45 protein-coding genes (1 of these 45 cut by a window edge) are annotated in these 54,932 nt (G+C 44.9%); 14 read left to right on the top strand and 31 right to left on the bottom strand.

The genetic code is table 11. From position 1 onward, the window contains the following. Positions 1–169 precede the first annotated feature (169 nt). The 5 genes from M3661_RS21800 to M3661_RS21780 form a co-directional block, all read right to left on the bottom strand. Positions 170–1,753 carry a response regulator gene (locus M3661_RS21800; RefSeq protein WP_251488545.1) on the bottom strand — a complete coding sequence of 528 codons (1,584 nt, stop codon included), beginning with the start codon at positions 1,751–1,753 and terminating at the stop codon, positions 170–172. 20 nt (positions 1,754–1,773) lie between these two features. After that, on the bottom strand, positions 1,774–3,579 hold the full coding sequence (locus M3661_RS21795) for a sensor histidine kinase (protein WP_251488543.1): 1,806 nt from the start codon (positions 3,577–3,579) through the stop codon (positions 1,774–1,776). After that, positions 3,560–4,900 carry an extracellular solute-binding protein gene (locus tag M3661_RS21790; protein ID WP_251488541.1) on the bottom strand — a complete coding sequence of 447 codons (1,341 nt, stop codon included), beginning with the start codon at positions 4,898–4,900 and terminating at the stop codon, positions 3,560–3,562. The genes M3661_RS21795 and M3661_RS21790 overlap by 20 nt, the downstream gene beginning before the upstream one ends. Positions 4,901–5,360: 460 nt before the next feature. Further along, the gene (locus M3661_RS21785; protein ID WP_251488539.1) at positions 5,361–6,230 is read right to left on the bottom strand and encodes a hypothetical protein; all 870 of its coding nucleotides are present in this window, start codon (positions 6,228–6,230) and stop codon (positions 5,361–5,363) included. 207 nt (positions 6,231–6,437) lie between these two features. Beyond that, positions 6,438–7,592: an epoxide hydrolase family protein gene (locus tag M3661_RS21780; protein ID WP_251488536.1), complete on the bottom strand. Its 1,155-nt coding sequence runs from the start codon at positions 7,590–7,592 to the stop codon at positions 6,438–6,440. A gap of 246 nt (positions 7,593–7,838) precedes the next feature. Here M3661_RS21780 and M3661_RS21775 point away from each other — a divergent pair, with 246 nt between their 5' ends. Beyond that, positions 7,839–8,402, top strand: coding sequence for a CGNR zinc finger domain-containing protein (locus M3661_RS21775; RefSeq protein ID WP_251488533.1), 564 nt, complete (start codon positions 7,839–7,841; stop codon positions 8,400–8,402). Positions 8,403–8,492: 90 nt separating this feature from the next. Here the strand turns inward: M3661_RS21775 and M3661_RS21770 are convergent, their stop codons facing one another. After that, positions 8,493–9,752, bottom strand: coding sequence for a serine hydroxymethyltransferase (locus tag M3661_RS21770; protein WP_251488530.1), 1,260 nt, complete (start codon positions 9,750–9,752; stop codon positions 8,493–8,495). A 191-nt stretch (positions 9,753–9,943) separates the two neighbouring features. Here M3661_RS21770 and pdxR point away from each other — a divergent pair, with 191 nt between their 5' ends. Continuing rightward, positions 9,944–11,374 (top strand): MocR-like pyridoxine biosynthesis transcription factor PdxR, encoded by a 1,431-nt coding sequence (gene pdxR / locus M3661_RS21765; protein ID WP_251488528.1) that lies wholly within the window; start codon positions 9,944–9,946, stop codon positions 11,372–11,374. 85 nt (positions 11,375–11,459) lie between these two features. On the opposite strand, the gene M3661_RS21760 is transcribed toward pdxR, so the two are convergent. The 6 genes from M3661_RS21760 to M3661_RS21735 all read right to left on the bottom strand — a co-directional run bounded on the left by M3661_RS21760 (position 11,460) and on the right by M3661_RS21735 (position 15,924). Continuing rightward, positions 11,460–12,203: a YggS family pyridoxal phosphate-dependent enzyme gene (locus tag M3661_RS21760; protein WP_251488526.1), complete on the bottom strand. Its 744-nt coding sequence runs from the start codon at positions 12,201–12,203 to the stop codon at positions 11,460–11,462. 13 nt (positions 12,204–12,216) lie between these two features. Then, positions 12,217–12,753: a pyridoxamine 5'-phosphate oxidase family protein gene (locus M3661_RS21755; protein WP_251488525.1), complete on the bottom strand. Its 537-nt coding sequence runs from the start codon at positions 12,751–12,753 to the stop codon at positions 12,217–12,219. A gap of 249 nt (positions 12,754–13,002) precedes the next feature. Continuing rightward, complete coding sequence (locus M3661_RS21750; RefSeq protein ID WP_065290084.1) at positions 13,003–13,575, bottom strand: hypothetical protein; 573 nt, start codon at positions 13,573–13,575, stop codon at positions 13,003–13,005. Positions 13,576–13,577: 2 nt separating this feature from the next. Further along, complete coding sequence (locus tag M3661_RS21745; protein ID WP_251488523.1) at positions 13,578–13,910, bottom strand: PadR family transcriptional regulator; 333 nt, start codon at positions 13,908–13,910, stop codon at positions 13,578–13,580. Between the two features lie 201 nt (positions 13,911–14,111). After that, complete coding sequence (locus M3661_RS21740; RefSeq protein ID WP_251488521.1) at positions 14,112–15,002, bottom strand: GNAT family N-acetyltransferase; 891 nt, start codon at positions 15,000–15,002, stop codon at positions 14,112–14,114. A 166-nt stretch (positions 15,003–15,168) separates the two neighbouring features. Continuing rightward, positions 15,169–15,924 carry a cyclase family protein gene (locus tag M3661_RS21735; protein WP_251488519.1) on the bottom strand — a complete coding sequence of 252 codons (756 nt, stop codon included), beginning with the start codon at positions 15,922–15,924 and terminating at the stop codon, positions 15,169–15,171. Between the two features lie 264 nt (positions 15,925–16,188). Between M3661_RS21735 and M3661_RS21730 the strand changes: the two genes are divergently transcribed. Next, on the top strand, positions 16,189–16,662 hold the full coding sequence (locus M3661_RS21730) for a GNAT family N-acetyltransferase (protein WP_251488517.1): 474 nt from the start codon (positions 16,189–16,191) through the stop codon (positions 16,660–16,662). A gap of 463 nt (positions 16,663–17,125) precedes the next feature. Continuing rightward, positions 17,126–19,168 carry an ATP-binding protein gene (locus tag M3661_RS21725; protein ID WP_251488515.1) on the top strand — a complete coding sequence of 681 codons (2,043 nt, stop codon included), beginning with the start codon at positions 17,126–17,128 and terminating at the stop codon, positions 19,166–19,168. A 28-nt stretch (positions 19,169–19,196) separates the two neighbouring features. Here M3661_RS21725 and M3661_RS21720 read toward each other — a convergent pair whose 3' ends face one another. After that, the gene (locus M3661_RS21720) at positions 19,197–19,340 is read right to left on the bottom strand and encodes a hypothetical protein (RefSeq protein ID WP_251488513.1); all 144 of its coding nucleotides are present in this window, start codon (positions 19,338–19,340) and stop codon (positions 19,197–19,199) included. Between the two features lie 258 nt (positions 19,341–19,598). Between M3661_RS21720 and M3661_RS21715 the strand changes: the two genes are divergently transcribed. Genes M3661_RS21715 through M3661_RS21700 form a run of 4 tightly spaced genes read left to right on the top strand, consistent with a single transcriptional unit; the run spans position 19,599 to position 22,385 of the window. Further along, entirely contained in the window at positions 19,599–20,516 is a 918-nt protein-coding gene (locus M3661_RS21715) for an ABC transporter ATP-binding protein (protein WP_251488510.1), read from the top strand. Beyond that, complete coding sequence (locus M3661_RS21710) at positions 20,513–21,262, top strand: ABC transporter permease (protein WP_251488508.1); 750 nt, start codon at positions 20,513–20,515, stop codon at positions 21,260–21,262. Before M3661_RS21715 ends, M3661_RS21710 begins: the two co-directional genes overlap by 4 nt. 13 nt (positions 21,263–21,275) lie before the next feature. After that, the gene (locus M3661_RS21705; RefSeq protein ID WP_251488506.1) at positions 21,276–22,007 is read left to right on the top strand and encodes an ABC transporter permease; all 732 of its coding nucleotides are present in this window, start codon (positions 21,276–21,278) and stop codon (positions 22,005–22,007) included. 24 nt (positions 22,008–22,031) lie between these two features. Then, complete coding sequence (locus M3661_RS21700; RefSeq protein WP_251488504.1) at positions 22,032–22,385, top strand: YxeA family protein; 354 nt, start codon at positions 22,032–22,034, stop codon at positions 22,383–22,385. Positions 22,386–22,592: 207 nt separating this feature from the next. On the opposite strand, the gene M3661_RS21695 is transcribed toward M3661_RS21700, so the two are convergent. From M3661_RS21695 to M3661_RS21680, 4 genes are all read right to left on the bottom strand, one after another. Beyond that, complete coding sequence (locus M3661_RS21695) at positions 22,593–23,993, bottom strand: sensor histidine kinase (protein ID WP_251488502.1); 1,401 nt, start codon at positions 23,991–23,993, stop codon at positions 22,593–22,595. Between the two features lie 4 nt (positions 23,994–23,997). Then, positions 23,998–24,723, bottom strand: coding sequence for a response regulator transcription factor (locus M3661_RS21690; RefSeq protein ID WP_251488500.1), 726 nt, complete (start codon positions 24,721–24,723; stop codon positions 23,998–24,000). 227 nt (positions 24,724–24,950) lie between these two features. Beyond that, a complete protein-coding gene (locus M3661_RS21685; RefSeq protein WP_251488498.1) occupies positions 24,951–26,423 on the bottom strand; it encodes a stalk domain-containing protein in 1,473 nt (490 codons plus the stop codon). 191 nt (positions 26,424–26,614) lie between these two features. Next, positions 26,615–27,001 carry a winged helix-turn-helix transcriptional regulator gene (locus M3661_RS21680; RefSeq protein ID WP_251488496.1) on the bottom strand — a complete coding sequence of 129 codons (387 nt, stop codon included), beginning with the start codon at positions 26,999–27,001 and terminating at the stop codon, positions 26,615–26,617. 147 nt (positions 27,002–27,148) lie between these two features. On the opposite strand from M3661_RS21680, the gene M3661_RS21675 reads away from it, so the two are divergent. Then, entirely contained in the window at positions 27,149–27,949 is an 801-nt protein-coding gene (locus M3661_RS21675) for an alpha/beta fold hydrolase (RefSeq protein ID WP_251488493.1), read from the top strand. A gap of 115 nt (positions 27,950–28,064) precedes the next feature. Here the strand turns inward: M3661_RS21675 and M3661_RS21670 are convergent, their stop codons facing one another. From M3661_RS21670 to M3661_RS21660, 3 genes are read right to left on the bottom strand one after another with little or no spacing between them, the layout of a single operon-like run. After that, entirely contained in the window at positions 28,065–30,647 is a 2,583-nt protein-coding gene (locus M3661_RS21670) for an AAA family ATPase (RefSeq protein ID WP_251488564.1), read from the bottom strand. Further along, positions 30,631–31,923 carry a class I SAM-dependent methyltransferase gene (locus M3661_RS21665; protein ID WP_251488491.1) on the bottom strand — a complete coding sequence of 431 codons (1,293 nt, stop codon included), beginning with the start codon at positions 31,921–31,923 and terminating at the stop codon, positions 30,631–30,633. The genes M3661_RS21670 and M3661_RS21665 overlap by 17 nt, the downstream gene beginning before the upstream one ends. Beyond that, positions 31,923–32,720: a nucleotidyltransferase domain-containing protein gene (locus M3661_RS21660; RefSeq protein WP_065290069.1), complete on the bottom strand. Its 798-nt coding sequence runs from the start codon at positions 32,718–32,720 to the stop codon at positions 31,923–31,925. Before M3661_RS21660 ends, M3661_RS21665 begins: the two co-directional genes overlap by 1 nt. 300 nt (positions 32,721–33,020) lie before the next feature. Between M3661_RS21660 and M3661_RS21655 the strand changes: the two genes are divergently transcribed. Beyond that, positions 33,021–34,331 carry a helix-turn-helix transcriptional regulator gene (locus M3661_RS21655; protein WP_065290068.1) on the top strand — a complete coding sequence of 437 codons (1,311 nt, stop codon included), beginning with the start codon at positions 33,021–33,023 and terminating at the stop codon, positions 34,329–34,331. Beyond that, positions 34,318–35,124 (top strand): WYL domain-containing protein, encoded by an 807-nt coding sequence (locus M3661_RS21650; RefSeq protein ID WP_251488489.1) that lies wholly within the window; start codon positions 34,318–34,320, stop codon positions 35,122–35,124. The genes M3661_RS21655 and M3661_RS21650 overlap by 14 nt, the downstream gene beginning before the upstream one ends. Before the next feature lie 79 nt (positions 35,125–35,203). On the opposite strand, the gene M3661_RS31070 is transcribed toward M3661_RS21650, so the two are convergent. The 11 genes from M3661_RS31070 to M3661_RS21600 all read right to left on the bottom strand — a co-directional run bounded on the left by M3661_RS31070 (position 35,204) and on the right by M3661_RS21600 (position 51,713). Next, a complete protein-coding gene (locus M3661_RS31070; protein WP_483874664.1) occupies positions 35,204–35,740 on the bottom strand; it encodes a tubby C-terminal domain-like protein in 537 nt (178 codons plus the stop codon). 235 nt (positions 35,741–35,975) lie between these two features. Further along, the gene (locus tag M3661_RS21645; protein ID WP_251488487.1) at positions 35,976–37,967 is read right to left on the bottom strand and encodes a methyl-accepting chemotaxis protein; all 1,992 of its coding nucleotides are present in this window, start codon (positions 37,965–37,967) and stop codon (positions 35,976–35,978) included. Positions 37,968–38,424: 457 nt separating this feature from the next. Then, positions 38,425–39,339 (bottom strand): DUF5655 domain-containing protein, encoded by a 915-nt coding sequence (locus M3661_RS21640; protein WP_251488561.1) that lies wholly within the window; start codon positions 39,337–39,339, stop codon positions 38,425–38,427. A gap of 116 nt (positions 39,340–39,455) precedes the next feature. Next, positions 39,456–41,714 carry a DUF4145 domain-containing protein gene (locus M3661_RS21635; protein WP_251488485.1) on the bottom strand — a complete coding sequence of 753 codons (2,259 nt, stop codon included), beginning with the start codon at positions 41,712–41,714 and terminating at the stop codon, positions 39,456–39,458. 88 nt (positions 41,715–41,802) lie between these two features. After that, the gene (locus M3661_RS21630; protein ID WP_251488483.1) at positions 41,803–43,269 is read right to left on the bottom strand and encodes a PIN domain-containing protein; all 1,467 of its coding nucleotides are present in this window, start codon (positions 43,267–43,269) and stop codon (positions 41,803–41,805) included. A 70-nt stretch (positions 43,270–43,339) separates the two neighbouring features. Beyond that, positions 43,340–46,462, bottom strand: coding sequence for a type I restriction endonuclease subunit R (locus M3661_RS21625; protein ID WP_251488481.1), 3,123 nt, complete (start codon positions 46,460–46,462; stop codon positions 43,340–43,342). A 20-nt stretch (positions 46,463–46,482) separates the two neighbouring features. Beyond that, positions 46,483–47,742, bottom strand: coding sequence for a restriction endonuclease subunit S (locus tag M3661_RS21620; RefSeq protein ID WP_251488479.1), 1,260 nt, complete (start codon positions 47,740–47,742; stop codon positions 46,483–46,485). Beyond that, complete coding sequence (locus tag M3661_RS21615) at positions 47,732–49,255, bottom strand: class I SAM-dependent DNA methyltransferase (protein WP_251488477.1); 1,524 nt, start codon at positions 49,253–49,255, stop codon at positions 47,732–47,734. Before M3661_RS21615 ends, M3661_RS21620 begins: the two co-directional genes overlap by 11 nt. Before the next feature lie 16 nt (positions 49,256–49,271). After that, on the bottom strand, positions 49,272–50,864 hold the full coding sequence (locus M3661_RS21610; RefSeq protein WP_251488473.1) for a restriction endonuclease subunit S: 1,593 nt from the start codon (positions 50,862–50,864) through the stop codon (positions 49,272–49,274). Positions 50,865–51,076: 212 nt separating this feature from the next. Next, positions 51,077–51,217 carry a hypothetical protein gene (locus tag M3661_RS21605; protein WP_251488470.1) on the bottom strand — a complete coding sequence of 47 codons (141 nt, stop codon included), beginning with the start codon at positions 51,215–51,217 and terminating at the stop codon, positions 51,077–51,079. 301 nt (positions 51,218–51,518) lie between these two features. Further along, positions 51,519–51,713: a hypothetical protein gene (locus tag M3661_RS21600; RefSeq protein WP_251488466.1), complete on the bottom strand. Its 195-nt coding sequence runs from the start codon at positions 51,711–51,713 to the stop codon at positions 51,519–51,521. A gap of 441 nt (positions 51,714–52,154) precedes the next feature. Here M3661_RS21600 and M3661_RS21595 point away from each other — a divergent pair, with 441 nt between their 5' ends. From M3661_RS21595 to M3661_RS21585, 3 genes are all read left to right on the top strand, one after another. Beyond that, positions 52,155–52,559: a hypothetical protein gene (locus M3661_RS21595; RefSeq protein ID WP_251488464.1), complete on the top strand. Its 405-nt coding sequence runs from the start codon at positions 52,155–52,157 to the stop codon at positions 52,557–52,559. A gap of 107 nt (positions 52,560–52,666) precedes the next feature. Beyond that, the gene (locus M3661_RS21590) at positions 52,667–53,896 is read left to right on the top strand and encodes a hypothetical protein (RefSeq protein ID WP_251488462.1); all 1,230 of its coding nucleotides are present in this window, start codon (positions 52,667–52,669) and stop codon (positions 53,894–53,896) included. 24 nt (positions 53,897–53,920) lie between these two features. Then, on the top strand, positions 53,921–54,932 hold the 5' portion of the coding sequence (locus tag M3661_RS21585; RefSeq protein ID WP_251488460.1) for a hypothetical protein. It continues 1,397 nt past the right edge of the window; only the first 1,012 of its 2,409 coding nucleotides appear in the window; its start codon is at positions 53,921–53,923; its stop codon lies off the right edge, out of view.

Here is a 54,932-nt window from a genome sequence, read left to right as displayed (position 1 = left end):
GGCTTTTCACCTAACGAGTACCGACGAGCTTCATAATAAAGATACCTCAGCTCTATTCATATGAGCTGAGGTATCTAAACTAACCATTTTTGTTTTTTAAACTGTCCACTTGACAGGGAGCACTTCAAAAGGAATCGGCTTATATATACTCATTTTGTATAGAATTCGTTTATTTCTTTACACTGCTTGGCGTTACGCCCCAGTATTTACGGAATATTTTAGTAAAATAGCTGACGTCCCGATATCCGATCATGGCGGCAGCATCATACACTCTCGCCCCATTCATCAACGCCGTCCTCGCCCGTTCCATCTTGCGTTCCAGAACATATGAGGTAAATGACATTCCTATTTCTTGCTTGAATAAGCGACTTAAATAGGAGGCGTTCACATAAAAACGATCAGCGATCGTATGCAAGGTAAATTCCTGATCCTGTTCCGCCTCAAGCAGCTCGATAATCGCTTGAACAGTGGTATGGGTAACCTTCCTGTCATGGCTCTCTGCATAAGAGATTATGCTTCTTACAGCACGATGCAATACATCGTACATATGCTCGGGCGTCGTAAGTGATTGTACATTCGAGAGAAAATCGAAATCCGCTCCTGTCACATCCTGTACAGACCATCCGCGTTTGCGGATAAAGAGCGTCAACACGCCAACGATGTACATTAACTGCTCCATCATAATTTCATACGAAGCAGAGTTGTTCTTCGCCGCCTCGCACATGTCCGAAATCATTCGCATGGCAAGTTCTTGATCTAACGACTCCAAAGCCATCTCTAGTTGCTTGTCCTCGTGTTCATAATTTGGACGGTTCGTGACTTCGGCTTGAAGCGGCTCATCATATGGAATTGCGATCCCCGTTCCATAAACGACCCGATTTTGCAGCGCCTTTTTGGCTTGAATATATAATGGCAGCAGTTCGTCTATCTTTCCGGTTCCTCCACTAATTCCCGCGCTTACGTCAATGCCAAGACATTGCTTGATGTTGCGAATGAGCTTCTCCATCGCCACGTGAATCCCGAGCATCTGCTGCGGAGTATGTTCCAGCGCTCCCGTATTCCCTATCACAATAATGGTTTTATCTTCTTCCGTGCATACATAAAAATCAGGAGTCGGAAGTATATCTCGAATAACATGCACGAGATTATCCAGGGTCATGCCATCTTCATTGCTGGAACAGACATATTCGTCCACGTCCAGAACGATTACCGCATAACGAGATTCCATGTCTATATGAAGCCCTAATGAAACACAGGAAGCTTTCAGCTCTTCTATCTGATATCGTCCATATGCTAGATTGCGAATCGTATGCTGATGCAGCACGGGGAGGTACTGCGTCCATTGCTCCTGCATCATTAGCTGACGCGTTCGCTCCATCAACTCTGCCTGAATGCATCGGGCTGCATCCGTCACAGCCTGGAGAATGTCCATTTCAGCAGCAGGCTTGAGCAAATACTTGTATACGCCAAGCTCCACCGCCGTCTGCGCATAGGAAAAATTGTCATGACCGCTTAAAATGATGATTTTCGTGTTCGAATAAGCCCGAGCCACTTGACTCGCCAAGGAAAGACCGTCCATTTCGGGCATTTGAATATCCATTAAAATAATATCGGGCTGCTTCATTTGTATCTGAGCGAGAGCTTCAGCGCCGTTATTCGCCGACCCTACTACTTCGATATCGTGTTCTTCCCAGGGCATGTGAAGCAGATTTTGCAAAAATCTAATTTCATCTTCTACAATAAGAAGATTCAAGCGATCCTCTCCCTATTTCATTATTCATCTGTCGTACTTGATAAAGGCAGCTCAAGAGTTACTGTTGTACCTACTCCTAACTGGCTTTCGAATCGGATGCACGCTTCAGGGCCGTAGAACATCCTCATTCTGGAACAAACGTTGCGCAAGCCGTAAAGCTCCTTTTTCGGAGATTCCAAAAAAGAAAAGGGCGCCGTCAATCCGTTGATTTCCTGAATAACTTGATGAATGGATTGCAGGCGCTGCTCACTTATTCCGCTTCCGTTATCTTGCACCGTTATCATCAATTTCCCCTGCTTCAAGAAGCTCGAAATGATCAACACCCCATCGCCCTTCATCTGCTCCAGTCCATGAATAACTGCATTTTCAACCAAGGGCTGCAATAGCAGCTTTAATATAGGGATCGTTTTCGTTTCTTGGTGTATCTCATACACGACATGAAAGCAATGTAAAAAGCGAATTTGCTGGATGCGTAAGTAGTAGTTTAGATGGGTAATCGTTTCCTCTACCGTGAATGTATCTTGCCCTTTATGAAGGCTTAATCGGAAAAAGTGTGACAGGTTCAGCACCATCTCGCTTATTTCCTCTGCCTCGTAGTTTTGAGCCGTCCAGTATATAGAGTTCAGCGTATTATATAAGAAATGGGGATTAATTTGAGATTGCAAAAACGTGAGCTCCGTGCGGGCAATGCGAAGCTGCTGCTCATAATGATCCTGAATCAGATGCTTTTGATGCTCGGCCATTTGATTATACGAGTCCATCAAATAACCAAATTCATCCTTCCGTCTTGTAAGCAGTCGGATGTCATAATCTCCTCCGATCAATCCCTTCATCGCGTGCTTTAATCTACCTAGAGGAGAAGCGATGCGGTTGTAAACACCCCAAGATATAAGCATGGAAAGCACAAAACTGCACGCTATGATTAAATAGGTAAATTGCCTCATCGTTTTCGTTTCTTGATAAATTTCTTCGATCGGCCGAAAAACTTCCAACCGGATTGGGTAACTAGACGACTCCGCGCTCACTTGGAGCATATCCCTATCTCGGTTTCCTCCTGAATCGGTAGTAGGAAGGGACAGAATCGTTTCTCCTTCTCTATTCTTGATCTGCAAGCTGGTTAGTTCGGAATTCAACAGCGGGCTTATGAGGGTTCGGAGCGTATTTTTATGTAAAGTCATAATTAGTAAACTTGCTTTGTTCTCATCAGGGAAGGCATTCATCCTTCTGACAAGAGATATGGAATTGGCCTCCACTAAATCTGCAATTACTGGCTCTACTCCCTCTGTCGGTTGGGGCATCAAGAACGTACCCGCTTGATCCGCAAGCTGATTTAAATAGGCGAAACTGTCCCGCTCGGTCGCAGATTCGATCCTTTTCCCTCCATATTTCGTAGATATCATCGTATGGGTCTCCATCTGATAAATCGTGATCTGGGAAGCCACCAGGCTCACCGCCGAAATATTCCACAGCTCTTGCAGCAGCTCTGAGTACTGGACAATTGTGCGAGGCGACATCCCCGTTCCTTGCACCTTCAGCTTCTCATTAATGTTATGGTTCGCCGCAATTAGATTGGTTAATGTCTCAAAATGATGTAACGATAATTCAAGGTTATTCATGACAGACTCCACCTTATCTTGAGTCTGTTCTGTCGTCTTTTGAATAATAATTTGGTTTGCTCTGTTATTTACGTATAAACTAATGATCACTAGCGGCAGAAGCACGATGAAGAAATAGATGCTGAGCCGTAATTGCGAGGTTTGCAGAAACTTATGATATGCATGTTGGAATAGTTTCATGGCTACATCCTTATTTTTTATGCGATTCATGCCAATCGTTTACTTCCTTCGTAACTTGTGCGCCTCCACTCTCATACCATCGTTTCACGTAGTCGTCGAATGATTTCGTGGATTCTAGGCCGAGAATGATTTTTACGAAAACTTCCTGCAATGAATAAAGTTCATTCCATTTTCTTACCAAGGTAGGTGGGGGCGGGCCGCCATATGCATCTTGTACGATATGCTTTTCCAATTTTTCAATGTTCTCGTTGAGACGAAATTTTTTGTCGTAGGAATCCATGCGTGCACGTAACAACCACCGTTCGTCCACATTCACCAGTGCAGAATATATGCCTCTGTACAGGTGCTTGTCATGTTCATTAAATTCACTGACGATTTTCCCATCTTTCCAATCCCACACTTGATTTTGAAATCCTAGAACTAATGAGGTTCTGCCTCTACCTGCAATGAAATTTAAAAATTGAATGACTTCGCGAGCATGACTGCTCCCTTTTGGAACCACTTGATGCCCGAAAACTGGATTCAATGCACCTACTCCCTGCTTCCCTTTCTTGCCAATCGGATAGTCAATGGTTATCCAATTCGCTTGCGGATCTTTCTTTAGGCTTTGAGCAATTACCCCGCGCGTATCATACCAAGCTCCGGAAAACATTCCGATCTTTCCATCTATTATTTTCTCGTTCATGACATTACTGCGGTAAATCGGGAAGTCCGGATCAATCCATCCATGCCGATATAGCTCGGCAAAGAATGATAGCGCTTCCTTCATTTCCGGCAAAACGTTGGCATAGACAAGCTTCCCTTCACGTTCCGTCCATTGATTCAATTGAACTCCGAACGCCCCAAAAAGTGGTGAAGAATGATACAGATCCTTCATCATCGTATAGCCGTATGTATCTCTCTTTCCGTTTCCGTCGGGATCGCCTTCCGAAAATGCTTTTATTGCTGCCTTATAATCTTCAAGCGTTACTGGTATCGGTAGGTTCAGTTTATCCAGCCAGTCTTTCCGGATGTAGATGATTTCTTTCCCCTTCACCAACTGGCCACTCGGAATTGCATAAATCGAGCCGTTATACCGAACTCGGTTCCATAATTCCTCCGGTATGACACGCTTTAAATCTGCTCCGTATGTGTCTATCCAATGATCGAGAGGTTGTAGCTTGTTTTGCGTTACGAATTTGGCAAATTGGATCGGGGAATTGACGGTGATCATATCAGGGAGATCCTGTTCCGTCGAAATGATGGTGTCGATCGTTTTTTCATAACTGGGTACGGGCGGCATTTCGACACGGACATTTAATCCGACATTTCTTTTAATATAATCCAAATAAGGATTATGATTTTCATCCAAGCCCTCCGGAAACGGAAAACCCAAACTATTGATCACAATGGCTATGCTGTTTCCATCCCGCAATTTTTTATTCTCAGAACTGATTGAAATTGGGTTGAACTTGGGTATAAAAAATTGGCCTAACACAAGAAGGGTTAGCATGTAAATTATCAGCATGAATCTATTTACAAATTTACCGCTGCTCAACACTACAAAAATCATCCTTTCGATTTTTTTATTTCCCCATGTAATTGAGAAGCTTCTACGATCCCTCCTACAGAACCATTGCGTTTGCGACACAAGTCCTAATCCAAATTATAGTATAAAATTTGAACTTCAAACAATATTTCTCAGCAACATTTATATTATGTATGATACAAATACAAAAAAAACTCTTCCCGGCCTAATTGAAATAGATACCGAAAAGAGGTTTCGCGGACGTACAATATGCTCTTCTCCTGAGTACAGCCACCATCGAGTCCTACAACTTCCAATCCAGATACTCTGCCCAGGTTGAACGTAAAAGAGTTTTTATCTTAGTTGTAGGAATATGAATAATAACTACATTAGAAATGCTATTCGTATACATATTGGTTAATAGGTATTTTCCATCAGGAGATGGTTTATATGGCAGCACACCTTGCGTATCAACCTGTATCGTAGAATGATCATTACCTGTTATGGAATCAATATGGACAACGTTCGTTTCGTTACTCTGCTGGTATGCAATATATTTTTTATTGTAGGAAAGTGAGGGATTAGAAGCATTCGATTTATACTCATCTAGTTGATGATTCGTAAGATTGAACGACATAATGTGCGGAGACTTTTGTTCATCTTGTGCGGTAAAAAGAACCCGATTGGAATCAAGCCAATCATAGTATAGATATCCACTATCAAGCGAGGCTATGGAAGTTAAAGCCCCCGTGTCTCTATCATATACCTTCAACTCGCCTTCTTCTATAAAGCTAATTGCATGACGGTCAGGAATTGACTTTGGAAATTGAATGTTCTTTCCCGCTATTATTTTCTCTCTTTTCGAGTAACTAGCATTATCATCTTCAATTTCATAAATATCTTGCTCATCCCCGTTTTGAATGACAGCAAGAAGCTTATTCCCATTATTAACACTATAATGCGGTTCGAAAAAATTATTATGAAATGGTAAAAGAGCATCTGTCTGCAGATTAAACTTGTACATAGGTGTTTCAGTCGGATTCATTTGCTGCATGATCATGATCTCCCCCTCCATTGATGAGAAATCATTTGATTCTGAATAACTCTGCCATATCAGAAAAGTAACGAAAAACACACATATTGTTGCTACAAGCAGGATCAGCATTTTTTTCAATACGTGCACCTTCCTCCTTTTAGCAACGGAACGATTGTAAAAAAGTTCCCTCGCTAAATTTTATGTCTACACCTGTATAAATTACCATATCTCCCTTTTGGTGCATACGTTTTTTTAATCTATCTTTGCAATTATGTACAACAACAAACAAGACCCAATGAATTCAGAGGAGTTACTTCCCCCTTCACTGGGTCTATTACTATGATCTTAATATTGAATGGTTTTAAAAAATGAACGTATCGATTCTGCAACCAGCCCAGGCTGCTCCAGCGCAACAAAATGCCCCCCTGCATTCAGTTCTTGCCATTGCAGGATGTTCGGGAACAAGCGCTCCACATATTCTCTCGGCGGACGCTCATGAGGCTGCGTCTTCGTTAGCGATACGCCATGCGGTACAGGGCATGTCTCACCTTCACCCGGCCACTTGATATGCCTGCCTTCATAATAATAGCGGTTCGCCGCGTTAATCGTCTGGGTAAACCAGTAGATTGAGACATTTGCCAGCAAATCGTCCTTGTTGAACTGCTCTAACCGCTCACCCTTTTCGGTTACCGTCCAGTAATACCATTTTTCCAAAATAAAGGCTGCCAGACCAACTGGGGAATCATGCAGTCCATACGCCGCGGTCTGTGGCTTCGTCCCCAATAGATGCGCATATCCGCCCTCTTCGCGATACCACTGATCGCCACATGTAAGAAAGGCCCGCTCAGCCTCAGACATCTCCATGCCTTTACCAATAAAAGGACTCGGATTCCCCGGTGATGTCGTATGATACCCAATGACCTTCTCCGGATGATCCAAGCATAGCAAGCCAAGCACGCTCGCTCCCAAATCATACCCATGTGCCCCGAACTGCTCATAGCCCAGCCCCTCCATCAACTTGACCAGCACATTCGCGACCTGTCTATCCTCATAACCCGACTCCAACGGTATACTCGAGAACCCATGCCCCGGGATCGAAGGAATAATGACATCGAAGGAGATGGAATCATTGCCTCCATCGTTATCCGGCTGTGTCAAAAACGGAATCAGATCCAGCATCTCATAAAATGTACTTGGCCAGCCATGGGGAATTAGAATCGGTAATGAGCGACTTCCCTTCCCTTTTTCGTAAACAAAGTGAATGTCATTCCCGTCAATTGTCGCTTTGTAATTAGAGAAGGAATTGATACGCTGTTCCACCATGCGCCAATCGAAATCATGCAGCCAATAATGAACCATATCCTTCATATACGATATTGGAATCCCGTAATCCCATTCTGCTCCTGGGATTTCATCCGGCCATCTCGCCATTCGCAGTCTTTGCTTCAATTGTTCAATCTCTTCGTCTGAAATACTCACAGTGAAAGGATTCATGTTCATCGTTATCTTCGCTCCTTAGCAGAATAAATTACGAGAATAGATAGAAAAGACTTGGGAAGGCTGGACCGCGAGTTCATCAAATCTATAATTTAGAACAACCTAGTGATACACTGTAATTGGAGTCATAAAGCACGTAATAAGAACTAAAGCACGGACGAAACCATTAAAACACTTTAAATAGTTAGCTAACTGGTAAATAAATCTTAATGGTTAGCATGCGATGTGTCAATAGGAGCGGTTGAGCAGATGACGAGTGGATATGATCAGCTTGAAATAATTGCTGATTTCTTCAATACACAGGATAGACGAACGCGGTACGAGGGAGATCCCGGGATCGAGCTTTTAACAGAGCCTAGCCGTTTAGTCGAGTGGCTCTTGCAGCACCAGCTTATCACAGAATCAGATAATGCTGCTTCAGAGGAAGAATTGCAATTGGCGCGCGAGCTTCGCAATGAACTTCGCAAAACAATAGTGAACAACGAGTACGATGGAAATGTAGAACAGGTTAAGCTGGAGCAGCTTACGAAGAGTTTCCAGTTCGGACTCGTGTTCCAGGAGAATGGAGAGCAGCTTGTGCCTCTGCATGTAAATGCAGCTAAGGGATTAGCTCAACTACTCATTATTGTGTACGAACTGAGACGAACGAAGATGTGGCATCGCATACGTGTATGTACAGCGGAGGATTGCCAGTGGGTATTTGTGGATCGATCCAGACCCGGAACGGGGAGATGGTGTTCGATGAAGGCATGCGGAAATCGAGCGAAGAATAAGACCTTCCGCCATAAACATAAAAACGAATCGTCGCTGTAATGGAGTAGAGTAAAGGGCTGGCTTCCCAGCCCTTCGCATCAGACCGGACGTGAGGTTTCCGCTTACCGGCCTTCCTGCAATGAAGCAAATTTACATGCTATCTAACGAATGAAGTCCTTCATATAAAGGAAACTGAGACGTCATTTCACGTACACTTTCTAGTATTTGATTTTTAATCGTCGAACTCTTGGGATTTTTAAAGGCCAGTCCAATAAGCTGAGCAATTTCTTTCATTTCCTCGGGTCCTAATCCCCTTGAAGTCATCGCAGGGGTTCCGAAGCGAATGCCACTCGTTACTAACGGGCTGGCCGTATCATGAGGAATTGCGTTTTTATTCGCCGTAATCCCCACCTCATCGAGTATGGATTCTGCTTCTTTGCCCGTAAGTCCAATTGTGCGCAAATCAACCAAAACAATATGATTGTCTGTCCCCCCAGATACAACGGTTAACCCTTCATTCATTAGTGCTTCCGCCAATACGTTAGCATTTTCAAGCGTTTTTGCTATATACGTTTTGAAGTCCGGTTGCAATGCCTCGCCTAGCGCAACCGCTTTTGCCGCGATAACATGCATAAGCGGGCCGCCTTGCGATCCAGGGAATATCGCTTTATCAATGGCTTGCGCCCATGGTTTACGGCACATGATGACACCGCCTCTTGGCCCTCTTAACGTTTTATGCGTGGTCGTCGTAACAAAGTGTGCGTGTGGCAGCGGGTTTGGGTGCAATCCTGCTGCAACGATTCCTGCAATATGTGCCATATCTACAAAGAAAAGAGCCCCAACTTCGGCCGCGATTTGGGCGAACAACTCAAATTCGATCGTTCGTGGATAGGCGCTGGCACCAGCCACGATGATGCGTGGAAGGTGCTTATGGGCGAGTTTTCGCACCTGGTCATAGTCAATGCGCCCTGTTTGTTCATCGACACCATAAGAAACAAAATTATAGAATCTTCCAGAAAAATTCACCGGACTCCCGTGTGTAAGATGGCCGCCATTGGATAAACTCATACCCAATATCGTGTCACCAGGCTTTACTGATGCAAAATATACCGCCATATTCGCCTGTGCACCGGAGTGAGGCTGCACATTGGCATGCTCGGCACCGAAAAGCGCTTTAACTCGGTGAATGGCAAGTTCCTCGATCCTATCGACATGCTCACATCCGCCATAATATCTTCTTCCCGGATACCCTTCAGCATATTTGTTGGTCAGTACTGTGCCCGTCGCTTCCATGACAGCTCGGCTTACAAAATTCTCCGATGCAATCAGTTCTATTTTATCCCGCTGCCGTGTAAGCTCTTGCCGAATTGCATTAGCCACCGCTTTATCTTGCTGCTCCAAATAATTCATGATCATCTTCCTCTCTACCTGTCTATTTCACTATTGAAATCTGATATTTCCGCCATAAGAAGAGAATTCAGTTGTGTTGCACAATCAACAATTGTCGTGCTAGTATACCAATCAATGGAGTGTTGATTAATATCCATAGTTGAGTAATTATAGCAATCCATAATCATGCCAAAAACGCGGGAGTTGTCTGAATGTTACAAGTCAATCGAAATGATAAACGTCCCATCTGGCAGCAGCTTCTGGATCAAGCGATACATAATATTACATCCGGAAAATGGCCTCCAGGGGAATTACTGCTCCCAACCCGTGAACTCGCTCCATTGATTGGTGTTTCACGCTCAACCATCCAGATTGTTTACGAGGAATTATTCAGCCGCGGGTATACCGTAACCTCTCGTCGCGGCGGAACAAGAGTTAGCGATTGGACATATGCAACTCGTCCTTCTGAAGATGCTGCCACACAAGGGCCGATCCCTCCTGAATTGCCATCATTAAACACGGGAATCGGCCATTTACACGATTGGTTTGGAAACAAAGATCATCGTCAAGTAGAGATCGATTTCACTCCTCATGAGCCATACCTAGACGAGCATTTCCGAAAAAATTGGAGACACTCCTTTTTGCACGCCTCTACAGAAACAGACCTGGACAATTGGGCTTACGGAAATGCATATGGATTTCTACCGCTGCGAGAGCAGATTCTACGTTATTTGTCGCTTGAACGGGGAGTTCATGTGGATGTCGATCAAATCATCTTGACCTCAGGCGCACAGCATAGCATTGATTTGATTGCCCAAGCTCTGTTACAGCAAGGAGAAACGGTTTCGGTTGAGGATCCCGGCTTCCCTGCTGCCTGGATGGTGATGAAGTATCGGCGCATGCAAGTTGAATCCGTTCCGGTTGACGAACACGGACTATGCGTTGACCGCATTCATCCTGAGTCCAAACTTGTATATGTTACGCCATCGCACCAGTGTGCGGTTGGAGCAATTATGTCGGAGCCGCGCAGGCAGCAATTGTTACATATGGCTGCTGAGCAGAGGTTCTGGATTGTTGAGGATGATTACGATAGTGAATTTCGATATCGCGGTGACCCGCTCCCAACGCTGTTCAGTCAGCGACCTCAGAACACGCTATATATGATGAGTTATTCCAAAATGGTCGCTCCTGGCATTCGGTTATCGGCAATTGTCGGACCCAAAGAGGCCATTCGTCAAATTGCCCAAGTCCATGAGTTAACCTATCGGCATCTGCCGATTATGGAGCAATTAACACTTACTCATTTTATCGAGCATGGTCATTTTATGCGTCATATGAGACGAGTTCGGAATGTATATCGTCGTAGACATGAAGCCATGACGAAGGCTATTATCGCAACAGGTCTGAGCGACCACTTCACACTAAGCGGCGTAGAAACGGGATTGCATATGCTTCTTGAGGCTGATAAATCGTTCGATGAGGAAGCCGTGACAAAGTTAGCGTTCGAAAAGGGAATCCGCGTGTATCCGCTTAGCACGTATTGCTTGGAAAGTGATCGAAAAGGTTGGGTACTCGGTTTTGCTAAAGTAGATGAAGCAGCTATTGAAGAAGGAATTTATCGTCTTGCGGGGATGCTTTTATAAGCCAAGCATCCCCGTCACAACCTTCGCTTGCTCACATCAACCATGTAGAAAATGTTGTGTTCGTAATCGCTCTCCTGTCTCTCTCCTAATCGTCCTGGCGCGCATTTTCGTTCCAGTAATAGCTATCCGGCAAGTAACGCTGCCCGAATACGCTTGTCCCTACGCGGATGATAGTAGCCCCTTCCTCGATAGCCACCTTGAAATCACCAGACATGCCCATCGAGAGGATATCCATTTCTACACGCGGAAACTTTTTCTCCCTAACTTGGGTTTGAATCGATTTTAATAATCGGAAGCAGTGCCGGGTCTCGTCGTTTGTCGCATTTAGTTTTCCAATCGTCATTAAGCCCTTCACGTTCAACGTGTCGAACTGGGACAATTGTTCCACCAACTTCAGTGCCGTTTCCGGAGAAGCACCAAATTTACTTTCTTCGTAGGAAGTGTTGATTTGCACCAGAATATCCATAGTCTTGTTCTCTTTGGCGAGTTGATGATCCAGGGCCTGCCCCAATTTCAGACGGTCTACAGAATGAATGAGCGTAACATATTTAACAACGTCCTTCACTTTATTCGTTTGCAAATGTCCGATAAAATGCCATTCCACCTGATTAGATTGCTGCATAAGCGGAAATTTGTCCCGAAGTTCCTGCGCTTTGTTTTCCCCAAATAGAGCCTCCCCCGCTTGTATGGCCATTTGCAATTTTTCAAGCGGAACAGTTTTGGTTGCCAACAACAATTTCACGTCCTCTACCTTGCGCCCGGATGCTTGGCAAGCCAATTCCATCTGCTGCCTTACGGTTCTGAGATTCTCTTCAACTAAATGTCCCATGTCTCTTCCCTCTTTACACCGTTTTTCCAGGCTCAAACATTTTCCCCTCTTCAATCGGATTTTCTTTGGCGGTAATATGATGTGGATCTATTCGATACACCTGAACCGGGCCACCGAATACAGCTGATCGGTATTTGTCCACGTGCTGCTTGGGTAATGGACGATTATAGTAATCTGGCACATACTTATCAATCATTTCCTGCAGCATATGTGTAACTTCATCCAGATCGACGATAGGCTGTACCTTGCCAAAAATCATTACGCTCATATACGCTGTGTCCGTCTTGGCTGGCACCGGATTTGTAATCGTCCCGTACTCTTCACAAACCGTAAAGCAGACCTCCGGGTTTTCACCTATAACCTGATTTCTTCTCCCGCCAGTGGCTCCATGGAAATAAAGCTTGCCATCTGTCCAAACGAAATTAAGAGGAACAACATACGGCAGATGACCATCGACCATTCCAAGATGTCCAATTCGAGCTTGCCGTAGAAAGGTCTCAATCCTTCTCTTATCCAACACTTCTCTTATTTTGTAACGTACTCCATTCATGGCTTCACCTCTATTGAATTGAATGATTATGATGTGAGTCTATCAGCCATTGGAATGAGGTTAAATGTCCATAAACATGTAATTAATGCAATCCATATTAGACAGTAAGCGATCCCTCTTCGTCAAACCTGATAAGGAGCGCATCCGTGTTTAGTTCTATTCCGCTTAGCATAAGCTAGGCGCACTCCATGAAAAAACCGGAATGAAGTCACTCATTCCGGTTCCTCTGGCTCCACATGAACTGTGAGCTTATTCTATTCGATCCCGCCCCAAGCTGATCTGCGCATTCTTCATCATTCCGAGTGCCAAGCCAAGCATTAGGCCAATACCTGTGACGATAAAGAACAGTACGCCAATGCCCTCTTTCAGAACGACCATTTGCAGGATGACGCCAACAAGCGCACCAAGTGCCAAGCCAATGAACATGAACGCGCCGTAGTAGAGACCTATCGCCTCCGCAACAGCAGGCTCCCCATAATGCAGCCATTTCGCTTCGCTGTGCAGCAGCGGATTATCTGGATTCTCCACAGAGAACGCGGCCTTCGCGCGCTCGAATGCATCCTCTTCCGATATTCCCTCTTCCGTTACGAGATCTTGAATGTAATCGGACATATAGCTCATCAGATCTTCTTGCGCTTCCCGATTTTTCTGCGAAGTCCATTTGAATCTGGCTGCCTGCTTCTTCGCTTCTCCTAACGTTGCGTTTGCTTTTTGAACCAATTTCTCAAAGTATGTTAGTTCATCGCTGCCTGCCATATTTAATTGTGTATTTTGCTTAATGAACTGCTTCATTCTATGTTCCGTATCTTTATTTAACGTCATGGTCATTCCACTCCTTCTAAAAATTGATCCATTAATTGCTTCATGAACAGCCATTCTTCCTTCTTATGACTCAAATAGGCGCTGCCTGATTCCGTGAGGTGATAGTACTTTCTCCGAGCTGCCGCACTTCCCTCTTGCCAATAGCTTGTCACGTATCCATTGTTCTCGAGACGCTTGAAGGAGAGATACAACGTGCCTTCCTTCAGCTCGAAGGAACCTTGGCTCTGCTTCTTCACTTCCTTACTTAAATCATATCCGTACAAATCCTGATGATACAGCAGACTCAGGATGATCGTATCAATGTAACCGCGCAATATTTCCTTATCGACGTTCAACAAAGTCACTCCTCGCTTATACCTTTCTTTATTAGGTACAGAAACAGTATAAATGATCTATACCTTATAAAGCAATGTATAATTTAAAGTAAGGTATCATTCATCATTCTCCCAATCAAAAAACCTCCACGCATGCCGCACCTTATAAGGGTCAACATCCAGTGAAGGTTAATTGGGTTTTATTGTGGATTATCCATATATTTATCGGGTTATTTTATAAAACAATAGCCGATGCTTCTGCTGAAAACCTGCCTTCTGATAGAGGGAAATTGCCTTCCCATTCTCTTCCTCCACACATAAGGAGATTTCGTCAATCTTCCTGTCTAGGAGCAGGAAGCGCAGTGCCTCTTGTATCAGTGAAGTACCGAGACCTTGTCCTTGCGCATGCGGTGATACAGCGATGAATTCGATATTTCCTTCCTGCGCGTCGCAGTCTGCTTCCACATATACGTAGCCAAGCAAGCTCTGCTGGTGATCGACAGCAATAAATATCCGATGATCGTCCTGAAGGCGGCTCATAATTTCTTGTCCGCTGTAATATGTGTTCGGGAACGAAGCATCATGCAGTGCAATGAAGGCATTAACATAGTCTGGTGTGATCTCCTGTAGGGTATGGGCCGGCGCATAGGCAAATGCAGAGCGGGTACATACCAATACCAAATGGGCATGCAAATATGTTGACGACGATATGCCATCCATAAATTGCAGAGCCTGCTTGTTCTCCTCATTATAAAAGCTGTGCAGTGTCGTTACCTTGTCACCGAGCTGGTTAATTCCCGCTCTCCACAGCTCATGTGCAAGGTCGTTCCATCTCGCTCCCTCATCGATGAACGGCCCCCATACCTCTGCCACACCGCGTTCCAGGTCGACATCAAAGCCGAGTGCTCCTATGATTCGTTCATGTTCATAGGCAACCACGAAGGATGTATCTAACTCAAGATCAGAGAACTCCTCGGAAAGCGTGCCCGCAATTTCGTCTTCCTGATCCCCACAAAATCCAACATGATGCTGCTTCTCTTGATTCAATCGAGCGATAAAGACAGCTAATTCTTTGATACGTTCATATGAAATGGTATGAATTATGATCGACATGAAGTAATTTTCTCCTTATCATCCATCGTAATGCCCCAGCACCATGCCCATTCCCCACGCGACATAATATCGGTCGGTAAGGTCTGTATTCAAAAGCCCAGTAGTGAAATGAAACTGCGATCTCCTGAACCTCTTTTCTATAATCCGATTCTATGCTTGTTGCCGTTCATTCGAAAATAGCAACCGGACGCGCCCAGCCTGCGCTCGCCTTTTCAACTTTTACCGGGAAGCAGCACACCTTAAAACCGAATGGCTTCGGCAGCTGTTCCAGATTCGCCAGCTTCTCAATCTGGCAATATTCCTGTTCTTGGCCGACAAAGTGAGCCGCCCATAACACTCCATCCTTCGGTTCACGCTTATACGCCTCAGCTTGAAGGTTCAATGGAATATCCCAGCCCCAGCCATCTGTACCTACTACCTTAATGCCCTGCTCAATCAGCCAACGAGTCGCTTCTGCAGATACCCCAGCGTGCAGAAAGGCATAATGCTCCTCATAGAGGCGCTTGTCCGCATCGGTACGGATCAGGACGATGTCCAAAGGCTTCAGCTTGTAGCCGATCCGTGCCAGCTCAGCAACCAAATCATCCGTCGTAATCTCATAGCCGGTCGGCTTCTTGCTGAAATCAAACAGTACACCATCAGAGAAGAACCATTCCAGCGGGAGCTCGTCGATCGTTCTTGCCGGCTTGCCCTCCGAGGTTGGCCAGTAGTGCCACGGCGCGTCAACATGTGTACCGGCATGCGTGTTCAAGGTCACCGTTTCGGTAGCCCAGGCTTGGCTCTCTGGAAAATCATCTGGCTTAAGTCCAAGAATGGCGGCTGCCTGCTGAGCGCCTTCCTTGTGACTGGAATATTCAATCTTAGCCGGGAGCGGCTCGCAAATGCGCGGACTAATAGATACGCTTAAGTCTATTATCTTCATCTTCATTCCATCTCCCTCGAATGATCGGATATATCAGATGCAGCACGACTCGCAACGAGACGGAGCTCTATAACCAACAACTCTTGTCCTTACATTCAACAGAAAAGGAATAGTATCCTCCATATATCAAAAAGGTTCATATTTCATCGGAGATGAATAGCTTCCTTTATTCAGGTTTACATTTAGAATGTGCATCCAAATTGCTACACTGATTCCAAAAAGGTTAATCCAAATTCCTGTATAAGTTGAGGTGAAATCGAGAAGATGAACCAGCTTACAGTAAAACTGCAATTTTACAAGCCTGCATATTTGGAGGCACTCCAATCCTATCAACTCCCTGCGGAGCAAAAACAGTTTGCTGCAATGCCGAATCAACGATTGGATACCTCTGATGGTCAGCACCCTATCGTCATAACAGCTGGCAATCAGCCGGTAGGTTTTTTTGTATTGAATAAGAATGCAAGAGTTCAGGAATATTCCGAGAATCCACATGCGCTGCTGCTTACGTCCTTCTCTATCGATTATGCGAAGCAGGGGCAGGGATATGCTTCAACAGGGTTAGAGCTTTTAAAGAGCTTTATACCTGAACATTTTCCGGATTCCAACGAAATTGTACTGGCTGTGAATCATAAAAATATCCCTGCACAACGGTTGTACATCAAAACCGGATTCACCGACACTGGACAAAGATGCGAGGTCACCATTGACGAGCAATACATTTTCTGTTTATCAATATAATCTCCTCCTTCCCTAGCAAATAAAAAAGCACACGTTCCGCGGCATGCAGTATGGTCGAACGCGTGCAGTTACTTTCATGTGGCATCTTCTTCTAATCTCCGAATATAACGATGAGTTTGCTAAGCAAAAAAGAGGTAAACAGGATAATTCCCGTTCACCTCTCGATTCATTAAAAAGGGAGACTATTCTTGAATACTCGTTACTACACCGTCATCCAGATAAATATATTTAAAACCATTATAGACCCACTGTTCATGAATATAATAAAAAGAACCGAGGATGCTCAGGAAATACTCCTGATACCGCTCGGTTCTACACAGTTATGATGTTAAAGCTAATCGATAATATACTCCTCAAGTATGCTCTCTACAGTAGCAGTCTGTTGTCTTATCGATATTGCCAGATGAGAAGGGAATCGTTAACATGAGATATAAATGAATCACAAGGAGGCGCAGCCGATACCGTGCAGCTCCATTGGTTGGAACATACCAAACCATTCATCGGGCGCAGCAAAGAAATGAGTCACGTCATCGACTGGCTCGACGATCCCCAAGCCCCTTCCCGTATTCTATACATATCTGGCATGGGCGGCATAGGCAAGAGCTCGCTCATGACGAAGATGATGCTTGCCGTTCAGCAACGACATTGGACGAGCATCTGGCTGGACGGACGTTCATGCTTGACAACGCCCGTAGGATTTTTCGAATACTTAGCGTCCGCCATTCAATTAGAACGATATAATCGTCAGCCTGTCGATCCGCTCGAAGTACTTATTTCTGCTCACGCTTCCCATCGCATCGCTATCTTTATTGACAATTCCGAGCATATATCACTGCTGGAAGGCTGGATTATGAATGCATTTTGGCCGAAGATGTCGTCACAGGGTGTCCTCCTCGTATTCGCCTCACGCTCCCCTATCCCACTTGTATGGAAAACGAATCCGCACAGGGGGAGACACATTACCGAATTGCCGCTGGCCCATTTTTCGTTTGCGGAGACGATGGACTATATTTCACACACAGGTGCATTCTCGAAGGAGATAAGCGGGGAAATTGCTCGGAGCTCAGATGGCCATCCGCTCGGTCTGGCACTTGCAGTAGAAGCTGTTCAAAAGAAACAGGAGCTGTCGAACAAGGATACGAGTATTGTCTCTCAGACGATCAGCGCCCATTTACTGCGTGAACTCACAACCGATGAAGTTCAGCCATGCGTCGATGCATTGATCGTGCTGCAGCAAGCCAACCAAGAGATGCTCTCGAAGTTCCTGGGGCGCCCTGTCACGATTCAGCAATATCGGCTGCTGCAGAGCATGTCTTTTATTCGAACCGTTCCTGATGGCATTGCTCTGCATGATATTGCCCGTATGCATCTGCATCGGGATTTCCGAGCAAGAGAGCCCGAGCGATTGGAAGAGCTTCGAACGAAGGCAGCCAAGTTTCTCTATCAGCAATTTCGCCATGTAGATCTTCATCATAGGCGCGAAATAGCGGCTAAGCTGCTCTATTTGTGCAAGGATACCCTCCAATCTGATCGCCTGTATGCAGACTGGACGGTAGACTCGCCTGACTCGCCGCTCGAAATTGTGACCGAAGCCGATCTGCCTGTGCTGCATGAGCTGCTGGATCAGTGGTGCGACTATAGCATCGATCCATGGCAGCGTAGCATCTACCATCAATTTATGGATGAACTCGTTGAACAATTTCCAGAGAGTATTGTGGTTCTGCGCGAAGCGGATGGCAAGCCTATCGGCATGTTCATGTTGCTGCTTATGCATCGGGATACAAGCCGACTGATGGAACAATACATACCTTCCGAACTTCATGAATGCTTCACGCAAGAGGAACTAGCCTGCAGCGCGGATCAGGCAGATACGTACTACGCTGTCTTAGCAGCAGCTACAGACAAGCATCCCATGTTCACTCGAGAAGAGATCGTCGGCCTGCTTACCCGAGATCGGCTCTCCTTACTTGGTCAAGGCTCCCGCGCAGTGCTGGTTGCCACCAATCCGAATTTGAAGACATTCCTGCAGCAGGTTGGGTTCCAGCTTCGTCCCACACGTACAAGGAATTGTGATACTTCATACGCAAGAGCGGATATTTTGGAGCTTGATCTCAGACAAGAACGATTCGGGGAATGGATCATGTCCTTCTTCTCGGAGCAGACAAGTGAGTCCAGCGAGCAAGGAAGCACGATCACCGTACAAGATGTTCGCAAAATGCTATCCTGCCTGCACGAGCCCGGCAAACTAAATCACTATACCCGCTTCTTTCCTGCAATTGCGAACGGAGTCGCTCTGCAAGCACGCTTGCTATCTATCCTTGAGCACAACACATACCGCCTTCAAGAGCAGGATCTGCTTCTCCTAAATACGGCCTACAACTTGCATCCTCATAATCACATCGCGGCTTCGCTTGCCTGCAATATGAGCCGCGCCACCTATTATCGCTATTTAAACAAGGCTGTTCAAAATATGACCGAGATGATAAAAAGCAAGGGACTTCATTAACAGCACAGCAGGGCCTTGGGCTGATGATTCAATACATCTCAGCCTCAAGGCCCTCCTTATACACCTTAACCTCTTCCCGCAATTCCTGCAGAACGGCCCCCTCATCTAACCCTAGCTGCTCGATAATGTCCTCGACACGAACGACCACTTGTTTTTTCGACATTGAACTCATATCTACTCCTCCATCTCCCATATCTGTTCCATCTGTTCCTCTCATCATCAACCTCGTACATTCGAGAGTACTTTCTTGTTGCCTTTACTATAATTCAGAAACCCGGTTCCTTCGTCTCAACTTTTTCTCATCTTTCTTACATACACCGTCATTTAAGGTTGGCGTAAGGTAAATTTCAGCCTTATGAAAGGTTCGGGACTTACAGTTGAAGCATGAAATCATAATTTGAATGATACGAAATGGAGTTGAAGATACTCGATGAATACCCAACCCGTCGTTGCTACTTGCGGCCTTTCGAAATTTTATAACCATGTATGTCGGGTGAACAAAATTGACCTTAAGGTTCCTGAAGGCGAAATATACGGCTTCCTCGGCCCGAATGGGGCGGGAAAATCCACAACCCTGAAGATGCTGCTTGGTCTAGCCAAGCCCACCGATGGCCGCATCACCCTATTCGGTCAGGAGCTCGGCAAACATCGGCGTTCTATCCTCAATCAGATCGGTTCCTTGATTGAATCTCCTTCTTATTACGGTCATTTGACTGGACTTGAAAATATGAGGGTCATGCAGACATTACGCGGGGTTCCGAGAAAAAATATAGATGAGGCACTGAGAATTGTCCGACTTGAAAACCAGAAAAACAAAAAAGTAGAGCATTACTCACTCGGCATGAAGCAACGGCTGGGCATAGCTATGGCTCTTATCTCCTACCCCAAGCTGCTCATATTGGATGAGCCTACGAACGGGTTAGACCCTGCAGGTATCGGGGAGATTCGCGAGCTGATCAAATCAATGCCACGGCAGTACGGAATTACCGTGCTTCTGTCCAGCCACCTGCTCTCTGAAATTGAGCAGATCGCCACCTCCGTTGGCATTATTAATGACGGAAATCTACTCTACCAAGGGAAAATAGAGACGCTGCAGGAGCGAAATAGATCGTCACTCGCAATTCGAACGGGCAATAATGCCGCAGCCGCAGCATGGATGCAAACTCAGAGCTATATGGCCAACCTGCAGGACGAATGCTTACAGATCGAGCATATGAGCGATCAACAAGTGGCGAGGCTGAATAAGGAACTCGTGCTGAGCGGTATTGATGTTCTTCGGATCGAAGAACGCAAAAGAACACTGGAGGATATATTCTTGGAGCTTACCGGAAGGGAGAGGAGCTTATGATTAGAGCTTTGTCCCTAGAATATTTCAAGCTTCGCCGCAAGCGTATCTTCGCAATGGCAGCCTTATTTCTGGGTGCTCAAATGCTATGGGCGTTGGTATCAACAACGATGTCGATCGCTCGTAATCCCAGCAGCGCGGACTGGAAAACGATAATTGCAACAACAGCCTCCATGAACGGCTTATTTCTCCCGATTATCTCGGCTATCGTCGTATCGCGCTTGTGCGACATGGAGCACAAAGGAAGCACATGGAAGCTGCTAATGGCAACGAATATGAATCGGAACAGCTTCTATGCTGCCAAATTCATATGCGCTGCATCGATTCTCTTCCTTTACCTCGTCCTGCAGGCTGGCATTATTTTCGCGTTCGGCATGATGAACGGTTTCGATTCGATCCCGTTGCGACTGCTCATTTTGCATATTGGAGGAGCACTTCTGACAAGCATAGCCATCATTGCCTTGCAACAATGGATTTCCCTTATCGTAAAGAATCAATCCTTTGCCCTGTGCCTAGGCATGATTGGCGGTTTTATTGGCATGACAGCGGATCTATTTCCTGCATTCGTGCGCCGGATATTTATATGGTCTTACTATTCCGGACTGTCTCCTGTCTCCTATCTATATACAGAGAAAACCGCAACATACGTGATGCAGCCGCCAAGTCCCGTTCTGATAGCTGCGGTGCTGCTCATCGCTGCCGCATGTTACGCGGCAGGTAATATACATGTTTCTCGCAAGGAAGTATAGGAGGTTAATCGATATGTTACGAAGCGTTTCCGCCGAAGTTCTGAAGCTGCGGCATTCTCGAATTTGGATCATTCTTGTTGTTCTTCCCGTTATTAGTCTCGTAATTGGCTGTGCAAATTATTATTTCAATCGAGAGGTTCTGCAGCAGGAATGGTACAGCTTGTGGACGCAAGCTGCTCTCTTTTATGGCATGTTCTTCCTCCCTGTGCTAATCGCTATCTGTTGTGCCTATGCATGCAGATTAGAGCATATGAACCGGAACTGGAATGCTGTACTGACGGCCCCTGTATCCATTGCCAGCGTCATCATAGCCAAGCTGATTGTCGTTGGAGCGCTCCTGTTTATTGTTCAGTTGATATTTTTCACTCTCTATTTCGGTATGGGACATTTGCTTGGCATCTCCTCGGCCTTTCCTTCCGATGCGATAGGATGGATCTTTCGAGGATGGATATCCTCTCTCGCGATAGCTGCCATCCAGCTTGTGCTCTCGCTGCGAATCCGCAGCTTTGCAGCACCGATCGGCATCTGCTTATGCGCTGTTTTCCTTGGGTTGGGGCTGTATGTCGCGAAGTTCGGCATGCTGCTGCCGTATTCCATGCTGACGATTGGTATGGGTGTACTCAGTCAGGAAAGTCTAAATGGTGCGGAGCTTATCCAATTCTATGTGATCAGCGGCATTTATATTGTTCTGTTCACTAGTCTCGCCATTCGCAGCCTGCAAAGGAATGATGTCATACAAGCCTAGTTCGCTCCAGAAAGGGAATCTGAAATGAAAAAAATAATTCTTATCGCCGCGCTGTTGTTCGCAGCCGTCGTAGCATTCGGTATATTCTTCCTTGCTCCGGAAAGACTAGCGCCGGACAACCCGGAAGGGAAGACGATATATTATGTACAAATCAACAGTAACGAAGCGATGAAAAACAAGAACGGCAGATATGAATACAGCCTCCTCGCTTTTGATAGCCAAGGGAGTCAAAAACAACTGGACTTTACCACCAGCAAGCAATTACGTGAAGGAGCTTATCTGGAGCTGTATACGACAAGGCTTCGAGGAGTTACCTATTGGCATGAAGTTCCCTATGACACTCTTCCCGAGAACATAAGAAGAACCTATAAGCCATAGTAGTTTTATTCAACCAAGGGCCGCTATCTGGATCATACGCTGATCAGAGAACGGCCCTTTTCGTGATTGTTTAACTGAGGAGCATATTAGCATATTCATTGATCAAGAACGTTGAACGTCATGATGTAAATGAGATATTCCATAAATACTAGAACACCATCATACAATTCTACTAACTGTCTATGTTCGTCTTTTTGTTAGCTTAGATTAGCTACAAGCTGCCTTGGCCGAACAGCTTGGCAGCTCAATTGTAGCGCACATGCCCTGCCCCGTGTCACTCTCCAGCAACAGCTGTCCGTGATGTGCCTCGGCAATTCTAGCCACCATAGGAAGTCCCAAGCCATGTCCATTCTGTCGCAAGTTCTGCCTCTCCGCGGAGTATGGCAGTTTCAACAGATCCTCCAGCGATTCACGCTGAATCCCTACTCCGTTATCCATCACTGTAAATTGACAAGCCGAACCATCGGCTGATTGATTTATAAGCAGCGAAATGTCGCAGCCATCTGGATTATGATCGATGCAATTCTGAACCAGATTCGTGATGGCACGAAGCATCAGCTTGCGATCGACTTCAGCCTGAATATGCTCTTCCTTGATCTGCAATTCAATGGCATACTGCTTATCCAGCCCTTGATTCAGAAAGTCTGCAGCAACCTGTCTGGCTAGAGCCGCCAATCGCATAGGCGCCATGTTCAAGGGCTGCATCTCATACTCCAGCTTGGAGACAAGATTCAAGTCAATAACGAGGGAGCGCAGCTTCTCTCCCTGCTTGCGAATAATTGCCGCCTGTTGCCTCTGCTCCTCAGGCACCTCCGCATGTTCCTCCAGCGCGCTCGCATAGCCAAGAATCATGGACAGAGGCGTACGAATGTCGTGGGAAATTCCCGCAATCCAATTCGACCGCGCCTCATTGCGAGTACGAAGAGCCGCCTGCCTTTCTCGAAGCATTTCAGAGGTGTCATTGATGCTTCGCGCGAGCTTGCCGAATATCCCCTTCTCTTCTGCACGGACGGCCTCTTCCTTGCCTAACGCGTTAACAACACCTGTGAGCGGCTTCAATGATCGGGCAAGGCGAGTACCGATTATGATAGCCAGCACGCAGCCGAGCACGATGTTGCCCAACAGTAGGTATAGGGATCTCTGGGGTAAAGACCGTATCCATGGCACGAGAAAGTCGAAATGATACTTCGCATAGCTATCCTTCGGATAACCAAGTACGACCAGTCCATCTGTATGTTCCCATACGTAAACCGGATGCTCCTGCAAAAAATGACGGGTGAACTTGGCAACCTCGGTTAAGGAATACGCACGCGGGACGTCTTCAGGCAGCTTGTAATCCCATATGACTTGGCCGCCTTCATCAAGCAGCATCGCCCATGCCTCGGTATCCTCCAGCATCTGGCGGGAGGATATGTCTAATACATGCGACTGTCCCTTCCGCTGCAAATGATTCGCAACATACTCCACGGCATGCTGTGGAGATTGTCCGGCGTTAATCTCTTTGAACACGAAGAAACCGAGCATAACCAAATTCAAAGCAATAATTCCGGCAAAAATGACAAACGTAACGCCCGTAAACCGGCGAATAAGTCGGATAATATTATCCATCGTCCTATGGCTCCTTCACCATAAGCTTATACCCGAGCCCTCTAACGGTTAGCAGGCTGCAGGGAGTAGAAGGATCCACCTCGATCTTCTCCCGAATTCGCCGTATATGCACCATTAACGTATTCTCGTAGCTGGTGCCATCATCGCCCCAACCGGCCTGGAACAATGCATCAGTCGTCACAATGCGTCCTCTATTCTCATATAGCTTCATAAGAATGGCATGCTCCTTGGCCGTAAGCGGCTGCTCGCGTTCTCTATCCCCATCAGTCTTGCGATACACTACAGCGCTCTCTAAATCCACTGTACATCCTTCCAAGTGGTAGGTCGGCAACCTCTCCTCCTGATGCATCTGGTACACTCGCTTCAAAATGCCGTTCAGACGAAGAATCAGCTCCCTTGGCAAAAAAGGCTTCACAATATAATCATCGGCTCCTAGACCTAATCCGAGCAGCCGATCCTCATCCTCGCCCCTCGCAGACAAGAACAGCGCCGGCATGCTGGAGAATTGGCGGATGGCCGTCAGTAGCGCGAAGCCGTCCTGATCTGGAAGCATTACATCCAAGATGGAGATGTCAGGCTTGTCCCTGCGGCACGCGGCTAGTGCAGATTTGCTGTCGGATGCCGTATAAATTCGATAATATCCCTCTTTGCGCAGCAGCATATCGATCATGGTTCGAATATCAGGTTCATCGTCCACAATAAGTATTTTTTTGCTCTTTAGATTGTCCACACTGCTCCCCTGCCTTTTCTTACGATAAGTAGTTCGTTAAGCATATCATTGGGTTGGAATCGACCGAGGGAAAATAATATCTTCGACAAGAAGATGTATATAACCTGCCTAAGAGAGTACTCAAGGGCTCTAGGAGGAAGCTTGAGCCCTTGAGTACTCTCTAATTATATAAAAAAGAGCCCTGCCCGGTATTTGTCATAACCGGAGCAAGACTCCATTCATACTCCCTATTTCATCGTAATCGAAATTTTATCTTCCTTTTGCACCCATTCTGCCTTCGCTCCCAGCTTCTCGCTAATGAAGCGAAGCGGCAAATAAGAGGTTCCTTTAATCGCAAAAGGCTTGTTGTCCAACTGAACTTCCTTGCCGTTCAGCGTCATTGTCCCCGACTTATAGTTGACATCAATGGTCAATTCCGCGCTGCCAGTACCCGCATTGGAGCGGCTGACCGTGACAACCTTGCTTAGTATATCAAACTTGATCGTGGCACCCAGCTTCTCGAATATCGAACGAATCGGCACGAAGGCTTGACCGTTGCGAATAACAACGCCGTTGTTCATCTTAACAGTCTCTCCATTCAACACAAGCGATACCGCACGGTGTACCGGCACGGCCTGCGCATGCATAAACTCATAGTCCCCGTTTCCTAAATCCGCATCATTGTTAACGCCCCAGCCCCATAGAGAGCCGTCTGCCTTCTGCATGATGATATGTCTCCAGCCAGCCTTTACCGAGCTGATATTCGAAGCAATAAGTTCAAACTTGGCGCCGCTTGACATCGATTCGGTTTCAATAGACGCTTGATATACGTTTCCGCCATTCGTGAGCGCAATGATTGAACGTTCCACAACATACGCTTCTTTCACATCAGAGATATTCTTCAACTGAATCGGCTTCGGATTGTCATGAACCGTCGTTACGTCGGACACCCCCGTCCACGTACCACCCCAAAACCAGAGGCGAGATGCAGAGTCGATTGCCAGATTCGCTTCTCTATTTGAATAGATGGATCGGATCGCAGCCAAACCATCAACTTGCGAAGGAACTGGGGTGCTTCCCGCCGGAAATTGAAGCGGCCAGCTCCACACCGTGCCGTCCTTTTTAAGCACCAGCCCGCTCGCCACGGACTTCACCTGAGGTAAGGAAGCAACCTTCTCAAACGAAGTTAATTTATTCGTTCCCTCCCATACAGTACCGTCCTTCTTCAGGAAAAACCATCGTTCCGGGTTCGGATGTTCAGGGGAGTACGCAGCTATTTTTTCAACCTGATCGATGCCGGACAGCTCCTTGAATTGAGCATTGTCTTCGTCTGCAACAATATAAACTTTGCCATCTGCATCAATAGCTAAATCGCCATTCCAGAAAACCATATCATTTATGCCGCTTACGGGGTGAATCTTAATTTCTGGCGATATCGCGCTACCTTTCAAATACCATACCTTCTTGTCATCCGTCACCACATAAGGGCCAACGATCCGTGTTACTGGGCCAATTCCATGCAATTGAGTCGGCACAGCCTGATAATTTCCCCACACCCAATAGGTTTTGTCTTTCTTAATTAACGAGTTCGATCCATATTCTTGAATTGCGTTGCTTGATTTCTGCTCTGCCGATACGATGGATGCATTGGATACTCCAATTATCCCTAAGCTCAATACCGCCGCCAGCATCCATTTTCCCGCATGTACTATTCTTCTCATTATAACGTTTCCTTTCTCTATGAAATTGAAAGTTTTCTATCCATTTCCATACCACATTCTACCATTCCTTCAACATGATTTTCCACAGATTTTATGGCACAATTTCATGAAGCTCAGCCTGCTATATCTGTAAAGGAGCCAATGTATCCTGGCATTCTTACATTTTGACTCTCTCTCGCCACATGGCATGGTTAAAGGTCAGTTACCATGTTATTCTCTGCTGGGATCACCTCTCGCTTATTGGCCAGCTGGAATAGCTCCCCCCACTCTTGCAATTGATCGATAATCGGCTTTAATTTCATCCCAAGCTCAGTTAATTCATACTCTACCTTAGGCGGAACTACAGGATAGGCATGACGGCGAATGATTCCCGCAGCCTCTAACTCCTTAAGCTGTTCCGCAAGCATTTTATGATTAATGCCTACAATCCCTTTCTTCAGTTCCCCATAACGATGCTTGCCTGCAAACAGTTTGCAAATAATAGTCGGCTTCCAACGCCCCGAAATGATAGAGACTGCCAACTCGATTGCACACTGGTACCGCTTCCCATTGATTTCATACATAGACGGACTTGTCATCTCATACTCTCCTTACGGTAAGTATTTCACCAAAAAGTGCGTACTTACATTAATTATGTTCATCAATTATGATTAGCATCGAAAAGATAAGCGCCAATCAAAATGATCAGTCGACAATCTCAATATATCATATGGGCGGTGGATGAAATGGATAAAATTGTGAAAAAGGATTCTGTAGAGGTGTTATATTCCGTTGAAGGCAGCGGATCAGGCTTATTGCTCATTCATGGGACAGGAGCAACCCATCAATTGTGGGAAGAATTAAGTCATACCCTGTCCTCCCACTTCACCGTCATGTCACCCAACTACGGTCAGTTGGGAGCAAACTTACGACTAGAGCTGGACGATGTGGTGGAGCAACATCTAGCCGTCGCTTCCCAGGAAGGATTCGAGCAATTTCATGTTATTGGCTACTCGCTAGGAGCAGAGATTGCCGCAGCTCTGGCAGCCAAATACCCAGGGCGCGTGCTATCGCTTACGCTGGTTGCAGGATGGGTTGAATCAGACGTGTCGGTACAGTTCCAATTCGATTTATGGCACAAGCTGCTCATTTCCGATCGTACCGCATTCGCCCAATTCCTAATGTATACCGGCTATAGCTCCGATTATTTGAATCGGTATGCCATTCATGAGCTGCTGGCGATGGCAGATGATCTCGCTCAAAATCTTGCGCCGGAGATGAACCATCACATTGAACTCGATACCTGCATCAATCTACGTCCGCTCCTAGGCAGCATTACCGCTCCAACTCTCATTATTGGATTGACCCATGACCGCATGGTGCCTGTCGAGCAGACGAAAGAACTTGCTGCCCTGATCTCCGGTTCACAGTACCGTGAAATTGCTTCTGGACATTTGATCGTCACGGAGAATGGCGTCGCCTTGCTAGAAGAACTGCTGCTCTTCCTCGCTCAAGTAGATGAGCGGCTTAGATCAGTTCTGCGTTAATCTATCAATTCATGCAGCAGAGCGCTCTATTAGGTCATCCTAAAGAGCGCTCTTACTAAATAAAGTCATCAATTGACCAATTCCATCAACAATGATTACTTTCAGATCATGCCTGTTACAATCTTGGATCAAGCTCTTTCTCTCTGCCTACTTCAAATAATAGATTTGCAACCAGTTCCTTATACTCCGCATGCTGAGGTGTTATTTCATTAAGCTTTACAGCAAGCATTTGCTGGCCCAGACGATACTCGCCCAGCGAGGTCTTCAGCTTCTGGCGCACATTTTTCTGCTTGATCAGCTTATCGTACTTATGCGGAAATTGATAATCATAGCCGTAAACAAGAGACAAATAGTCCGCGTTTCTTACCTTCATATAAGGTACGGCATTGTTTATCGTGTTCTCTGGTTTTATGACTACGCCTTCCATATGTTTCTCCGTTGTCAGCTTAGAGAAACAGCGCTCTGCTTGCTCAACATAATCTGGCTGTGTTAGATCCACAATTATGTATTCGTCGTCAGACAAGAAGCTAAAGATCGCAGATGTATTCTCATCTGGAATACGTTCCTCACCCGACTCATCAATCACTTTAAGCAGACCAAACGGCTTATATTCCAGTTCCCCATCCTCTCCGTACAGCTCCAACTGCTTCTGATAGGTCACGTATGCATTCTCATGCTTGCTCAGCGGGACATTCGTCTTGATCGCATCGTGAACATGCTTATAGCTCTGATAGATATGACTGCCGTACTTTTCACTAAGAACCGATTTCGACATATGATACTGGTCTTTTTCAAATTCCGTACTCCGATACGTCTCCGCAAGCTTCCCCCATGCAGCTTCAAAACCTTGCTGCTGTAAAAATTCAAGCTCGCTCTCCAAAGCTGCCGCAATCGGCTTGAACTGCCGTTCGATCAGCCCTTCCCCCATCGCTCTCCAAGGCAGCAGCTCACCGTCCAACAGAAGCATCGCGATCTGGTTCTCTTCCATAAAAGCCCGGAATCTATGTAGCAGCTGCTCGTATACATCTGTTAGATCCACTTGCTTGACTCTATATCCGTTCCGACTCACTGCGAAACATTGCTCAACGTCACGATACAGATAAATATTACATCTCGATCCCATATATTTAGGCTGCAACACTACCTTCTCTACTTGATGTTCTGCAAAGTAATCCAATCCCCGCTTCAACGATTCCAGCTCATGCGCATCTACATCTTTATCCGAAGGCGACATCGTTCCAGATATGAAATTAATCTGATTCCGTGTACAGTAATGCAGCCTCCGCACTTCCTCATCGTTTAGATCCTGCAGAGATACTTTCCGCTGAACTTCGAACAGTGTCGACAGCTCATCTTCCATAATCGCTTGCTTGGCAGGATGCGATTTGTAGAATGGCTTGTAGGAGATACTTACAGCGGTCAATCGATTGCCATGCACACTGCCCGTGTCTACGTGAATTTTGTTCTTGATACGAAAGGCTGTCTTGGCCGCCACATGGCCGAATATATGATAAGGCTGATTGCTAACCGCTTCTTCTTGAATAAAGCGCAGCTGTTCTTCGAGCGGTGCATCCCGATCAATGCGGGAATTACGTTGACGACGAACGGCCTTCCCATCCAGCTTCCCAATATACTTGTTCCTGCAAGGTGCGTGAGTCACATAGAACGATGGCGCATTAGGCGAACGAAATTGATAGAACGGCTGCGATAGGGACACCAAGTGATTAAATCTATCCAACAGTTCTCGATCCCCCATCAACACCTGAATCGAATCGAAATACGTGCGTACCAGCTCCTGGTCGATACCACTAACCTCTCCCTGCAAGTACTTGTATACGAAGTTCTCATGGTTTCCGAGCACGAACCGGAAGTGCTCCCGATTGTCATATAGAAAGTCGATGGTTGCTTTGGTCGCTCTGCCTTTATCAATCCAGTCTCCTACCAAAATGATGTCCGTATCCTGCACCCGCTCCGTGGCGCTGAGCTTGCCGTCCTCAATTCGGTAGCCGCAGCCGCGCAGCAGCCCTTGCAGGTCATGAATGCATTCATGCACATCGCCGACAATCGTATATTTGCGTTCATTTGGCAGGAATGTAGCCGCATATTCGCTTCGATTGTGAACAATGACGCGATATTCCGGATTAGCAGCCCCCTGTTCATGTAAGTAAAAGTCCTTGCTGCGCACCCGATGGATATTGGCATATCCTTCACGCGCAAGAGAACCGAGCACATCCTTTTTCAGCCGATTCATATGGTTCGTAATCAGTCTCTTCGAACGCTCCGAGGCATAATAGTCCTCGCGCTTGCGATAGTCGAAGAGGATGACCTCTACGTGGTAGTGATTGCGTTCGGCAATCTCTCTAACCTTGGCCCTGAAATCCTCGGCTAGTCCGGTCGTATCCAGAATCACGAACTCAGCATTCACCGGAAAAGAAGTGACCATGTCCAGCTTCGTATATAGCAGATTGAAAGCTTGGGCGCTGGCCTCCAGCATAACCTGATCATATTTATCATAGTCATGGCCGAGTATTTCTTGCCGCATGCTGTCCGAGGACAAATATTGCACATTCATTTGCATGGCCCCTGATGCATTTCCCCTTAACTGCGGCATCAGCACTTCCTTGGCAAACGTCGTCTTGCCGCATTCCGTCGGCCCAATCATCATATAGATGGTATGAACGTTAGTGACAAGCTCCACATTCTTCTCCTCCTTTCCTAATAACGACGCCTTGTGTCGTCGATATGCCATTCACACGATCCCCGATCGCTACGAATTCGTATGTGTATGCTGCTCCATAAGCGCTCATCGCTTCCGCAAACCAAGCTTCGAATTCCTCTCTTCCCATTTCCCAGCGGTGGTCGAGGTGCCGGAACTCCGTCAGTTCGTAGAAGACGTTAAAGTCTGCATTCGGCGTCGTAATGACGAAATGTTCAAAATCAATATTTGTACAAATCGACTGAATCAGATGCTTCGCTTCATCCTTACTCATATGCTCAATCACTTCTGTCAACATCACATCGACCTGCTCCCCGTTGTAATGCTCCATGAAGTGTTCAAGTGACGGATAGGTTATAATGTTATCTCGTTCTTTGGACTCGGCCTTTCGCTGCACGACCGCAAGCAGATCTTCATTAATATCTATTGCATAGTAGCTGCTGCTCTCCACTTTCGAAGCGTATGGTATTGCATAGAATCCCTCGCCGCAGCCAACATCGAGAATCGATTTGTTGAAGGGCAGCATGCCTGCAATGAAATTTCTCCGCTGCATTGCAGTTCCGCCGTACTCGAACTGGATCGCATAACGATCGGTGCGTTCCAGTTCCACTTTATGTTTGCGGAAATCCTGCTTCGAGGACAAGAAGATGCGTGCGAACAGACTGCGAATATAGTAGGGGGCATCTATAATGTTCATACTCTTCACATATTTCACGATCATACTGTCTGAAATATCAAGACTCTCATTTCCGAATATAGACAAGAATAAGCACAGCACACTCACGACATGAAGCAGCTCATGCAAGCTTCGCTGTGTCGTTATCTTAATAGAGTAGCTCTTATCCGTCCTGTGATGTAGGTCGAAGGTATATGCCGTTACATGTTTTTGAAAAAAATGAATGTACTGCATGCGATCCACATGAATCATGTTGATGGTAAAGGAATGCTCATAACCCACGACATCCTCTTCGCTCTGCGCCTTGAAGGGTGCCGAGAAAAATTCGCCAATCGCATGCAGCGGGAAAATCGGCGTATTATAGCGAGATACGTTCAAATATTCAAAAAACTCATCCTTATGCTGCTTATAGGAAACCTCATTGTCCGCATCCTTGAAATATACGTTATACTTCGCTGCATCGCTGTACCAGCCGTATGCCGTCCCCTTGCGAATCTGTCGCAAGATCATTCCGTTATGCGGATTTTTCCGAATGAGAAATGAAAACTGTGGATGCGTTGACGATAATTGCACGATTGCCATTATGCTTCTTCTCTCCTTACATCTGCGGTTGTAATCGACCTGCGGAATAATTCATCAAGCCGTGCATCATATCCGCCTGCTGCAACAGGCTGTTGTGCGGCAATCCGTTCATAGTATCCGATGGATTGTTCGATAAAGGCATTGATGACTTCGATTCTAGGCTCCATATTCAACTCTTCTCCCGCGATCTTGCGTGCAAGCAATTGTTGAATAGCGGCATGAAGTTCGCTGTTCGCCGGCACAAGCCGATCTACCAGCACTGGGAATTCGATAGGCGGCATCTCGTGATAACGCTCAATCCACTGGCAGGCCAGCAGCGGGCGCAGCACGTAAAAGTACTTTTTGATCTTCACGGACTCCCTCTGCAAATACTCCCTGTAGTTTCCTGTGGCCATGTGCAAATAGTGATACATACAGGCTCTCGGAGAAAAGGTATAGGAAGATAGAACACGTATCTGCTCCACTACATCCGATTCTTCCGCATATACAATCGGAGATTGCAGCCATTCAAGCAACGGCGGATTCGACTTGCGGAATAAGGATAATGCTTTCTTCATATCCCAACCATTGATATCCAACATATTGCTGATCGGCCGCTCAATCACGTCTCGTTTTTCGAATAAGGATAGATAGCTGTCCATAGGCCTTACATAGATGAATCGAACATCATAATCGCTATCCCTCGATGGAAATCCCCAAGCCCTGCTGCCTGATTCGCAAGCATATACTATTCGTACCTGTTCTTCTGTCTCGATATTTCGTAACGCATCTATAATTTGCTGCCGTATATTTTCCATATAGGTTTGACTCCTTCCCTATCAAAGCTATCCCTTTGCAAGCTGCTCTTTTCGGTGTATCACTGCTTCGATTGATTTCCATCCTTCAACGCATGGTACTTAGGGTTTCCAGCATTTTAGCCATTCCCTAACCGTTGAACGGATACGCATTGCTTTGTGCATTCATCATCTCTTATTTCCGGTTTTGCGAACATGGCGAAAGTATTACGACCTACCGAGATTATTTCGTGCTTCCGCAAATGTTTACCTGATACAATAAAAGAGAACTGCATGGGTTACTTGGGAGGAAGGAGATTCGACGTGGCTAAGGAGAGTTTCGATAAGGAGATTCAGTATTTGCGCACGCTCATGCTGATGAGAGGGGCGTTCAATAGACAGCAGCTTGCAGATCGGCTGGGCATTTCCGTACATACATTGGACAAAACGGCTCGACGCTTGAAAGAAGTTGCCGCTGCCTCAGAGGTACAATCTAAGCATGCCTCAGAAATGGAGCTGGCAGAAGCTGTTCATCAACGTAATGACGATTCATCCGATCCTGCCCTATTGTTCTTGTTTCGAGCCAAGTCATTGAAGGAATCCGAATCGGTTCGGATATCGACTATTTTGGAGGCGCTTCAGGAGCAATCTATGTCCGCTATGGAGCTTATGGATGAATGCTGCGGCAGAACGCCGGAAGAGCTGCCGATGCCCGATGAGAAGACAATTCGAAGCGACCTGAAATATTTGGAGTCGGTTGGCGTCATACGCAAAGCGAATGCATCCCGTCCATATCGCTATCGCTTGAACGATGAGCTCATACAGCAACTATCGGATGAGGAGCTGCTTGATTTATACGATTTCGTGGATGTAATGGCGAACACGCAAGTGCCTTCTGTCCATGGCTATTTGCTGCGGGACAGCTTGAAGAAGCAATTGCTGCTTGATCATGAGGGGCAATATCTTACTGACACCTTTTTATATAAATATCACTATCATTTTCGCATATTGGATGAGGCCCATCTGTTTACCTTATTAGGCGCGATCAACAAGCGATGCAGAGTGCAATTCCAATACTTCACGCCCAAGGCAGAGAAGAGCTATGCCGCGCAGCAGACGAATCCGCGCTTCGAGAGGGAAGGCGTAGGAACTTGGCATAAGGCTCTGCCCTTAAAGATTGTATATGACCATCAATATGGAAGATGGTATATGCTTAGCAGCGATAGAGAGGGTATCCGCAAGTTCCGCATGGAGGGCATGACCCACATTGAAGAAGTGGAGGATGTATCCGAGGACGTATTTCAGATGAAGACAGCGGCGCTCATGGAGAAGCTTCAGTACAGCTGGCTTATCGATACCGGACGGCCCGTGAAGGTGCGTGCCCGCTTCTTCAGTCCTCGCCCAGGAGAACCGGACTTCATTAAGCAGCGGGTACTGCTGCAAGGGCAGTGGGGGGAAATTGTTGAGGAAGATGATCAATCCTTCCTATACGAAATTACGGTGAATGGAATTATGGAGATTAAGCCTTGGCTGCGCAGCTTCGGATCGAGCTGCGAAGTGCTTGAACCCAGACATCTACGCCGTGAGCTGATAGAGGAATGGAAGGAGATTGCTGCTTACTATGAACCCATTTGAGAAAATCTTTGGCTATCAAATTCTATCCCGACTCGAAGATGCAGGTACATTCGTGGTCACCTCCCATGAACGGGCATGGTTGAAGACGATGCTCGCGCATCCAGCAGCGAGCGAGGCCTTCTCGGAAGATACGATAACCAAATTACATGAAATCCTGTCTTCAGAGAACCTCATGGATACCTCCCATAATCTTATTGAGAAGGCCAAAAGCAAGGAAAAGCATGTCTATCATCCGATGCTGCGGCCGCTCCGCAGGTACATCTCTTCCGGAACAGGGATACGCATCAGCTACGCAATCAAGGGCGGTCGCATCAACGAGGAGCATGAGGGCCTTCCATATAAATTAGAGTATTCCATTATTAAGCGAGAATGGTACCTGCTCTGGTACCATCGTCAGCACCGTGGTCTCATGAACACCAAGCTGCGCAATATTACATCATTGACGGCAGAATCGATCCCGCCTGCGGAAGCGGAGTACATTCTAGCAAAGCTTGCCCGCTTGCGCGATCGTCGCAAATCTGAGGTTGTGATTGAGGTCATCCGTGAATATAACCGCGAGCTGTCGCGCATCTTGTATGCCTTCTCCTGCTTCGAGACGGAGGTGATGTACGATGAGGAACAGCGCAGCTACCAGATTCGAATCCTGCTGCCGTGGAATGAGCATGAGTTCCTCTTGTCCAAGATACGCTTTCTCGGCAAGCGCGTCCGTGTGAAGGATAGCGCATACCTGCAGAAGCGCATGCGCGAGACGGCCGCCATGGCACTGGCAAGGTATGAAGAAAACAGTGTATAGACCTAAGATGGTGTGGGGTGGGCTCTCGCCAATCCTACACCAGAAGGTGTTCGTTTGTATAAATAAGCTTTCAGGGCTGTCACGTATAATCTCTCAACGAAAATAAATAGTAGATACACGCTAAAGTATAAACGTCCACTTCATCGTCTAAAAGCTCGATCGTAATCGTCCGAGGAGGTATAACCTTATTGTAAGTAATCAAAGCTATGTATCTGTCAGATTCAGATGAGCATGTTAACTTAGTGGTTCGATCCATGAAGTCCTTTTTTAATAAGTAAACCTTATTATCAATCACGAACTCCATACTAGGATTTGGTTTGACCCTTGTTTTATCTTTCAGCACAAATCTTCCGAAATGTTTAGAATCCACGTTCCATTCCGACCTAATCATTGTCTGGAGCGACCAAACTTCAACCGCCTTACTCATTGACCTTCCTTCGTTATCAAAAACTTCAGCATTGATCAAGTAATCACTAAAAATAGTATCAACAACATAATGGAGCGTACTATTATAGTGCCTTCGAATTTCCCCTACTCGATTCCCGTTTGTATCTATTAATGCGAATTTTTTTCTGCTTTTGCGATAGATAGGGGATACATATTGATAACGGGGCATTGGATCACCACTTTGCAGATTATAATCAACATTCAATGTCAAGAAAATATTTCCTTTTATTTACTATCCCCCAGTATGAATGACCTTGTCAATACGCTGCCAACCATTCTATCTCATGTTTTTCTAATCATATCCATTCAACCAACTTTATGCTTAAGACTACCCAAATAAAAACGGCTGTAGCTGGGTTCATAGAAGATCCCAGCATACCGCCGCGTAACATCACAATGATAGCTTATATTTTAAATTTCTTCACTAGCAATTCCAATTCGCTGCTGGACCGGCTTAAATCTTCCGCCGACTGCGAGACCGTATCAATTGCTTTCAACTGATCCTGCGTCGAAGCGCTGACTTCTTCCGCGGCGGCTGCGGATTCCTCCGAGATCGCGGACAGATTTACGATGGACTGAACCACGTTTTCTTTCAGCTCGGACGCCGTCTGTATTTTGTCCGACATTTCCATAATCGCCTCGATCACTTGCTGCATCAAGCTTTGAATGCTTGTAAATGCAATCTCTGTCGACTGCACGGCCACATTTTGTTCCGAGGTGATTTCCTTTGTCCGGCTCATCGCCCGGGTGGCATTCGCAGCCTCTTCTATAATGCCCTGAATGGTGCTGCTAATTTGCTCTGTCGAACTAGCGGATTGTTCTGCAAGCTTACGCACTTCTGTGGCCACGACCGAAAATCCCTTGCCAGCCTCTCCCGCTCTGGCCGCTTCGATCGACGCATTTAAAGCAAGCAGATTGGTTTGAGCTGAAATCGCTTTGATCATTTCGGCCACAGCCTGAATGTCGTTGATTTTGGTCACGAGCAGGTTCAATACTTGTTCGATCGATTGAATTTCACGGAACGATTCATCGGAACGCGCTTGCAGCACAGCCAACGTCTCTCTTCCATCGATGCTTGCCTGCTGCGTCTGGTTTGACTTCGCCTGCATGGAGGACATCGTTTCTTCCACCGATCTAAACTGCGAGTCCAGCTTGCTTGTGACCTCCTGCATATGATCCAGATTTGTTGCGCTTTCGGCAGAACCTTGCGCGACATCCGACATGGCGTGGGCAATTTCTTCGCTTGCCGCTTTTGTTTCTTCCGATACGGCACTCAGATTTTCAGCCGACTCCGTGAGCTGTTCAGAGGAACCAATCACGCGGGACAAGACTTCCCGCATGCTTTGTACCATATGATTAAAGTGGCCTGTTAATTGGCCAATCTCGTCCTTCGAACTTACCTTCCCTTCCACGGTCAAGTCTCCATCAGCCATTAGCTGCACCTGCTTCGTCAATTGAACGATCGGCTTCGTAAAGAAGCGGGCGACAAAGTAGACAATAATATTTGAAACGACGATGGCGCACAAGGTTATGATGATGTTCATGTATTTAATATGATTCGTGAGCTTTAACAGTTCGTCTTCTTGATAGACAGCACCGATTTTCCACCCTGTAAGACCGGACGTCCTATAATACAGAACTTCCGCTTCGCCTTTATCCGTGTAGCTGACCTTTCCTGCACTCTCATTTGAAGTGTAAATTTCGTCAACATATGATCTTTCCCGCTGATTTTTCCCGGCTGCATCTTCTGTATCCGGCAGTACTACCGAGTTTCCTTCTGCATCCAAAATAAATCCAAACCCATTATATCCTACATTCGTTTCACTGATTTGCTTTGTCAATTGTTCCAGGTTCACATCAAGCGAAATAACCCCGAGAACCTTGTTGTTTTCCACAACAGCCTTAGAGATCGCTATTTTCATTTTCTGACTGACACTATCCTTATACGGAGGGCTGAATTTCACTTTATCCTTATCATCGTTAGCCAATTTATACCACAGCCGAGTATGGGGATCATAATCTTCTTTGTATACATTAGACTCGGGATCAAACATCTGCTTCGATGAGTTCCCCATATAAATAGCCGATATCTCAGGGTTGATTTTTGTATAAGATTTCATCACTTGAATCATGTTAGGAGTTAGCTTGTCTCTGTTTTTTACAATGTCTTTGATCTCCGGATTTTCACTAAAATGCAAAATATCATTTGCATAATTATTTAGACGCAAATCCGTAACTTGCATTAAGGCCTCCGCTTCTTCGCTTCCTAACTCGTCCAGCTCTTCTTTAAAGCTGGTCGTCATCTGCAAGTTAGTTGTCAATTGCAGAATGACCAAGGAGGAAACCAGCAATACTGCAAAAATTAACATAAGCTTGTTCTGTAACTTTTTAAACATGATGTCGACCCCCTATGAATTGTAAACGTTACAAAACTCATACTGGGATCTGAATAAAAACCCCAGATTAGACGTTATAACGTCTTTAACGTGGAAATTTTAGCACATGTTTAATATGTATAAAATGATATAACTCCGAAAGATTATGCGGAATTATACAAAATTATTGATAAATTAACGGCGTGTTTTATTAGAAAGGGACAGTTGTATCAAAGGTGCCAACGATAAAAAATGCGGCCAAGATGGCAGCGTCGAAAAGGGACAGCCTTCTTTCTCTAACGTTAGAGCATTCTCCGGATGACGTTGATCTCCCGGATCCAACACTATCGAGAAATCCGTTATTTTTCCTGTATATATTAATATTTCGGTTCGTTTCATTTGAATTATGAGTTTTCACTTGAATCTAAGCTATTCGAAATAAAATGACGATTTTAATCTTACAGATTTCACCTATAATCTAACTCAATTCATAACTTCGCTGAATAAGCTCCTTCGCCCGCTCCAACTGATCGTCATTCATGATCGTAATCTCTAAATCTCCAGTACCGTAGTGACCAATTTGGCGTACGTCTCTAGTGAAGGAAGATTCCAATTGTATCGTATCCGGATTCACCTTTACATAGACGGAAATACACTTCGTCTGCGGATGAATTTCTACGCAAGCAAAATTTTTAATTCGCTTAAACGCAAAATAATTTTTTAGCGTGTTCATCTGTACATCATCGCCAAGCGCCATCATGAAAGCTCGCAACGTTTCAAAGCGGTCTGTCATCTCCTCGCTTGCCTGTTCGAGGTAATCGGATACTGTTTTATAAGAATTTGTCGCCTTCGCGCTTGATGATTTATCGTGATCATTCTCTGTCAGTGCAGTTGTTGCATTTACTAAATCCAGCAGCAGCAACTCGTCTCCATAACGCTTATATGTATATAATTCAATATTGCGATTAATCTGTTGTACGGCATGCTCATCGTACTTCGTAAATCCGCCAGCCACGCATAGAAGTCTTGGAGCACTCCAATCAATGGACTGAGCTACTTCATGACCCAAACGGTTCATAACCAGTACCATAAAGTCCGCCTGATGATCCATCAGCCAATCCAAATAATACAAACCTTGGTTAATTACATTTTCATTCGTAGACCGCTTGTACTCAATAATAACTGGCGAGTTATTCTCATCAATGCCAAGTGTGTCGATTCTTCCCCGGTGTTTCTTGCCGGTAGAATATTCCGAAGCTAGGAATCGAATACCCAATAACGCCTCCAGGTTTCTTTCCATCAATGTTTGCAAGGATTTTTCTACTGTTACTGTATATCCGCTTAGTTCTTCTACCCCATTACTTACAAGTCGAAATAATTTTATATCTCCCATCGCGCATCCAGTTCCTTTCCAGCTTAATAAATTCACCTTATTGCGGTTCTCTTGAAAAAGAAAGAGCGAACTTCTCTTAATGAAGTCCGCTTTGTTTGTTCCCATAATGATTATTTCTACTCTGAATCTATAGTTGATACAGCAGCTTTTCGCTCAAAATACCAGTGCAATCGGTACTCGCAAATTTCTCTTGTCCACGCATACAATCGTTCCCGATCTGTTTCCTTCGCGGGTACACGTATCTCGAAAGATCCATCTGACAAACGAATTAGCTTATTGCCCTTCGCCCAGTGGGTCATCGGCATGCGAGCGATAAGCTGGGCAGTGCGTTCCACCGGAGCATCCCATAGCTTTTGCGTTTCATTATCCGAGAAGTCAATCTGTTTACGGTCTGCGTCACTCATATAATAGTTATAAAACAATGGGGCAGCTTCTTCAGCCGTAATCGGCTTCATCCAATCGTTCGCGCCTCGTTCCAACATCGCAAGCAACAGTACCATCTTATAGCTCTTGCGAATAATGGTGTTTTCTACTTCTTTTAGCCAATCCCCATATCTCTTTGCCGTTCCCGCTTCTTCCTTGGCAAGCTCGCCCGCTTGCAGCAAGAACGTATAGTAGGAATCGAACAGCTGCCGATACTCCTGACTATCTGCCTTTCCAAGCTGATGCAGCTCCATATAAGCCGGTCGACGTCCTAACCTCTTCTTAAGTTCACGGTATGCACCTATAACCTGTGCCTTACGCTTGCCTGAACCGATGAGTCGCTTCTCTTCTGCAATCGCATCCTCCAATTGCTTGACGAAGCGATCAATGGTCTTTGGCCCGACACCACTAATCTTGTCCGTCAAATTCGAGAGATCCTCCGGAAGCTCGTGAATCGCCGTTACGTTGCAATCCTCCTTCAGGTATTGAATCAGGCTCGCACAACCGTTAATCGGCAGATCATCAAGTCCCATATCAACCATTGACGCTGGAAAAATCAGTTCCTTGTTGAGAAAAGACTTACGTATCTCCACTCTCTCTTCGTCCGCGACCTCTCCGTCTTGAGCAGACTGAACTTGAGCTTCTACTATATGAGCAGTTGCCTCTTGAAACGCAGCTACGTTTTGTAACTTCAACTGTTCATCGGACTGTACTTGAGATGGAACCTGCATACTTTGCTTTTCCCCAGACTTCAATTCTGATGGCTCTTCCTGATTCTCCTCAATCTGATCTCTAACCTGTACTGGCGTCCCAGCCTCTACCGCGTTCACAACCGAATGTTGTTCCTGACTATTAGCCCCTTCACATTCTGTGTACTCTACTGCAACAGACCCCATCGAAGGAGTAACGGTATCAACAACAGTTTCTTCCGTAACGGCTATTTCTTCCTTGCTTCTCTCTTCATCGGGGATACTAACCCAGCGCAATTGGCTCGGATTCTTCCCCATCATGAACCAGGCAGGCCTCCGCTTCGTGGACTGACTTCCGTTCTTGGCATACTTGAAAAAGATCCCCTGCGGCTTGAGAGAGAACAACCTTTCCTTCAACTCCCAGCCGCCGATAATCCACATCGCGCCTCCATTAGGCCTTTTATCAACTACGGTAAGTCCTTGAGAGGAGAGGTAGTCGCCCACTTCTGCCTTTTCGCTTCCCCCGTTGTTTGTTGGTTGTTCTGGCATCTGCTCCTCCACAGGGATAGCTGCTTCCACACTCTCAACAACATCAACAACAACATTCATTTCCTGCGGCGACGTATCCACGGATGCTACCATGTTTGTAGTTTCTACCTTAGGTGACGATGCTTCTGTAGAGACAGGAGCATTCATCCCCGCCACTTGACTAATCGTCGCATGCAAATGCTTGAACTGCTCCGTAATCGTGGGTAAGATTTTCGATTCCAACTGTGCACTCAATAACTGCTCCAGCTGCTCGCTCACTTCAAGCCTTGGTACTACCTGTGCATTTGCAGGACTCGAAGGCATGTTAGGCATAATATAAGTCGGAAGTTCAATCTCTAACGGCCCATAAGATTCCACATACCATAAAGCTAACGTGAATAAATGTCGATGGGCGGTTAAGGCCAGATCCGGAGGCACGGGCTTCACATCATGAGCAGCTATATTTCCATTCCTGCGCAACCAATCGAAACTCTCTTTCATTTCATCCGAAATGATATCTTTGCGAGCTAACAATTGCACACGTTCGCTAGGTTTTATAAAATAAACAGGTTCAACTTTCTCCTGCTTGGACACCGTCGTCGCCATTTCCTCGCTAAATAATCTGCCCTGGGTAAGAGTCGCGCGCGGATTGCTCCACACATCCGCCTCTGCTTGTACAGCTACTGCATGGAGCTCCTCGCTCACCTCACCCAAAAATGCAAATAGTGATGACATAGGAAGTCATGTATCCTCCTCTCTTAAACTATGCATTATATATTTGAGAATGATTGTTCATTTATTCATATTTGTATGACTAAGAAAATTAGTAGATCATGTCAATCTCCTGAAACGCTTTATAATCCCTTTTCACTTGCTCTAATATTTGCTGTGTGATTGAATCTATAGTTGTTACTGGTACACTATTCCTTTTAAGAAAAGTCTTAATTGATACTCTCATCCTTGAGATTTTACTTTCAAATTCAAGCCAGTCAACTGTTGCGTTCTTATTTAATACTTGTATTAATGATTCGATGGTTTCTTTTTCAGAATCTATACCATTAATTGAAAGTATTCGATAATAGCTATCGTAATATTGGGAGAATATATTTTTTTTAATTGAACCTTCATTAAAGAACTTGGTAGGAAGATCCTCCTTTTCTGTTTCTTTAATATATTTATTTAACTCATTTTTTTCTTCACGCACTTCTGCTTTTCTCGGTATGTCCTCAATTGTTTCATCCATGTAACTGTCATAATCAAACTGTGGCGGCTCATATTTAAACTCACTCACATTTAATAACAGTTGATCACCAGAAGTAGACAACCATCCTTCAATACCTTCCATTTCAAAATATAATGGATCAAGACTATCTTTAAAAACTGACAATAAAATATCCAGCTCAAATAATATTATAGGTGATAAGATATTTACCGCCATGTTACCTTTTATTTTAAATCTATATCTGTCTTCATCCGATTCATTTAGATCAATAATTTCTTCATTTAAATGTAGTTCACTGACATTGCATTTCAAATTATTTACTTCTATAGAAGTAAATAATTCATTTTTAAGAAAACACAAAAAATCATTGAACAGATTACTAGCATACAACTTTTGCTTGACTAGTTGTAATTTAACTAGTATTGTTTGTTCGTTAGAAAATAGCTCTATTTTCTCATGCACTTTACGAATCTCATCTTTATTTATTATTTCAATGCATTGGCCTGTTGCCTCTTGAAATTCCCCTATCAAGTGTTCAGAAAAGCCTTTATCATGTGTGATAAAAATAAAATTCCCCTTGTTCTGCTCTGCAAATTCTAATATGGATTCCCATATTACAGTATCCTTAAAACCTTTATCCGAATTCCCTTTCAAACCTGAAAATGGAGCTAGTTTATTTAAAGCTCTTCTTACAATGGAACTAAATCTATTTTCTCCACATATAGGTAATAAGTTGATATTATATCTTGATAAATATTCCTCTTTTCGTGCTTCTAATATAGAACGATAATCAAAATTATCTTTAATAAACAAATCCAACCCATAAAGTTGTTTACATGAATCATAATCTTCCTTAAGTCTATTAAGGCCCTCATTGAATGATTCAAGTTGTCTTTGGAAAATTTCACCAACCGACATTTCTGGAATTAATATTTGAAATTCATCTTCTAACTCAAGACGTTCAATCTTTCCCCTTATGTTTTCATAATTTGAATGAAATACAAATTGTGAATAATCACGATACTTATTGCACAATAGGACATTTGTATCGAATATTAGATAAATCATCTATTACAACACTCCTGAAAATAACAAGAAAAAATAATTGACTCTTTTTTAAAGATACATTATATAGGATCTAAATTTCAGACTTCCCCATTACTTCCGCTTGCTCAATTACGAGATCGATTGCTATTTGTTCAAGATCTGGCGGGTATCCGTATTTTTTCAATAATCGCTTAACGATTACTCTCATCTGTGCCCGGACATTCTCACGCAATGTCCAGTCCACCTTAATATTGCTCTTAATCGCTTGTGTCAGCTCATGCGCAATCTGCTTCAGCACGATGTCACCCATCATCTGCTTCGCCGATTCATTGGAAGCAAGCGCATCATAGAACGCAAGCTCTTCCTTAATCAGACCAAGATCTTCGCCACGCTTGACGGCTGCATTCATCTCTTTCGCCATCCGGATCAACTCTTCGATCACCTGAGTCGTCTCGATTGTACGATTGTTATATTTTCGAATCGCTTCATCTAGCATCTCAGAGAATTTGCGAGACTGAACAACACTGGTGCGGGAAACAGCTTTCACCTTACCTTGAAGCAGGCGTCGTAAAAGTTCAACAGCCAGGTTCTTCTGCTTTAAGCCTTTTACATGCTCCAAAAACTCATTGGATAATATCGCGATATTCGGCTTTTGTAAGCCTACCACTTCCAATATATCTACGACTTCTTCCGAAATAACTGACTTCGAAATCAACTGATTCAACTGGGCATCCAGTTCGCTGGTAGTCTTCCTTTTGTTCTCAGGTGTAATCAACTTCACGATTCCAGCCTTGACTGCCTTATAGAAGCTGATTTCCACATTCAATTGCTCCGCCGCTTCTGTCGTAGCACAGAGCGCATAAGAGTGCGCCAACTCTACTGTCCAATTCAGGAAATTACGCTTGCCTTCTTTGCCTAGACCAAGAACGTAGTCGACTGTCTCCACGATCGCCTGCATCCGTTCCGAAGCTTTCTCCGATGCAAACTTCGTATAGTTGTGACCATATAATAACTCACGAATTAACTGGATTCTTTCTACCAGATAATCAACAGCCTGATCTGTGTCAATGCCTGCGGTCTTGCGATCATTCTCGGTATATTGCTGCAATGCCGATTTCAAATTATCCGCAATACCGATATAATCGACGATAAGTCCGCCCGGTTTATTACGGAATACCCGGTTGACGCGAGCGATGGCCTGCATCAGATTATGCCCCTTCATTGGCTTGTCGATGTACATCGCATTCATGCTCGGAACATCGAAGCCAGTCAGCCACATATCGCGGACGATGACAATCTGGAGAGGGTCGTTCAAGTCCTTCATCCGTTTTGCCAAGCGCTCACGGCGGCGCTTGTTCCCAATGAACGGCTGCCAATCGTCCGGATCACTGGAGCTGCCTGTCATGACGATCTTAATCTTGCCTTCATTATCATCATTACTATGCCATTCCGGACGAAGCGCAATAATCGCTTTGTACAGATCAATTGCAATCCGCCGGGACATGACGGCAATCATCGCTTTGCCTGCCATCGCTCCTTGCCGTTGCTCGTAGTGGGTGACGATATCTTTCGCTACCTTATTGACACGTTTCTCTGCACCCGCTAACGCTTCAAGTCGCGCCCACTTCGACTTCAGTTTCTCCTGCTGGCTGAATTCTTGATACTCGGTAATATCCTCGTAGTCATCATCAATCCGCGGACGCTCTTCATCAGATAACTCCAATCGAGCAATACGGCTTTCATAGTAAATTTTAACCGTTGTGCCATCTTCGACTGCACGCGTCATATCGTAGACATCGATATAGTCGCCAAATACAGCTGGCGTATTTTTATCCGCTAACTCAATCGGAGTTCCCGTATATCCAATATAAGATGCATTTGGCAGCGCATCGCGCATATATTTCGCATAGCCGTACTTAACAGCCGCTTCATCGTCTTTGCCTATCATTTCGGCATGGAATCCATATTGACTACGATGCGCTTCATCCGCGATAACGATGACATTTCGTCGATCGGTCAGGACAGGATAAGCAGCTTCGCCTTCCTCTGGAGTGAATTTATGTACAGTCGTAAAAATGATGCCCCCAGACTCTACCGATAACAATTCCCGTAGATGTGTCCGATCATTCGCCTGCTGTGGGGCCTGCCTAAGCAGATCCTTCGACTTGCTGAATGTAGCGAAGAGCTGATCATCAAGGTCGTTACGATCTGTCACGACAACGATTGTAGGATTGTCCAAGGTAAGCACGAGTTTCCCTGCATAGAAGACCATAGACAAGCTTTTGCCCGAACCTTGCGTATGCCAGATGACCCCGATCTTGCGATCCCCTGCTTGCAGCGTCGCTCGCTCTGTGCTAGCGATTGCCTTATTGGTAGCATGATACTGGTGGTATCCCGCTACAATCTTGTAGATATGTTCACCATCTGTCTGGAACAAGACAAAGTGCTTGATAATATCGAGCAGCCGCTGCTTCTCGAACATACCTTTTATTAATACTTCCAATTGTGGAATGGAGGATGCGGCAACATCCTTCCCGTCAATCGTCCGCCACATCATGAATCGATCCTCATCTGCTGTCAGCGTCCCGACTCTCGCATTCACTCCATCGCTAATAACCATAAAAGAGTTGTAGGTAAATAGCGAAGGTATCGCATGCTTGTATGTCTGTACTTGATTGTAAGCGTCGCTGATCCCGACTTCTTCATTGGAGGCGCTCTTCAGCTCGATGACAGCAAGCGGCAATCCGTTGACGAATACAACGATGTCCGGCCGCTTCTCAGTCTGATGTTCAATGACCGTAAACTGATTAACAACGAGAAAGTCATTGTTATGAATTCGATCGGGATGAGTATCGAAAATCCAAACTTTCACCGTTGGGTAATCTCCGTCAGCGTTACGATATTGTACATCAATGCCATCGGTGATCATTTTCTGAAATGCTTTGTTGTTAATTAACAGACTTGGGCTTCGCGGAATCATAATGAACCGCACCGCTTCCTCTATGGCTTCTCGCGGTACATGCTTATTAATGCGAATGAGTGCATTGTAAAGCCGATCTTCCAAGATGACATCCTGATAATACTGTCGTTCCGGATATTCCCCTTCAGGGGAAATATCCGGACCATAGGCCTTGTCGTAGTTCAGTTCTTCAAACCATTCTAGTGCGGCTTGCTCGAGATCGCTCTCTGCATAGGAAACGGTATATAGCGCCATGTCTCAACCTCCTGAAGTAGTTAAGCCTGATCTAGCGGTACACGAATCTCTCCCGACATGAGTTTCGGGAGAAGGGTGTCTCTTATATGTTTTAAGCTATGACTCTCCAAATCATTTTTCTTCATAAGTTCAAATTCTGCCTGTACAACATCCCCGAACTTCTTAAACAATTCAAATGTAACAGGAAGCGCTATTTGATAATTGCTTACGCTTGTTTCAGGAACGCGTTGTCGTCCAGAAGTGCCTGTCATGTTATTGATAGCATGCGATCTAAACTCATCCGATCTCGCAAGAAAATATGCAAATAGATTGGGGATACCTTGACGGCTTCTCAAAATGATATACTCAGTTGATCCCCAGCCAATTTGATTTTCTTCTAAAAAATCAACATAGGCCGTCTTTCCATTCTCTAAACAAGGAGTAATTCTAGCTAAGAGGACGTCACCATTGATGAACTTTGTCCCAGATTTAAACTCCCTGTTAGTATGTTCGGTGACTCTTGCATAGTAACTCGTTATACTTTTCATCTCTACGTAGGGAGCATTACTCCCTTTTTTTAAAATTTGTTTAGGATTAATTTCTAAAATTTCATTTAAAGGACGTACCTTCCACCCCTTAGGAAGCAACCCCAACTCACTTTCCTCAAGTTCTCCTCCGCTGGACTTATACGGATCCCCGTTTTCGTTAGGAAATTCAAAATCAACAAACCAACGTTTAAATAGGATTTGGGCCATTTCTTCAAGATTTTTATTGATTGCGTTATTAAGTTCGATTTTGTCATCAATATAAGAAAAGAGCTGGCCTATCTTTTTTTGTTCCATTCTTGAAGGTACTTGTAAAACTATTTCTTCCGCCAATCTTATTCTCGACAACTCGGTTTGTCCTGTTGAACCTTCCCCCATTGATTCAATTAACTTTTGCTGACTGAATAATGAATATCCTAGAAATATCGGATCAATATTCTCTCCCGGCCTAACAATTGTTACATGAGAATCAACAGTTGTTGGTGAATTTACAAACTTCACCTGCGCAATCCTCCCTAAGGTACCAACTCCGGTCGAATTGACTAATATATCGTACTGTTTAATATATTTTTCCTTTGAGATCTTCTTTTTTTCTGAATCCGTGTATCTTACTAGATTGAAATCAATATGGTTATTTCGAATACACTTCTGATTTAAAACTGCTGTTTTCTCTTTTTCTGTATAGGAAGGAGTTACTCCTCGAGCAATCAATGAAGTTACTTCTCCCAACTTTTTAGTTGTTTTATCAAAACCCAAACCCGATCCCCCCAAGCTGCTTGCGAATCTCATCTTCCAGCTGCCGTGACTTCGCGAATTGTTCCGCCAATTCTGTCGTCAGACGAGCCATCTTATCTCCGAACGGCTCGCTGTCTTCTTCCACATCCTCAATGCCGACATAACGACCTGGCGTCAAAATATATTCGTGCTCCTGCACTTCCTCAATCTTCGCTGCCTTGCAGAAGCCCTTCACATCTTCATAGGTTCCCGCTTCCGCTTGCCCGCGCCATGCATGGTACGTATCGGTTACCTTCTTAATGTCTTCTGCGCTCAGCTCTCGATGCGTCCGATCCACCATATGCCCCATTTTACGAGCATCAATAAACAAAATTTCTCCTCGGCGGTCGCGTAACCCGCGTGGTGTCTTATTTTTCGCCAGGAACCAGAGACACACTGGAATTTGCGTCGAATAGAACAACTGCCCTGGCAATGTCACAATACAATCAACGAGGTCGGCATTCACCAGCTTGCTGCGAATCTCTAGCTCCGCTGTCGTGCTCGTAGACATCGAACCATTTGCTAGTACAAATCCCGCAACGCCGTTAGGTGCCAGCTTGTTCACCATGTGCTGAATCCATGCATAGTTCGCATTCCCGGTAGGTGGAACACCAAATGACCATCGTACATCATCCGTTAGTCGATCTCCACCCCAATCGCTAATATTAAATGGCGGATTGGCAAGAATATAATCAGCCTTCACGTTCTTGTGAAGATCATTATGGAACGTATCCGCATGACTCTCCCCCAAATTGCTGTCAATGCCGCGAATCGCCAAGTTCATTTTACAAAGACGCCATGTCGTTGGGTTCGATTCTTGACCATATACCGCGATATCTCCGAGCTTCCCTTGACGTTCTTCCACGAATTTCTCACTTTGCACGAACATGCCGCCCGAACCGCAGCACGGGTCATACACGCGGCCTTTATACGGTTCAATCATCGCAACGAGAAGTTGTACGACACTCGAAGGCGTATAGAACTCGCCACCATTCTTCCCTTCCGCACTCGCAAACTTACTGAGAAAATATTCATACACCCGTCCAAGTACATCCTGTGAACGGCTCTCTTTATCCCCTACCTTGAAGGAAAACAAGTCAATAACCTCACCTAAACGGGACTTGTCCAGTGCAGGCCTCGCATAGTCCTTTGGCAATACTCCCTTCAAAGAAGGGTTTTCACGCTCGATATCTATCATTGCACGGTCAATAATCTGACCAATTTCTGGCTTCTTCGCATTTTCCTTAATGTTGCTCCATCTCGCATCCTTCGGTACCCAGAATATATTCGAAGCCAAATATTCATCCCGATCTTCCGGATCTGCATAAGGCTCTTTTTTCAATGCTTTATATTTCTCTTCAAATGCATCCGATACATATTTAAGAAATAGAAGTCCCAATGCAACATGCTTATACTCTGCGGCATCCATGCTTCCGCGCAGTTTATCCGCCATCCCCCATAGCTTCTCTTCAAATCCAAGATTCGCAGTAGCCATAATCCTATATTCCCCCTTAGAATATCTCGCTGTATACGTTATTCTTTACTTGTTCCCATCTAGCTGTAGCCTGCTGGACTACAGCTAAATATCTATCTTTTTCCTCAATATAATGCTGAATCAGCTTATCCTGCTCTGCTTCTGAACAGAGCGGTAGTTCAATCTCGCCTACATCAGCCGGATTCAAATTCATGACTGTCGTTCCCCGCTGATAGCTCTGGATAAGTGCCATCCCGGTTGGGCTCTCCAAAAAGATTTTAGCGTAATGGCTGCGTACCGTCGATTTAAACCGAATGACGATAATATTCGCAGAAGCGATTATGGTAGAATCACACTGCGGAAATACAGCCAGCTTCGTCACGGTGCCTCTGCAATTCATGACCAGATCACCAGGAACAATCTCATATCGCATTACTTTCCGTTCTTCCTCATCTATCGTGTCAAGCTGCCCGAGCATCACTTCGCCATCCTCAATATTGGATATATTGAGCACTTTAATTTTGCCCGGCTTTAAGTCATTCTTCATAATCGACTTTCCACGGAAGATTTCAGCAATCTCGCTTAGTTTCACCTTCGGTACTTGTGCTTCACGGAATGCCCGTAGTGTATTCTGGTTGTTATCCAGCAGCAGGTCAATCCGCCAATCGGTCGATGCAGTGAAGTGATCGAAAGACAACTCCGCTTCCTGCTCAATAATAAGCTCCGTCCCCTTAGCATACATTTGCATAAGCCTTACTTCTTCCGGCATCCTTGTCCCTAGTATCACTTGATACATGCGAACAGAAGCATAGGGTCGGAGTATTCCATCTGGAAGTAACGCTATGACATGTACAGGTGCGGCTTGATGAAGCTGCTTGCGCCAGTTCGCATACTCACCGGCTTGAAACATCATCCGTGCAGGTAGCGTTACGCTCAGCATTCCGTTATCTTGCAGTAGAGGCAGCAAATGCTGAACCGCCACACCTTCCGAATCCCGGATCTCCATATTCTCTTGCTCATCTATTTTCATACCGAAATGAGGTATCGCTAGTACAGCATCGTACTTATCTTCCAAAGGCAACGGCTGATAAATCGTACCTTGAATGACCAATACATTCGGATAAGGTGCAAAGTATGTTCGAAATACTTGCGCCAACATATAATTCTCGGTCAATAATGTGATCTGATAAGTAGCTTTCTTGTAACATTGCGTCTCCACTATACCGCGTATATATTTCTCTGCCTCTGCTACAAAGATATTCTTATATTGATTCCGATCGCATTGATCAAAAAACATCGCCATGAGACTTGTTGGCGAGATGACATTTCCGGTTACTCGATCTTGCTGTAAGGTTTGAAGCGCGTACTCCAGAAGATCCAATTGCTTACCTGCATGATACAGTTTATAGAATAAGTCCCGGTCACCCGGAAAATGTCCTAACTGTCGTACTTCAACATGCTCCTTCATCCACTGGAACAACTTCTCCGGTTCGGTTTCCAATTGACTAAGAATTTTCGTATCTTGCTCCAAACTCTTTCTTGTCTGAATTACACGCAATGCTTCACGAAGAAGCTGATCTCTTGTGTAAATATCATGCAGCAAGCAAATATTCCAAAATTGTTCGATCAAATCATCACCTTCTTGCCGCTAGGTATTTATACCTTAAATATATCATTTTATAATTTAGTATTTCAATACCAAATTTCGATTTCAATTAATAAACTAACCTCATAGAATAAAAATATGGATTTCATCCTACTCCTAGAGAACCAGACTCATATTGTAAGACTTTAATCCCAGTTATCCGTGCTTTGCAGCGTAGCGTTTACCCCATACAACAGTCAATCCTGATTATCCTTCAGAAGCTCTGGCACAACGGGAAGTAAGCCCTCCAGTTCCCATTCCATATCCGCCATCGTCTGCTCCAGATCTTGCAGCAATCCTGCATTCGCCAATTCCTGATACTGCTTCTTATCGACCACTAGCAGATCCGGCTTTTGTCTTGCCAGCGCCTTTTTAAATCGATAGTTCCTTCCTCGGGCACGACCGTCTTTACCCTAACATTCGGATTGAAACGCTCCGGCGTTGATTTTTCCATACATCCGGTCAGCAATAGCAGTATTACGAGCGTAATGATTCTTACATCTACCAGCCCACTTTTTGGGTAAATTACTACTCACAATTCCTCTTCATTAGTGAAGCAAAAAGAACGCCCCCTAACCATACGGCTGTAGACGTTCTCCTTTATGTTGAAAATAGCTATCCATTTATCTTCACATATTTTTAGTTTCCTCGCTCCGAAATTCTTATCGAAGCCTCTTCGAACGATGTCTGTTCCTTAATAGCCGCCTCCAACTCTTCATCGATCATTGCCGACAGTTCGAGCAGCACGCCTTCGTACCTCATCGAACTTTTTTCAAACCGCTCTTGCCATACCCTTTGCTTCGTACTTCTCCGATGTTGGCGGAGGTGGCTCAATTGGATTTTCTTCCTTAGCGCAGCTTGACAAAAGAGCCTGCACAATCATTACGCATTACACCAATTCAATACTTTTGGCATATGAATCCTCCCTAAGACCACACCTTTATGGAGTCAATCGCATAGGGGCACACAAATAATATGTTCATCGAGGATGAATGAATCGGCATCTTAAAACTGGTATATGTACATTATAAAGCGAGATATTTCTCCAAAATACAGAATATACAACGATTTGTGATACTTTTACACTATCAATTCATTCAGAAAATATTAGGGGAAAATAGCGGCTTTCACAGAAATAAATATATTGCCTTTTTAATGATACCGTGTTAAATTGTAATTGGAAACATATTACATATAATAAAAAACATAACATTGTTTCCTTTCACCAGGAATGACTCACTTAATCACTATATTTGAGATTTAGGAGGATTCTGTATGAAAGAGAAAACGAAGAAACGTTTTGCCGTAAGCGCCTTAGTGTTGTCCGCAATGCTGATGCTGCCTGCGGGAGCTTTTGCTGCCAGTAGTAATAGTACAAGCGGCACTGCAGGTGATGTGAACACACATGGAAGCTTATCTATTTACTCGGACTACGCAAGTGGCTCCACTTCTGCTTCTGACCGAGCATACTGTAAGGTTGATGTCGTCTACACATATTCTTGGGGGCTAGTGGGTTCGGTTTATACCAAAGAGGCAAGTGACACTGCCGCCTACAGTACAAGTGCATGGGCAAGTGCAAATTCAGATTGGGTCAACCCAAAATCACTCAGGGCAAATGCGGCTCACCTTGTAGGTTATGGTTCAAATTCTTGGACTGGCTCTACTTACGTGACGTACTAAATACTTCGTCATAACTTGAATAATACATGAATAGTATAGGACTCTGTTCATAATAGATGAAGCGATTCTCTATGAACGGAGTCCTGATCCTGTTTAGGAGTGATACGATGAACAAGTCATTTGTCTTATTCTCTATGTTGTTTTTGCTCATAGTCTTTCAATCCGGTTGTTCTTCGTCAGAGCAGTCGCTGAGCGATGAATACAACGCCGAAACCGACTATCCCTATATGTTTCACGTACAAACAAGCGGAGCAATTATAACCACTACAGAGAATGGATATTATATATTAAACGGAAATTATATCTACTATTCTGATAAGCAAACGATGAAGCCTGTGATATTAGATAACCGTCCCGATCATTCCTGCTTAATCAGTAAAGAGAAAAGCGAAGAAAATTGTAATGCATATGTTGCCAACGTCGGCCCTATACACCCTAAATTACTACAATATTATAAAGGGAAATTGTTTACGTCAGAAAGTCGTATAAGCAAAAAAGATGCATCCTCCATCTTTCAGCTCGTTCAGCTTGATCTTGACGGAACCAATCGAAAAGTAATAAAGACATTTCCTCATGCTATGTTGAGTGGAATTGCAATTCATCGCGGCTATATCTACTATGGAGCTACCGACTACGATGTCAATAGTCAGAGGAAATATCAAGTACTCCGCCTGCCGCTAGACAACTTGTCGCAAGAACCGGAAGTCTTATATGCTGGACAATTTAAAAAAGGAACCATCTTAGACATCACACCTTATGGTTCACAAGTGTATATGCTTGAGTTCACAGACAAGGGGTACCGACCCTTGCGTTATGATCTCGTTACTTCCACCTTGTCGTCTCCGTGGGAAAGGACTGACGATGGATTTGCATCTATCGGTTCCATTAATAAAAATAAATTGTATTTCTCATACTATTACCCTACAGTGAAGGGAAGTAATGCGGATCTTACTGATCCACGAGCATTACGAATCTATAACTCTGATCTGAAGGGAGAGCATATCCAAGAAACCGACATAAAGCCCTCTTCCATAATTTCGATTTATTATGTCGATGATCGATACAGCTATGTTCGACCTGCATGGTTCCAATTAGATCGAGCAAAGAACATTCCTAACGAAATGACAATATACAAGAACAATGTAGCGATTCACAACGTGGATATGACGAAGTTTTCCTCAACTCAACAACCTTTTGTAGGTGATGATAGATATATGTTTATTAATGAAGACAGCGACGATAAAAAAACATATACGATGTATATACTGGATAAAAATGAGATTGAAACGAAAAAAGCTACCTTTCAACCGTTTGTTGAATCACCTATGCACTTCTAAACTTCATCGATGTGAGGGACGAGCATGAAGTTACTCTACTATGAGCTGTATAAAATAGGGACAAAGAAATTACTCATTGGTTTAATACCTATTCTGCTCATCATGAATATTTCCCTGTATACCTATACCGAATGGCAGCAGAATGGATCACTCTTACGCAACATGCATCATTACCAGCTTGTTGAATCAACCTATCAAAACGTGACCTTCCAAGAAGGATATAAGACTACAAGCCGCAAGATGAAAGACCTTGAATTATTTAATCTATTTGCATCCGAAGCTGTCATTGCAACCCATAATCCGGAATGGAAAAAAGAAATTGAAGCAAAGAAACAGCTGCAACCTGAAGCTGTCACCACGTATTTGTCCAGTCCATACGTGAATAACAATACGTTACTAAAACGTGACTTGTTAATATTCAGTAAAATCACACAACAATACAAAGCCATAATCGACTACCGTTCACGTATGCTAGAGATGCAGCAGCGAGCTGCTGATATGTTATCTGTAACTATTTTCCAGGAAAATGCATCTTCTCGCAACATTCACAAAACAGTGAAAGACTTTGCGCCGCTTCAACAATTACCGCTTCAGATTGGACTTGAAGAAGGCATTGTATCTTCCACATCCTTTACACCATTGGATGTAACTGTGGTAGTGTTGCTATTTCTGATCACGATATATATCTTTCATCGCGAACGCGAAGCCGGGCTTTTGCCTTTATTACATACTACTCGGCGCGGCAGACTGGACACTGCCGCTGTCAAGCTCGGCATACTCACGTTCGTGACACTCCTATTAAGCCTATTATTCTATGGCTCTATCCTGCTCGTTGCCAATTATTTATATGAATTCGGGGATTGGAATCGATATATTCAGTCGATGGCATCATTCCAAGGAGCGGTACAGCCCTTAACTGTGTTGGAATACCTCCTTCAATATCTCATTTTGAAATCATTTGCTTGTTTACTGATCGCCATTGTGATGGCCTTATTATTTATTGGGTCACAGCGTCCAACTCCGGTGTATGTAACTC

This window comes from Paenibacillus sp. MER 180, assembly GCF_023713665.1.
GTDB lineage: Bacteria > Bacillota > Bacilli > Paenibacillales > Paenibacillaceae > Paenibacillus_B > Paenibacillus_B suaedae.
The sequence above is the reverse complement of the archived record's forward strand: the minus strand, read 5'-3'. Positions and strand labels throughout refer to the sequence as shown.

Coding starts and splice junctions, on each gene's coding strand:
- M3661_RS21795 (WP_251488543.1), bottom strand. CDS start 3,579: ATGAATCGCATAAAAAATAAGGATGTAGCCATGAAACTATTCCAACAT.
- M3661_RS21780 (WP_251488536.1), bottom strand. CDS start 7,592: ATGAACATGAATCCTTTCACTGTGAGTATTTCAGACGAAGAGATTGAA.
- M3661_RS21775 (WP_251488533.1), top strand. CDS start 7,839: ATGACGAGTGGATATGATCAGCTTGAAATAATTGCTGATTTCTTCAAT.
- M3661_RS21770 (WP_251488530.1), bottom strand. CDS start 9,752: ATGAATTATTTGGAGCAGCAAGATAAAGCGGTGGCTAATGCAATTCGG.
- pdxR (WP_251488528.1), top strand. CDS start 9,944: ATGTTACAAGTCAATCGAAATGATAAACGTCCCATCTGGCAGCAGCTT.
- M3661_RS21760 (WP_251488526.1), bottom strand. CDS start 12,203: ATGGGACATTTAGTTGAAGAGAATCTCAGAACCGTAAGGCAGCAGATG.
- M3661_RS21755 (WP_251488525.1), bottom strand. CDS start 12,753: ATGAATGGAGTACGTTACAAAATAAGAGAAGTGTTGGATAAGAGAAGG.
- M3661_RS21750 (WP_065290084.1), bottom strand. CDS start 13,575: ATGACGTTAAATAAAGATACGGAACATAGAATGAAGCAGTTCATTAAG.
- M3661_RS21740 (WP_251488521.1), bottom strand. CDS start 15,002: ATGTCGATCATAATTCATACCATTTCATATGAACGTATCAAAGAATTA.
- M3661_RS21735 (WP_251488519.1), bottom strand. CDS start 15,924: ATGAAGATAATAGACTTAAGCGTATCTATTAGTCCGCGCATTTGCGAG.
- M3661_RS21730 (WP_251488517.1), top strand. CDS start 16,189: ATGAACCAGCTTACAGTAAAACTGCAATTTTACAAGCCTGCATATTTG.
- M3661_RS21720 (WP_251488513.1), bottom strand. CDS start 19,340: ATGAGTTCAATGTCGAAAAAACAAGTGGTCGTTCGTGTCGAGGACATT.
- M3661_RS21715 (WP_251488510.1), top strand. CDS start 19,599: ATGAATACCCAACCCGTCGTTGCTACTTGCGGCCTTTCGAAATTTTAT.
- M3661_RS21710 (WP_251488508.1), top strand. CDS start 20,513: ATGATTAGAGCTTTGTCCCTAGAATATTTCAAGCTTCGCCGCAAGCGT.
- M3661_RS21705 (WP_251488506.1), top strand. CDS start 21,276: ATGTTACGAAGCGTTTCCGCCGAAGTTCTGAAGCTGCGGCATTCTCGA.
- M3661_RS21700 (WP_251488504.1), top strand. CDS start 22,032: ATGAAAAAAATAATTCTTATCGCCGCGCTGTTGTTCGCAGCCGTCGTA.
- M3661_RS21695 (WP_251488502.1), bottom strand. CDS start 23,993: ATGGATAATATTATCCGACTTATTCGCCGGTTTACGGGCGTTACGTTT.
- M3661_RS21685 (WP_251488498.1), bottom strand. CDS start 26,423: ATGAGAAGAATAGTACATGCGGGAAAATGGATGCTGGCGGCGGTATTG.
- M3661_RS21680 (WP_251488496.1), bottom strand. CDS start 27,001: ATGACAAGTCCGTCTATGTATGAAATCAATGGGAAGCGGTACCAGTGT.
- M3661_RS21675 (WP_251488493.1), top strand. CDS start 27,149: ATGGATAAAATTGTGAAAAAGGATTCTGTAGAGGTGTTATATTCCGTT.
- M3661_RS21665 (WP_251488491.1), bottom strand. CDS start 31,923: ATGGCAATCGTGCAATTATCGTCAACGCATCCACAGTTTTCATTTCTC.
- M3661_RS21660 (WP_065290069.1), bottom strand. CDS start 32,720: ATGGAAAATATACGGCAGCAAATTATAGATGCGTTACGAAATATCGAG.
- M3661_RS21650 (WP_251488489.1), top strand. CDS start 34,318: ATGAACCCATTTGAGAAAATCTTTGGCTATCAAATTCTATCCCGACTC.
- M3661_RS31070 (WP_483874664.1), bottom strand. CDS start 35,740: ATGCCCCGTTATCAATATGTATCCCCTATCTATCGCAAAAGCAGAAAA.
- M3661_RS21645 (WP_251488487.1), bottom strand. CDS start 37,967: ATGTTTAAAAAGTTACAGAACAAGCTTATGTTAATTTTTGCAGTATTG.
- M3661_RS21640 (WP_251488561.1), bottom strand. CDS start 39,339: ATGGGAGATATAAAATTATTTCGACTTGTAAGTAATGGGGTAGAAGAA.
- M3661_RS21635 (WP_251488485.1), bottom strand. CDS start 41,714: ATGTCATCACTATTTGCATTTTTGGGTGAGGTGAGCGAGGAGCTCCAT.
- M3661_RS21630 (WP_251488483.1), bottom strand. CDS start 43,269: ATGATTTATCTAATATTCGATACAAATGTCCTATTGTGCAATAAGTAT.
- M3661_RS21625 (WP_251488481.1), bottom strand. CDS start 46,462: ATGGCGCTATATACCGTTTCCTATGCAGAGAGCGATCTCGAGCAAGCC.
- M3661_RS21615 (WP_251488477.1), bottom strand. CDS start 49,255: ATGGCTACTGCGAATCTTGGATTTGAAGAGAAGCTATGGGGGATGGCG.
- M3661_RS21595 (WP_251488464.1), top strand. CDS start 52,155: ATGAAAGAGAAAACGAAGAAACGTTTTGCCGTAAGCGCCTTAGTGTTG.
- M3661_RS21590 (WP_251488462.1), top strand. CDS start 52,667: ATGAACAAGTCATTTGTCTTATTCTCTATGTTGTTTTTGCTCATAGTC.